Genomic DNA, 56,225 nt, shown 5'->3' with positions numbered 1-56,225 from the left:
CAAGCGCATCGCCCAGCTCCTGATTCATCGCGTTCATCTTGTCAGGGCGGTTCATGACCAGCGTGACGAATGCGTCCTGCGGGTCCTTGTTCCAGATAACGATATCTTCCGACATGAGCTTCTCCCCTCAGGCGATTTCGATGACGTAGCGGCCGCGCGTCCTGCCGTCCAGAATGGTGTTGGCCAGTTCGGGAACGTCGCCGAGCTTCGCCGTTGTCGTCAGCGACTTCAGCGTTTCGCGGTCGAGATGACGGACGAGATAGTCCCATGCGCGGGCGCGCTTGTCCTGCGGAGCCATGACCGAATCGATGCCGAGCAGCGCCACCCCGCGCAGGATATGCGGCATGACCGATGTGGGAAGGTCCGCACCCTGCGCGAGCCCGCAGGCCGCAACCGCCGCACCATAGCGTGTCTGGGCAAGGATGTTCGCCAGCGTATGGCTGCCCACCGCATCGACGGCACCGGACCAGCGCTCAGCCTGCAGCATCTTGCCGGGCGCGGAAAGCTCGTCGCGCGCGATGATGGAGCGCGCACCGAGACCGCGCAGGAAATCGTGCTCGCTTTCCCGGCCGGTCGATGCGGTGACGTTGTAGCCGCGGCGCGCCAGCAACGCGATGGCCACCGTGCCGACGCCGCCGGCCGCGCCCGTGACCAGCACCTCGCCATCGTCCGGGCTGATCACGCCCCAGTCCTCCAGTGCCAGCACGCACAGCGCCGCCGTATAGCCGGCGGTGCCGATCGCCATGGCCTCGGCAGGCGTGAAGCCCTCGGGCAGGCGCGTCAGATGACCGGCCCTGATGCTCTGGAAACGGGAGTAGCCGCCCCATTCCGTCTCGGAAAGGCCCCAGCCATTGACCACCACCCTGTCGCCGGTCTTCCATTCCGGTGCCCTCGACGACACCACCGTGCCGGCAAGGTCGACGCCGCCGACCATCGGCAGACGGCGCGCAATGCGGCCCCTGCCGCTGATGGCAAGGCCGTCCTTGTAGTTCAGGCTGGAATGGCTGATCTCGACGAGCACGTCGTTGTCCGGCAGGTCGGCAAGCGTCAGGTCCTCGAAGCCGGCCCTCGGCTTGCCGTCCGCGTCGCGGATGACGAGCGCCTGAAATTTCTGATCGGTCATGTCTTGCTGCTCCATCAGTCTGAAAGGGCCCGATGCGGCCTGAAAAATCCGTGCCGCCTTGCACGGCCAACCCCGGAAAGGAGCGCGGCCGGAGGCGATCTCTCTATTTTGTTATTAAAATATGTAATTGACTTCCTTTGCAACAGAAATATCCTGAATCACAGACGCGACCGGAAGAACCAGAAAAGCATAGAGAATTGTCGCGACGTGGGAACAGCGAGCATCCGGATGCAGCCAACCAGATTCTGCGGGCGCGGCCCCGCCTGCCAATCATCCCCATTCCCTTCCCGGGACGGCTGCCGCCATGACTGATCCCGTTGCCACGCAGGTCAAGGCGAAGCCGGCGCTGACCGACCGCTACAGCCAGACGCAGGGCCGGGTGCTGGTCTCCGGCACACAGGCGCTGATCCGCCTGATGATCGAGCAGGCAGCCGTGGACAGGGATGCCGGGCTGAATACGGCCGGCTATGTTTCCGGCTATCGCGGGTCGCCGCTGGCCGGCTTCGACACCGAAATCGCGCGGGCAAAGCCCTTCCTCGAAGGAAAGGTCGTGTTCCAGCCCGGCCTCAACGAGGATCTGGCCGCAACTGCGGTCTGGGGAACCCAGCAGATCGACCTGTCACCCGGCGCGCGGCACGACGGCGTATTCGCCATGTGGTATGGCAAGGGGCCGGGCGTCGATCGTTCGATGGATGCGATCCGCCACGCCAATGCCGCCGGCACGCATCCGCATGGCGGCGTGCTCCTTCTGATGGGAGACGACCACGGCGCGGTCTCCTCCACGCTGCCGCATCAGTCGGAACACAACATGATCTCGGCCATGGTGCCGGTGCTGTCGCCGGCCGGCGTGCAGGAATACATCCCATTCGGCCTGGCCGGTTTCGCCATGAGCCGCTTTTCGGGCGCATGGGTGGGTTTCAAGTGCCAGACCGAGATCGTCGAATGCAGTGCGACCGTCGATCTGCCGCCGCGCCAGCCTTTCCGGACGCCGGAGATGGAGTTGCCGCCGGGTGGACTGTCCATCCGCTGGCCGGACAACCAGCTCGATCAGGAAAGAAGGCTCGATACCAAGCTGCGCGCTGCTCAGGCTTTTGCCGCGGCCAACGGGCTGGATGTGATTTCGGGCAACCGGACGTCGGCCAGACGCGGCATCATCTCCACCGGCAAGAGCTGGCTCGACCTGACCGGCGCCCTGGAAAAGCTCGGGATCGATGCGGAAGCGGCGGGTCTGCGCCTCTGCAAGGTCGGGCTGTTGTGGCCGATGGTGCCGGAAACACTCGACCGGTTCGCCGACGGCCTCGACGAGATCCTCGTCGTGGAGGAAAAGCGCGCAATCATCGAAGATCAGCTGCGCGCGCATTTCTACAACCGGCCCGAAGCCGGCCGTCCGCGCCTTTCGGGCAAGACCACCCCGGATGGAAAATCTCTCATCTCCGCCACCGAAGAGCTCGATCCGGCAGGCCTTGCCAGCGTGGTGGCGAGGTTTCTGGGACTGGAGCCGCCCCGCCCGGCGCAGGTGCCACCGCCGCCCGACCTGACGATGCCGGCGCGAGAGCCCTACTTCTGCTCGGGCTGCCCGCATTCGGTTTCGACCGTGCTGCCCGATGGCAGCCGCGCCACGGCGGGCATCGGCTGCTCCATGCTTGCCGTGAACATGAACCGCCATGTGGAAACCTTCACCCAGATGGGTGGAGAAGGCGCGAACTGGATCGGCCACGCGCCCTTCACCGATGAGCGCCATCTCTTCGTCCATATGGGCGACGGCACCTATTTCCATTCCGGCCTGCTGGCGATACGGGCCGCCGTCGCGGCAAAGGTCAACGCCACCTATAAGATCCTCTTCAACGATGCCGTCGCCATGACCGGCGGACAGAAGCATGACGGCGAGCTGAGCGTTCCCGCTGTCGTCGACCAGCTTCTGGCGGAAGGATTGCGCGAGGTGGTCGTCGTTTCGGAAACGCCGGAAGTCTGGCAGGGCGCGTTGCCGCCCACGGTGAAGATTTCCGGCCGCGACAACCTCCTGCCCGAACAGAAGCGACTGCGTGCGATCGAAGGCGTCACCGCCATCATCTACGATCAGGTCTGCGCGGCCGAGAAGCGCCGCCGCCGCAAGCGCGGAAGCTTCCCGCAACCGAAGGCGCGCGTCGTCATCAATCCCGAAGTGTGCGAAGGCTGCGGCGATTGCTCGGTGCAGTCCAATTGCATATCGGTCGAACCGCTGGAGACCCCCCTCGGCCTCAAGCGGCAGATCAACCAGTCGGCCTGCAATGCCGACCAGAGCTGCCTGAAAGGGTTTTGCCCCAGTTTCGTGACGGTGGAAGGGGCAACGCCCCGCAAGACGATGAAGCCCCTGCCGCAAGAGATAGAGGACGAGCTTCCGGTTCCCGCAGCGGCAGAATTTTCCGGCAGCCATTCCATGCTGCTCACCGGCATAGGCGGCACCGGCGTGATCACCATCTCGGCCATCCTCACGCAGGCGGCCCATCTCGACGGGCTTTCGGTGCTCACCCTCGACCAGACGGGCCTTGCCCAGAAGAACGGCGCGGTCATGTCCCACATCCGCATCGGCAGCTCCGCGGCAGCGCTCAACGCCCCCCGCATCGGCACGGGAGAGGCAGACGTCATCCTCGGCTTCGACAATGTGGTGACCGTATCGCCCAAGGCCTTGCGGACGCTCGAGACCCGGCGCTCGCATGTCGTGGTCGACAGCCATTTCACCCCGACCGCAAGCTTCGTGAGAAATACGTCGGCAGCACTGCATGCGGACCTGCCGCTCGCCGAACTGCGCAGGAGGCTGGACGCGGAGCGCCTCGTCACCCTCGATGCCTCGCATCTGGCCGAAACCTATTTCGGCGACGCCATCGCTTCGAACATCCTGCTCACCGGCCACGCCTTCCAGCTTGGCCTGATCCCGATTTCGCTGGAATCGATCCTGACCGCAATCTCCCTCAATGGCGGGCCGGTCGCACAGAACCTGCGCGCCTTCAAGACAGGCCGGCTGGCTGCCCTGCGCCCCGAAACCTTGGCCGGCCCGGAGGCCATGGCGAGCGAAACGCCGGCCGAACTCAAGGCCCGGCTGGCCGACCGCCTGACCGCCTACCAGAGCCCGGAATATGCGCAGAGGTTCCTGAGGCTCATCCAACGCGCCGAAGCCAGGGTAGACGGCCATGAGGGCGCGGAGGCATTCCTCGACGCCCTGATGCGGGGCGCTTACCATGTCATGGCCTACAAGGACGAATACGAGGTGGCGCGGCTGCTCAGCGCTCCCGATTTCCTCGACTCCGTCCGAGCTCGTTTCGAGGGTGATCTGCGTCTCAATTTCCATCTCGCCCCTCCGCTTCTCAGCCGCAGGGACGCTCGCACGGGCCGCCCGGCCAAGCGCGCCTTCGGCGAGAAGATGCTTCCCGTGTTCCGCACGCTGGCGAAACTGAAGCGCCTGCGCGGCACGCCGTTTGATCCGTTCGGCTACACCCATGAGCGGCGGCAAGAACGCCAGTTCCGCGACGCTTATCTGCAAGGCATGTCCGACCTGATCGAGACCCTCGACCCCGCCGATCTTTCCGCGGCCACCCGCAAGGCCGCAGAAGTCATGGAGGTAAGAGGTTATGGCGACGTCAAGCTCAACCGCCTTGCGGCATTCAGGACGCGTAACGGGGAAATAGCCTCTGGCCCGACAGGAACCTAAATCGCGCGCCGATGCGGCAGGTTGCACGTCTCCATCTTTTCGTCCGTCACCACTACACCCGACAAAGTGACGGTGACTGCGGCGATGGCACTGTCCGGAACCACGGCCGGAGCTTACGTTCGGCAAAGATCGGTCAGGCGAAGGGCAAGTTCCACGTCGAAGCGTTTCGTCGCGGACTCGAGGTCCAGCCCGAACAGTTCCGCCATTCTCGCAAGGCGATAACGCAAGGTCGTGACATGGATTTCAAGCGCGTCGGCGCATTGCTGATTGCGGCAGCCGGACTCGAAGTAAGCCTTCAGCGTGGCAAGGAACCGGGTGTCATGAGCCACATCGTGTTCGATGATCGCCCCCAGCGAGCGATGCACGAAATCCCGGACATAATCTGCATTGGCGGTTGAAAGCAGTATGGGCAGGGGGCCGAAATCCTCCGCCGCAAGAATGCCCCGCTTGCCGAAAGACTCCGCGATTTCCAGAATGCTCCCGCAGCTCTTCCAGTGCCCGGGATAATCCTGCAGCGTGTTGCAGGCATCGCTCAGCACGATGATGGGCTCGACAGACGTGTAATGGCGCACTTCACGCTCCACCTTCGCCATGATCTCGCGGAAATGATCTTCCGAAGGCGTTTTCGCGGCGGGCACCAGAATGATCGTGCGGCCGCCATGTCCGATCACCACCGGCGTGGCGCCGTTTCTGTCGAAGAGCAGCGCAATGCCCTTCTGCACGTTCCGCAGGGTCGCGGCGGCGAGACTGTCGCTTGCGGCGAAGGAGACGACGATCATCCTGTGCGCGCGATTGAGACGGATCCCGAACTTCAGTGCGCGCTGCACAAGGTCGTTCTCATTGTTCCATGTGCCGTCGCAGATTTCTCCGAACAGCTCGTCCAGCGTGCGTCTTTCGAACTGGAAGCGGATCAGGTTTCGCATCAGCTGGACGCTGATGGCGAGCCTGATGCTGCCGATCAGAAGCTGGTCGTATTCGCTCAGCTCGTCGTCGCCGAAAACCATGAGCGCCCCGACGCTCAGGCCGTCGATGCGCAGGGCGTAGACACTGGCTGTCAGTGCAAAGCCGTGGCGTTCCACCGCAACCGGAAATTCGATGGCCGCGGCACCGTCCCCGCGCATCGTATCGAAAGGCAGCCGCCTGATGCGGGGGCGAAGCTGGGCTTCGACGATTTCATGCCACTCGACCTCATCGAAGAGCTGCGGCTTCGGGGATGCTCCGGTCAGAATGGCGTTGGTCGTCAGGTCGACGATCAGAACCGGCCGCTGAAGGATGGGACGAATGACGTCGGAGAGTTTCTGGACGGAATCGTCGGAAATCGCCTGCTGCATCAGCCGCGTATGGGTCGACAGCACCATTTCGCGCTGCAGCGCCGAATCTTTCTGCTCGGCAATTGCCTTCTGCTTCTCGACCGCGATCGATCCGAGCTGGACGATCAGCTTCATCAGGGCGAGGTCTGAGGGGCCGATATCCTTCACCCGCTCCGAATTCGCCGTCAGCACCATCGGCCTGCCAAGCAGGTCCGTGCAGCGCATGGGCATCACCAGGACGCTGCAATAGCCGCGCTCGCGCGATTCCTTGCGGAAGCCGGGAAACTCGTCCGATGCCTGCGCATCGGGGATGAACACGGGCTGATTGCTGCGCAGCGCCACGAGCGAGGGGCTGGTCGCCAGCACCCACTGGTCTTCGAGTCGGTCGAACTGCACCGTCGGATCATGCCGCACGGTGACGTAGCCATAGCCGCTGGCAAGGTCGATGCTCATGATCGAACCACGCAGCCAGTTGCCATGCCGGCACGCCGCGACCACCAGTTGCTCCAGGGTGGCATTCGTATCGCTGCCGCTGTTGATGAGATCGGCGACATCGCCGAGCGCCGTGATGAGCAGGTTTGTGTCCATGCCGTTTTACCGCGTCCTCAAAACCAAGAAAAGAACTCAAGCTTCTCCCTATTAAAGAGGGATGCGCGCGACGTCCAAAGACCGGATTCTGCATGTCTGCGAAACCCTGGAGGAAACAGCCCGCCAATGACACTTACAATACGAAAGATCTTCACCGTCACCGAAGAAGTGCTTGTGGAAGGCAGCAGGCCGGCTGATCGCCCGGTGACGGCCGTGGCGGTCGCAGCGGTGCTGACCAATCCCTGGGCCGATGGCGGCTTCACCGACGATCTGCGGCCGGTCATCAACGAATATGCGCCGGTGCTCGGCCAGATGATGACCGAGCGGCTGACCGGCCTGATGAAACCGGAACGCATCGAAGCCTACGGGAAATGCGCGGCCGTCGGTCTCGACGGCGAGATCGAGCATGGATCCGCCCTGATCCACACGCTGAAGTTCGGAAACCTGTTTCGCGAAGCCGCCGGTGGAACCGCATATCTGAGTTTCACCAACACGCGCAACACCGCCGGAAGCCTGCTGTCCCTGCCGATGACGCACAAGACGACGACCGGCACCCGCTCTCATTTCCTCACGCTCAGTTTTCAGATCGCCGATGCTCCCCGCGCCGACGAGATTCTGATCGCCATCGGAGCTTCCGACGGCGGACGTCCGCATGCCCGCATCGGCGACCGCTTCCAGGACATGGCAGAGATGGGCATTCGCCAGCCCTGACAGGGTCCGATGTGAAACGGCCCATGAGAAGTGGAACGGCGGCGCATTCCCTGCGCCGCCGTTCTTGCGTGCGCCGCCTTCAGGAAAGCCTGAGCACCGCGCCCAGTTCATCCGCATGCATCACCCAGCCATAATTGCGTTCAAAGGCTGCAAGCGTCGCCTCATGCTGCTGCGGCGCATTGGAGGAAAGCCCATCGGCAACGAGGACCGTGGGGTAGCCGTGATGCACGGCATGACGCGCGCTGTCTTCCACGCACATTTCGGTGATCGTGCCCACGACCGCCAGTCCGTCGACCTCATGGGCGCGCAGCCTGTCTTCCAGATCGGTGCGATGGAAGGCGCTGTAATAGATCTTGTCGACCACATCCTCGCCCGGGCGCGGCAGAAGTTCATCGATGACATCGATGACATCGCGCTCGGCGTCGAGATCGGCATAATGGCGGCGGAAGCCCGGCACACAGGCATTGACCGGCGGTTGCAAGCGCCCGATCCAGCCGAAGCGCGCCGCCAGAGGCCGGTAGAGGTCGTCGGCGATGTAGCGCGTATAGACGACCGGCAGACCCGCGCGGCGAAACTTCCCGATCAGATCGCCGATGACAGAAATCGTCTCCCGCGCCGACGGCACTTCAAGTGGCGCCTCCCGGCGGACAAAATCATTCTGCATGTCGACGACAAGAAGCGCGGGCCTCTTCAGATGTTCAAGCATCGGTACCGGGCTCCCCCTGGATGTCGTGAAAGCGGGGCCGGCCAGTCATGCGCCGCCGCCCCCGCCCGTCGCCAGACATGTGCCTTACTGCGCGGCCTCGGCAACCCAGCCGTCGAAGGTGGCCTGATTTTCCGCGATCCACGTTTCACCCAGCTTGCGCAGGGCGCGATCCGAGCTCTCCTTGTTGAGCTGTGTCTCCCATTCCGCCCACACCGAAGTCGGCCAGCGCATCACCTCGACGAACTTCTTAACGGCCGGGTTGGCATTGATGAAGTCCTTGTTCACCGCCATCATCCAGTTCCAGGACCCCGTGGTCATGCGGCACGGATCCTGACCGCCGGCGCAGCCGATGACACCGTTCACCAGATGGCCATTTGTGGCCGTGACATTCTCGGGCAGGGCATCGAAGGGAATGGGCAGCCAGACTGCATCCTCGCCCGGCTTCAGCGTGTCCGTGACCCAGGACGGCGACCACGTGTAGATCAGCATCGGTTCGCCGCGCTTGGCCCGTGCAAAGCTCTCGGCAAGCAGCACTTCGTATTTGGCGCGCACGGTCTGCACCGTGTCCTTCAGGCCGAATTTCTCGATCTGGTAGTCGACCACGTCACCACAGCGCCAGCCCGGATCGCAATTGACCATGTCGGCCTTGCCGTCGCCATTGGTGTCGAAGAGCGCCGCGATCTTGGGATCCTTGAGCTGCTCGACATTGGTGAGGTTGTAGGCCTCGGCGGTCTTCTTGTCGACGTAATAGCCATTGATGCCACCGCCGATGATGGAGCCCTCGCCGATCAGATCGAGCTTGTCCTTCAGCTTGACATAGGATGCCTCCTGCTGCGGCATGTTGATGTCGGAGACAAAGTCCATGTCGCCCTGAGACGCGGCCTGCATGGAGGCGGTGGAGCCGAGCGTGCTCATCTTGACGTCGTAACCGAGCTTTTTCAGCCCCTCGATCAGGATCACGTCCTGAACGTAGTTGGCTCCGAGGCTGTCGCTGCGGGCAAATCTGATCGTCTTGCCCTCACCCGGCTTGTCCTGTGCCGACACCGGCTGCCAGGCCATGGCCAGAACCGCCGCAATTGCAAAAATCTTGTGCCTTGCCGTTATTTTCATCGTCTTGCTCCCAGTTGAATGACGTTCCGTTTCTTGCCGCCCCCGGTCAGGCCGACCGGGTGACGGTCCCCTTTGATTTGATCGCCTCCGGATCCCGCGAAGAGATCAGTTTGCCGATGAAGCGGGAGGCGAAGGATGCGTTGCGCCCGGCATCGGGTTTGCGGGTGGCGAGCGCCTGCGTTATGCGATCGAGCACCATGGCCAGCAGCACGATCGCGATGCCGCCGACCGCTGCCCGGCCGACATCGAGCCTGCCGAGCCCCTGCAGCACCACGAGGCCGAGACCTTCCGCGCCGATCATGGCGACCACGACGGACATGACCATCGCGGTCAGCACCGTCTGGTTCAGGCCGCCCAGAATGGTGGGCACGGCCAGCGGAAGCTGGATTTCCCACAGGAGCTGGCGGCGGTCGGCGCCGAAGGCATGGCCCGCCTCGACCAGTTCCTTGTCCACCATGCGGATGCCGAGATTGGTGAAGCGGATCAGCGGCGGCGCCGCGGCAACGATGACGGCGACGCCGCCCGGAACCGTTCCAACCCCGAAAAGCATGACGACCGGCACCAGATAGACGAATGTCGGCGTTGTCTGCATGACATCCAGAATGGGCCGAACGACGCCCCAGACCCGATCGTTGCGCGCCGACCATACACCTATGGGAATGCCGATGACGGTGCAGATGAGGATCGCCGTGGTGATGAGAGACAATGTCGTCATCGCATCGGCCCACACGCCCAGCGCCGCCACCACGATCAGCGCGATGCCGCTGAAGCAGGCGACCGACAAGCTTGCCAGACGCCAGGCAAGCAGGAAAACCAGCACGACGAACAGCGGGAACGGCGTTGCCTGCAGCACTGCTTCATTGAAGCGCAGCAGGCTTTCCACCGGCCATTTTATCGCAATGAATAAGGGCCGGAAATTGTAGGCCAGCCACTCGACGCCGTTCTGAATCCAGGAATCGACCTCGAAGACGTTCAGATCATCGGCATCAAACATGGGGCGCTCCCGTCGAATTTGCACCGGGTTGTGAGGAAAGCGGGGCAATCGCCGCAAGCATCCTTTCGGGCGTGAGGCGCCCGACCAGACGGCGGGATCCATCGACGACGGCCAGCGGCCTGCCGCTTCTGTAAAGGCGGGCGGCGTCGATCAGCTTCATGTCCGAGGGCACGCAAACGACATCGTCGCACACGAGACCTTCCGGGGCGGCGCCTGCGCGTATGCTGTCGACATCGCCGGCCTTCACCGAGCCCAGCACCTGCATCTGCGCGTCGACGGCGATCATCTGCCCCGTCTGCCCGTCCGGCACGAGCCGCAGCGTCCCGAGTTCGACCGGGTGATCGGCCGCCGTCATGGCCATGCTCACATCGAAAAGCCGCGCCCGGTCGACGTCGCGGGTGAAGGATGCGACATAGTCGCTGCCCGGATCGAGCACGATCTCTTCCGGCGCGCCTTCGCGCACCACCTTGCCATCGGCCATGATGGCGATGCGGTTGCCCAGCTTGAGCGCCTCCTGAAAATCGTGGGTGATGAACAGGATCGTTTTCTGCAGGGTGCCCTGCAGGCGCAGAAGTTCGTCCTGCATCTCCGACCGGATGAGAGGGTCGAGCGCGCTGAAGGCCTCGTCCATGATCAGCACGTCGGCATCCGTGGCAAGCGCCCGCGCCAGTCCGACACGCTGGCGCATGCCACCGCTCAGCTCGTGCGGCTGATGATAGGCCCAGCGCGCCAGTCCCACCACGGCCAGCACCTCTTCGGCGCGCCGGCGGCGTTCGGCAGGCGGCACGCCGCGCAGCTTCAGGCCGAATTCCACATTGGCGATCACGTTCTTGTTGGGCAGCAGCGCGAAATGCTGGAACACCATCGAAATGCGCGTGCGGCGCACCTCGCGCAACTCGGCCTCGCCCAGAGGAACCAGGTCACGGCCATCGAGCAGGATGCGCCCGGCGCTCGGTTCGTTGAGCCGGTTGATGCAGCGCGCCAGCGTCGACTTGCCCGATCCCGACAGGCCCATGATCATGTAGATGGCGCCCGAAGGCACGGACAGCGACACGTCGTTGAGGCCAACGACCATGCGCAGCTCGGTCAGCACGCGATCCTTGTCCGCGCCGCTTTCAAGCATTGCCACCGCCTTTTGCGGCGCCTCGCCAAAGATCTTGTAAAGTCCTTCAACTCTAAGCCGTTCGCTCAAGATCGTTCGCCCTCATTTTCTCGTTCGCCTCCCTGCCGCCGGTCCCGCCCCTACTTCAAAGGCGAAAAATCGGCAGGCTTGAGGATCCGGTTTTCCATTGCCTCGATACAGGCCGACAACCGCGGCGTGAAAGCCTGCCAGCGTGGATCGTCGGCAAGTTCCTGCCGTCGCCGCGCGCGATCGGCAAGATCATCGTAGCCCCACATGTGCACCACATGATTGAGAGGTCCGATCTCGCTGACGAAATAGGCAATCAGATTGCCGAGGACCGGCTGCTGGATCGCCAGCCCCTCCTCCCGCACAAGCGCCAGATACTCTGTCATGCGCCCGGGCCGGATGCGATAGATACGCTCCTCGACGATCATGTTCCGGCCCCTTCGCGTGCCATCTCCTCGCGCACCTGCCGCGCGACACGGAAGGCCTCGACCCCCGCCGGCACCCCGCAATAGACGGCGACCTGCACCAGGGCTGCCTGCAATTCGCCATCGCTCAGGCCGTTACGCACGGCGCCGCGGAAATGAATGGCGAATTCGTGCATGCGGCCGAGGGCCGCCAGCATGCCGAGGTTCAGCAGGCTGCGCTGCCTCAGATCCAGCGCCTCGTCCGACCAGCAGGCGCCCCAGCAATATTCGTTGAGCATGGCCTGGAACGGCGCGCCGAACGCATCGGCATTGGCGAGCGCCCGGTCGACATAATCATCCCCGAGCACGCGCCGCCGGATTTTTTCGCCGGCCTGCTGAAGGTTCTTATCCATCCGCGGTCTCCTCATGCATCAGAAAATCATCGATCATCCCGGCCACCAGATCAGGTGCCTCATGCAGGATCGAATGACGAAGGCCCGGCAGGATCTTCAGTTTCGAGCCCGGAATGTTTTCATGCATGAAACGTGCCATGCGCGGATTGGAACCGATATCCTCCTCGCCTGTCGCGATCAGGGTCGGGCAGCGGATCCGGTCGAGAAGGCCCCCAAAATCCGTTTCGGCCAGAACGCGGTAGGCGGATGCATAGCAGGCGGGATCGTTTTCCGCATTCCTGCGCCGCAGATCCGCCATCAGCGCCGGGTTCGCCGCCTGAAACGCCTCGGAAAACCAGCGCGAGAGGGAGGCATCGTAATGAGAGCCGCGCTTCCCGCCGCGCAGGGCCTCCAGCCTCGACAGCACACGCTGGCGCTCCTCATCCGTACGTCCCGCGACAGTGGAGAGCAGGACGAGGCGGCGCAGACGGTCAAGATGCGTGAGCGCGATACGCTGGGCGATCAGCCCGCCGAGCGAAAAGCCCGCCAGATTGAAGGTATCGAAGCCCACCTCATCCACCAGCGCCAGCGTGTCACCGACGAAATCGTCGATCTCGTAGCGGCCGTTGATCTTGCCGGACCTGCCATGTCCGCGAAGATCGAAGGTCAGGACCGTATAACGCCCGGCGAGGCGGCTTATGACCCCTTCCCACGCCTCCAGCGATGCCCCCACGCCATGCACGCACACGAGCGGCTCCGGCCCGTTTCCCGTCAGGCGGTAGTTGAGGGCGACGTCGCCCGCCATGAACAGGCGGTCGCGGCTCATTGCGCAGCTTCGAGCGACAGGGCATCGCGCTCCCGTCTGGCGAAGACCGGGATGATTTCCTCGGCGAACAGTTCCAGCGTGCGCTTCTGCAGCTCGAACGGCAGATTGTAGTTCATCCCGAGGCAAAGCTGGTCGACTCCCGCCGCCTCATACGCCTCCAGCTTTTCGATCACTTCGTCCGGCGTTCCGAACAGCATGTTCGCGCGGATGTTCTGCGGATCGTAGTTTTCACGGCCGGCCACGGCTTCATAGGGAACGGCATCGGGGAATCCGTTCGTCACGGTGCCGATATTCTGGAACAGATTCTCGAAGTAGCGGCCATAGTCCATGCTGTATCGGACGAGCTTTTCCCAGTCTTCGGCCTTGTCGAACACACCGGCGCGGCGCTGCATCATGAACAGCGGGCGCGGAACCTCCGGGTGATCGGCAACCGCTTTCCTGAACTTCGAGGCCAGATTCTCAACCTCCGACATGGGCTGGGAAAGCGGCGTGGACATGATGCTTGCCCCCAATCCGACGGCCCAGTCGAAACTGGCGGGATCGCGCGCCGCGACCCAGATGCGCGGATGCGGCTGTTGCAGCGGCTTGGGAACGGAGGTTGCCGTCGGAAACTTCCAGATCTCGCCGTCATGGGCATAGTCGCCTTCCCACAGCTTCTTCACCGCAGGCACGATCTCCTTGAGGAAAGCGGCACCCTGCTGCTGCGGGATGCCGCCCGCCATGCGGTCGAACTCGTACTGATAGGCGCCCCGGGCAATGCCGAATTCCAGCCGGCCGCCGGTGAGGTGGTCGCAGAGCGCGGCCTCGCCCGCCAGCCGGATCGGGCTCCAGTAGGGCGCGACCACCGTCGCGGTACCGAGCCGGATGCGGTCCGTATGCTGCCCGAGCCATGTCAGCACCGAGAAGGGATTGGGCGCGATGGTGAACTCGATGGTGTGATGCTCCGCCGTCCACAGGGTCTCGAACCCGCCACGGTCGGCAATCCGGGCAAGCTCCAGCATGTTCCGGGTAACCTCGGTCATCGGGGTGTCCGGGGATGAGCGTTCCAGATGGAGGGAAACTGAGAACTTCATAGCACTCTCTTCAGCGTTATATCTTTCGGAAAAGGCGGGATTGGGCGGTCATTTCAGGCGGATGACGAAGGGGTCCTGCATGGCGCCGGAGTAGTCGAGCACGACGTTCTTGACGCGCGAGAATTCCCGCATCACGTCGAAGCCGCCCCGCCGTCCGTAGCCGCTCTCCTTGAAGCCCCCCATCGAAGACATGAAGGCGGCCGAGCGATAGGTGTTGATCCACACGGTTCCCGCATCGACCTTAGTGGCGAAGCGCATGGCGCGGTCGATGTCGCGGGTCCAGATGCCGGATGCCAGGCCGTAGCGCGTGTCGTTGGCCAGCGCGATCATCTCGTCTTCGCTGGAAAACGGCATGACGCCGACCACGGGACCGAAAAGCTCGTCGCGCATGAAGCCCATGTCGTTGCGCGCGCCGGTCAGCACCGTCGGCTCGTAATACCAGCCCTTCGCCAGATCGTCGCGCTGCGGCCTGCGGCCTCCGGCAGCGACGCTGGCGCCCTCCCTTATGCCCGATGCCACATAGCTCTCGACCTTCGACACCTGATCGAGAAGGGCAAGCGGACCGATATCGGAGGTTTCCAGCATCGGATGCCCGAGTGTGATCTTTCGGGTTCGCTCGACCAGGGCTTCGACAAAACGGTCATAGATCCCGGCTTCGACAAAACACCGAGATCCGGCAACGCAGGTTTGTCCGGCAGCCGCGAACACGCCCGCCACCACCCCGTTGACCGTGCGCTCGATATCGACGTCACCGAACACGACATGCGGCGACTTGCCGCCCAGTTCCATCTGGCAGGGAATGAGGTTGTCGGCCGCGTTGCGGGCAATCGTGCGCCCGGTCTGGGTGCTGCCGGTGAAGACGATCTTCGCCAGCCCCGGATGTCGTGCCAGCGCATCGCCGGCCGTGCGGCCGCTTCCCGTCACCACATTGACGACGCCGGGCGGAAAACCGGCCGCCGTGATCAGTTCCATCAGCGCCAGCGTCGAGGCCGTCGCGTGCTCGGAGGGCTTGATGACGACGGTGTTGCCGATCGCCAGACATGGCGCCAGCGTGCCCGTCAGCAGCATCAGCGGCGAGTTCCACGGCGTGATCATGCCAACCACACCGATCGGCTCGCGCAGGGTGAAGTTGATCATGTCGAGCTTGTTGACGGGGATGGTATCGCCCTGAAGCTTGTCCGCCATGCCGGCGAAATAGGTGTATGAATCAGGAAGGGCGCGCATCTGCGCGCGCATCTCCTTGATCAGCTTGCCATTGTCGCGGGTCTCGATTTCGGCAAGCTGGTCGGCATGCTCGAGCATGAGTTCGGCGAGCCGCCGGACCAGCTTGCCCCGGTCGGTCTGGGTCATGCGGCGCCAGGCCGGATCGGCGAATGCCTGCCTCGCCGCCCCAACAGCGGCATCGACGTCCTGCGCGCCCGCATCCGCAAACTCATACCAAGCTTCCCCCGTCGCCGGATCGTAGCTCTTCAGGTAGTTGCCGCTCTGCGGCTCGGTCGCCCTGCCCGCGATGAACAGGTTCTGACGGGATCCCTCAAGCGACGTTACGGTCGTTTTCATGCTTTCCTCGCGACTATTTCCGGTCAGGCGCCGTAAAGGCCTTCGCTTTCGATCATGGCGACGCGGCCGCCGTTGCGGCTGTCCATGTAGATCCCGAAGCGCCGCCCCTTGCGCTCGCGCGCATACCGCCGCAGCACCGCCTTCATCTCGCGGCTCGGTATGCGCTCGTAAGGCAGGTCGTCGATGGGAAAGAACTGCAGCCCTTCCGGCAGGTCCCGCGCCGCGTCGGCGGCAATCGAGGCCCGGTAGATAAGGTATCCCGGCGCGCTGTCGGCCACGTCGAACACCGAATAGAGAAAGGTCCTTTCAGGCTCGACGGAAACGGATTGCCCGCTCGCCAGCACCACCTGATTGTCGGCCTTGCGCGTCCTTGCCGTCGGCAGCGACAGATGCCCTTTTTCATCGCACCGCAGAAGGATGCTGTCGGACCCCTCGATCAGATAGCCGACGACCATGCTCTGCGAGGCAGACCAGCCGGTCGGCAGGGGATCGTTGACACTGACATAGCGCCCGCGACAAAAGCCGAGCGGCGTCGCGGGGCTGGTGCCGAACGCCCGCACATGCCCGATGAGGACGATATGATCGCCTGCGTCCACCCGGCTGTGAACGGTGCAGTCGAACCAGGTCAGGCTATCTGTCAGAACGGGCGCGCCGGTGTGGACGCTGTCGACATTGACGGCATCGAACTTGTTCAGGGACTTGGAGGCGAAAATCGCGGAGACGTCCACCTGTCCTTCATGCAGCAGATTGACCGCAAAGGACTGCGTTGTCGCAAACGCCGGAAAGCTCGACGCCGACTTGTTGACGCAAACCAGAAGCAGCGGCGGATCGAGCGACACCGATGTGAACGAGTTGGCCGTCATCCCCCGCAGCTCGCCGTCCTCATCCCGCGTCGTCACAACGGTCACGCCGGTGACAAAGGTGCCAAAGGCCCGCCGAAGCTCGATAGGATCGATGGCTCTGTTGTGACGGTCCATTCCCGCCCTTCCCAATTCATGAACATCTGCCAACGACGATATCCATGAATCCCGCAGCATCTTCCTCAGACAAAAGGATCGGATGACTTATGTTTTATCGATTCAGAGCATGATGCGGATGGATGCGGAACAGAGGCCGGCCAGCCTCCCCGACGTCGAGTGGGCCGGGACTGATAGTTAGGACGGCTCAACGATCGCAAGCGATCGTCACCCGTAGATGGAATGCCGATAAGAACACTGTGAAAGGTCGTGGTTGGTGGATGTATCTATACCGGGCCACAGACAGCTTGGGCGATACACCGGCCGAGAGGTTTTCGCGATGGCCGGCACGCGCTTCGAACCCGTCAAACTGACGGTAAAAGTGGGTGGGCGGCAAGATTGGACTGTTGAGCTTAGACGCTAGAAAGGAGGCGTTGGCGAGGCTGCCTGGAAGTGCTCGCGCAAAGTCTGCGTTTCGTATTCGTGGCGATACAGGCCGCGCTTTCGCAGGATCGGCACGAGTTCGTCGACGATTACCGCAAGCCCGTCGATCAGACGGTCCGGCTGCAGGTTGAAGCCATCGACGGCTCCCGCGTGGAACCAGTCTTCGATATGATTCGCAAGCTGCTCAGGCGTGCCGACAAAGCCGGCGTGTCCGGAGCCGGTGTAACGCGTCTGTTTGAGATATTCGCGAACCCTGGGGTTTGTCTTGCGGATCTGCGCGACGATCGACTCCCGGAAGCCGACGCTGCCGAGAAAAGTCTGCGTATCGTTGATGGGACCCAGCACCTCGTCGGGAAACGGCTCATCGAGTTCAAGCTTCGAGGCATCGTAGCCGATCGCCTGGGAGAGCCAGTTGATCGAATATGACGCCGGGCCTGCGTCGTGAATCTCGTCGCTGCGGCGCCGCGCCTCCTCCTCCGTGCTGCCGAGGCTCAGCAACAGGCCGGGCAGGATCTTGATGTCATCCGGCGAGCGGCCATGGTCGCGGGCAAATCCCTTCACCAGCCGGTAATGCTCGATGGCCTGGTTCTTGGTGAGTTCCGCCGCGAACACGCCTTCGGCTGCCCGTCCCGCCAGCGCGCGCCCCTGTGGCGAACCGCCTGCCTGGAAGATGACCGGCCGTCCCTGCTTCGATGGCGGAACGCGCAGGCGACCTTCGATATCGAAGAACTCCCCATGGTGGCGCACGTCCCTGCCCCAAAGCCGGCTGAAGAAAGCGACTACCGGGAGCCCTGTACGAGAATGTCGTGGCGGAGCGTTATACCTTCTCGATACGGATGCCCGTGCAACATCGACCAATTCGCTCGCAAGTTCGATGTTGCACGGGATGATATTTGAAATTCGTCTGGAATGACAATGATTTATAGAAACACCAGCCGCCCGCCAAATCTTGCCTGCTCTAATCATGTTTAGTTGTTGATTTTTATCCCGAAACCGGTTCCCACTTTCGGGCAGCCTGCTTCGGGAGCGGCCGGAAGAGCACTTGTCACGTCGCTAAGTTTACACCGGCAGACTCGCGCGCGAAAACCGGGCAGACAGATACCGCTGGGGTGAAACGGGTTGCCGCACGGGCGCGCACAGCGACATAGTCGTTTGTCGAAGAGGCTACTTGCGATCGTACTGCATTACCGAAGCGATTCCGCAGCAGGGATCGCGTCTGCTTTACCGATCCGGATCGTTGTCCGGAAAGTCCGGCAGTTGCTGGAAGGCGTTCCTGAGGGCCGAGGACCATCCTTCCGAGACGGTGCGATAGTAGTCGTCGTCCTGACCGATGCGCTTTTTCAGCCCGATTTTGAAGCTGTCCCTCTCATAGAACAGGAGGTCCAGCGGCAGGCCGACGGAGAGGTTCGATTTCAACGTCGAGTCAAACGAGACCAGCATCAGCTTGGCCGCTTCGGCAAAACTCATCTGCCGCTCATAGGCGCGAATGAGGATCGGCTTGCCATATTTCGTCTCGCCGATCTGGAAGAAAGGTGTGTCGTCGGTGGCCTCGATGAAATTGCCTTCCGGGTACACCATGAAAAGGCGCGGCTCCGAGCCCCGTATCTGACCGCCAAGGATGAAGGAGGCGTGGAAGGCATCCGCCTTCTGGCCGGCGGGCGCCGAGCCTGCGATCACTTCCTTGACCGTATCGCCGACCAACCGCGCGGTCTGGTACATGGAAGGGGTTTCCAGCACAGTGGAATGCCGGTCGGCCACGGCCTTGCTGCGCTCCTCGAGAAGGCTGATCACAGCCTGCGTGGTAGCGAGATTGCCAGCCGACATCAGGACGATCACCCGCTCGTCCGGCTGCTCCCATACATGCATCTTGCGGAAGCTTGAGATGGAATCCATTCCGGCGTTGGTGCGCGTGTCCGACATGAACACCAGCCCCTGATCAATCTGCAATCCCACGCAATAGGTCATGAATCTGTTCCGGCCCGAATCCCGATGGAATTACTGCTCCACGGTGATCGCGACCGCAAGTCGTTCTTCCGCCTGCCCAAGCCTTATGCCGGAGATGGGCATGGCATCCTGATAGTCGCGCCCCACGGCGATGCGCACATAGCGCTCGTCCGGGCAGATGCCGTTGGAAGCGTCGAAACCCACCCATCCAAGCTTCGGCACGAAGGCTTCGGCCCATGCATGGCTGGCCGTCTGCTCGACCGTTCCCTCCATCATCAGATAGCCGCTGACATAGCGCGCCGGATATCCCATGGCGCGCGCCGTGGCAGCGAAGATGTGGCTGTGGTCCTGGCAGACCCCTGCCCCAAGCGCCAGCGCATCCTCCGCGCTCGTGTCGGTGGAGGTCGCGCCGCTCACATAGCTGACGCGCTCGCGGATCAGGGCCATCAGCCGGTGAAGCCGGTCCAGATCGGCGCCCTCTCCGGCAAGGCCGGCAAGCTCGGCTATGCCCTCGCTGGGCTTCGTCAGGGCGGTTTCGCGGCAGAAAAGCCAGAGCGGGGCGAAGCCGCAGCGTGTGCCGTAAACGCCTGCGGTGTCCAGCGTGTCGACCTCGCCGCTGACCTGCACGACCATGCGGTGCGGCGCGCCCTCGACGCTGATCAGCCGCGTTTCGTTTTCGAACTGGTCGGTGAAGCACACCTCCTCGCGCCCGCCCTCTATATCCAGACCCCATGAGAGAACCTTCTGCGTCGGCCCGCTGGCGGGGTTGAGGCGCAGGCGCTGCAGGGCGTAGTGCAACGGAGTGTCATAGGCATATTCGGTCCGATGGGTAATTTTCAGCCGCATCAGGCACCTCAATGAAACCGGTAGTCGCTGGCGATCTCGTCGCCCAGCCGTGTGTTGTCCCGGATGAATTCGCTCAGGAATTCGTGCAGGCCGGCATCGAAAATATCCCTGATCGAGCCGGACCTGAGCAAGGATTGCGTCTTTTGCGCCGTCTCGTGGCAGCTATGACGCTGGCCGTAGTCTTGCGCGAGCAACTGAAGATGCTCGTTGATAAAGCGATAGCAGAAGGCCAGCGAGCGCGGCATGCGGCCATTGAGGATGAGATAGTCGGCTATGTTGGCCGGCCGATAGGTGACGTCGTAGCTCCAGCGATAGGAGCGGTGGGCCGACACGGAACGCAGGATGGATTCCCACTGGTAATTGTCCATGGTGGAGCCCACCCATGAGACGGATGGCAACAGCACGTAATATTTCACGTCGAGAATGCGCGCTGTGTTGTCGGCGCGTTCCACATAGGTCCCGAGCTGGGAAAAGTCGAAAATCTCATTGCGCAGCATGGTTCCGTAGAAAGCGCCGCGGATCAGGGCGGTCTCGCGCTTGATGCGGTCGAGCACCGCCGGCAGCTCGCGCTCGTCTATGGGGGCAGCCAGCACCCGCTTCAGCGTCATCCAAGCTTCGTTGATGCTTTCCCATGTCTCGCGTGTCAGCGCCGTGCGCACCATTCTGGCGTTGTTGCGCGCCGTTTCCATCGAGGACATGACCGAGGATGGGTTCGAGGTATCGCGCAGCAGGAAATCGGTGACGGTGGCCGCACTGTATTCCCTGTATTTGCCGGCGAAGGCAACGTCCGTGCCGGCGCTGAGAACGACCGAGGTCCATTCCTCGGACGCATCCTCCGTGCGCGTGAGCGCCATGCGCAGACCGGCATCGACCAGCCGCGCCATGTTCTCGGCCCGCTCGATGTAGCGGTTCATCCAGTAGAGCCCGTTCGCGGTGCGGCCAAGAAGCATGGGCTACCTGCAGCCGCACGGGATAGAACGGCAAAGGGGGCTGCCAGCCGGTTTGGGCCTTCCCTCTCTGATATCTGGCTGCATTGGCAGTGCCATCCTTTCCTCAGTCATCCAGCACCCATGTGTCCTTGGTGCCTCCTCCCTGGGATGAGTTGACCACGAGGGAGCCTTCCTTCAGCGCCACCCGCGTCAGCCCGCCGGGCACGATCCGGATGCGATCGGACACCAGAACGTAAGGCCGCAGGTCGACATGGCGCGGCGCGAACCCCTTCTCCGTCAGGACCGGACAGGTGGACAGCGCCAGCGTGGGCTGGGCGATGTAGTTGGCGGGATTGGCCGCGAGCTTGGCGGCGAAGGCCTCGCGCTCCGCTGCCGTGGCGGCCGGACCGACAAGCATGCCGTAGCCGCCGGAGCCGTGCACCTCCTTGATCACAAGCTCCCCGATATGCTCGAGCACGTATCTGAGGCTGTCCGCCTCCGAACAGCGCCATGTCGGGACATTGCCGAGGATTGCCTTGCGGCCGGTATAGAACTCGACGATCTCCGGCATGTAGGAATAGATCGCCTTGTCGTCGGCTATGCCGGTGCCGGGCGCGTTGGCGATGGTGATGTTGCCGGCCCGGTAGATGTCCATGATGCCGGCCACCCCGAGCACGGAACCGGGCTGGAAGGTCAGCGGGTCAAGGAAATCGTCGTCGACGCGGCGGTAGAGAACGTCGATGCGCTTGTAGCCTTCGGTGGTGCGCATGGCGACGTGCCCGTCCACGACGCGCAGATCCTGTCCCTCGACCAGTTGCACGCCCATCTGGTCGGCAAGGAAGGCATGCTCGAAATAGGCGGAATTGTAGCTGCCGGGCGTCAGCACCGCGATGGTCGGCTCGCCGCCCGCCCCTTGGGGCGCCACCGCAGCCAGCGACTGCCGCAGCAATTGGGGATAGTTCTCGACAGGACAAACCTTGATCTTCTGGAACAGCTCGGGAAAGAGCTGCATCATCGTCTCGCGGTTCTCCAGCATGTAGGACACGCCGGAGGGCGTGCGGGCATTGTCCTCCAGAACGTAGAACTCGTCCTCGGCGGTTCGCACGATGTCGACGCCGATGATGTGCGTGTAGACGCCGGCCGGAGGCCGCACGCCGATCATCTCCGGCAGGAAAGCGGCGTTGCGGGCGATCAGCTCTCGCGGTATGCGGCCGGCACGCAGGATTTCCTGCCGGTGATAGATGTCGTCCAGGAAAGCATTCAGCGCCTGCACGCGCTGTTCTATGCCCTGGGTAAGACGCCGCCATTCGTGCCCGGAGAGTATGCGCGGCACGATGTCGAACGGGATCAGCCGCTCGGATGCGTCCTGTTCCCCATAGACGGCGAAGGTAATGCCGGTCTTGCGGAACACACGCTCGGCATCCTGCATCTTTTCCGTCAGTCTTAAGGGATCCTGTTCCTTGAGCCAGCGCTCATAGGCCGTATATGGGCTCCTAGGTCCGGATGATGCATCCGGAAGCATTTCGTCGAATGCCGCCAACCGCGTTCTCCCCAATATGGTCATATGACATGGCCTTGGGGGAGAAAATCAAGTGCAATCGCAGTTTAGTCGGCAAGAGTAAGAAAAATAGGGAAGTCCTGCCTTTGCAAAAGGCAGCAGCGCGATTTTTCAGGCAGGATTTGCCGCATGATGTGCCAGATCAGAAAGCCGGGCCGAGGAGTGTGGAGAGGATGCGTCCCTGTGACAACTCCGTTTCGGTGTGGCCATGACGAGGCATGCCGACCTGCACCGACCGGCGGCCGCCCCCCCCAGCCAGCGCCTTCAGAAGCTACGGAACATGCCGAAGTCGAAAGTGCGGCTGGCGCCCACGACAACCGAGTACGCGGCCGCGCAGAAAATTCTCCAGGAAGCTGGTAGCTTACGTCGAAGTTTGCAGTGAAATCGGAATTGCGCACGCAGTTCCCCCCGCCTGCCCACCTAAGGTAGCAGTGTCGATCCGGCAATATCTCGGCTGGTACCTCAATCTCGAAGCCATAGGTCTGGCAGGCCTGATTGACGAACAAGAAGGTGACCGGCAAGCCTGCAATGTCGTAGCCCATGCTCACCACTTTGGCATATTTTTATGCGCGGAGTTTTTTACGATTCCCAAGCTGGATTTTCGATGAACCATAGGAAGTCAGTTTTTTGGAAGGCCGGCCATGGACGGGAACTGGTAAGCTGATCTGGAGTGCTGGCTCACGCCATTTTCGGCAACGCTGGGGCACAGAACGAGAGCATGGATGTGTCCGGCCTATATCGCCGATTGATCGCTCCTGATAATCACAAGAGCATTCAGCCGATGGTGGCACGCGACGGCGGCGTGATCTTCATCATTTCACCGGCAGTGGTGTTAGGATACGGCCCCGCTCGAAGCGGTACTGGTGGTGGGGCGGGACAAGTTGGCTGGCGGTGACAGTGCCTGGCTGATCATTGACAACACCGCATTGTCCAGGAAGGGGCGTCATTCGGTTGACATTGCGCCGCGATATGCTTCCGCACTTGGAAAGACCGCCAACTGCCAGTCTCTAGTCTCTATGACGCTGGCATCGTGCGAGGTGGCGGTAATGGTCGGTCTGCAGCTGTTTATGCCCGAGAGTTGGACGAACGATCCTGGGCGCATGACACGGGCCCATGTGCCGTGGGAAGCGAACTTCAGGTTCGCTCTTACCACAGGCGCTTCGGCCAAATTTTACTCCATCTCAAATGCCACACGCGGCGCAAATGGAATATCCCCCGAGTAATTGACGGTATTGGCTGCCCAGCGCATGTAGGATCGCCATGTGTCAGAATCAGACCACACCCGCCGCCAGTCTCCTTTTCGTCGCCGAAGACAGCGCCGATATTGATGTTTGCAATACCACAGTCGGATCCGTCCGCAAAAAGAAAGCGCTCCGGCTCTCGCATATCCAGTGTGAAAATCGAAGAAGCAAGGCGCGCTCCAACCGCAGCGTGATCCTTGATGAACGTCATCAAGGATCGAATATTTCATAACATACAGAATTGGCGCGAAAGTTTCTTGGAAAACCAGTCCAACTTGTGGCCTTCCCGCTGAGAAGAGGTCGGAGTCGAGTGTTGGAGTTTCGGCCATTCTGAGCTTGAAAGAAGCACAGAATGGCACGGAAGAATTATACGGCCGAGCATATCACCGGGACATTGCAGGAAGCGAAAGTCCGGCTTTCACAAGGCGACAAGACCGGTGCGATCTGCCGCAGCTTTGGCATGTCGGAGCAGAACTACTATCGCTGGCGTCGTGAGTATAGGGCCTGAAGGTGCCGCAGGCAGCGTGGCTGAGGGCTCTGGAGAAGGAGAGCCGGTTGAGGAACGCGGTATCCAGCCTGACACTGGATGCGCTAATCCTGAAGGAGGCCATTGTGAGAAAGTACTGAGCCCTTCGCGACGCCGTGATGGCGTTGTCCATGCTTGTGCTGCGCTCGGTGTCTCCGAGCGTCGTGCGTATCTGGTGATTGACCAGCACCGTTTGACCCGGCGCCGACGTTCACGGCCACGATCCGACGACAAGCGCCCGACGGCGGATATTGTCTGCATAGCCTCGGACTATGTCGCGCCATTGCTACCGTCGCATCACAACCCTTCTACTGCAGGAGGGCTGGACGCTGAATGCCCGGCGGATCGGGCGCATCTGGCATTGCGAGGGGCTGAAAGTGCCGCATCGACAGCCGAAACGAGGCCGCCTGTGGCTCAATGATGGATCGTGCATCCGGCTGCGTCAAAAACGGTCGCTGAACACGGTTGCGGCGTTTCACGCCCCGCTTCCGTCTTCGTCGTTTTCCAGCCCCAGATAGATTTGCCTGACACGAGGATCGGCGGCCAGTTCGGAGGAACTACCCTCGAGAGAGATCGCGCCATTCTCCATCACCAGCCCGCGGGTGGCAATGGGCAGCGCCACGTCGACATATTGCTCGACGATCAGAATGCCCGTGCCCTCCGAGGCCCACAGGCTCAACAGTTCGAAGATCGGCGGCAGGACAGCCTGTGCCAGTCCCAGAGACGGCTCATCGCACAGAAGAATGCGAGGTTTGGCGACAAAAGCCTGAGAAAGCGCCAGCATCTGCTGCTGACCGCCGCTGAGGTCGCGTGCCGGCTGGCGATATTTCTGCTTCAGCATGGGAAAGAGATCGAGCACGCGCCCGGACCGGGTCTCGAATTCCCCTTTCGTCGAGAGCATGCCTCCGAGCCGGATATTGTCCGCAACCGTGAGTTCCGGGAAAACGCGGTGCCCTTCAAAGACGAAGCGCAACCCTTTTTGCGCTATCTCCTCGGGCGCGCGACCCAGGATTTCGCGTCCGTCAAGACGAACCGATCCCGCTGAGGGCCGGATGAAGCCGGCAATCGACTTCAGCAGGGTCGTCTTGCCGACACCGTTCGGCCCCAATACTAGAACGATTTCCCCCGGAGCGAGGCTGAGGCTGACGTCACGCAGTATCGGCAGACGTCCATAGCCGGAAAACAAACCCTGCACGTCAAGCATCCCGCTCCCCCCAGAAAAGCTTCTGCACCGCGGGATTTTCCACGACCTTGTCCGGCACGCCGCTTTCTACTACACGCCCGGCATCGAGCACGGTGATCTCGTCCGCGAGACGCCAGACAAGCGCAAGGTCATGCTCGACCAGAACCACGGTCAGATCCAGTTCGTCGCGCAGGAGCCTAAGAAGTTCGGCAAAGCGCTTTCTTTCCTCTCCGGAGAGCCCGGCGGCCGGTTCGTCGAGAAACAACAGGCGCGGACCGGTGGCGATGCAGCGCAGCAACTCCAGCATCCGCCGCTGGGCATGCGGCAGTTCATCTGGCCGGCAATCCGCAAGTGGCTTCGTGATCGCCTCGAACGCGGCAATGAAGGCCTCATCCTTCGTCCCGCGGTTCGCATCGAGCCCCAGTTGCAGGTTTTCCCGGACAGTGAGGTCGTCGAATATGCGCGGCGTCTGGAAAGTGCGGGCAACGCCAAGTCTGGCGATGGCCGATGCATGCATGGCATCTGCCCTGACGCCGAACAGGCTGACCGTGCCGCTGTCCAGCCGACTGAGCCCGGACAACACATTCAGCAGCGTGGTCTTGCCGGAGCCGTTAGGGCCGACCAGCCCATGAATCGTGCCGGGCGCCACATCGAGATCGACTCCGTCCAACGCAATCACCTGACCGTATCGCCGTCTCGCGCCGATCACCTTAACCGCCGCTTCTGCCGCATCGTTCCCGTTTTCCTGCCAGGCAGCGCCCTGCCCTGGCCGCATTTCGAGCAAAGGCCCGGAACTCAGAAGAGCGGGTCTCGTCGAGGCGCTTTGCAGGCGGATCCGCCTGGCTATGGTACCCACCACCCCATCCGGGAACAGAAGCATGATGAGCAACGCGGTGACGCCGTATCCCACCAGCCGGTATTCCACCAGATCGACAAGCAGCACGTTGGGCACGAGATAAAGGATCGCGGTACCCACCAGCGGCCCCAGCAGACGACCGCTGCCGCCGACGATGACTGCAAAGAAGAAAAAGATCGACAGATCGAAATGGAATGCATCCGGGCTGAGGAACCCGAGCAGAGGCCCGTAAAGCACGCCAGCCAGAGAGGTGCCGACGGCGGCGATCAGGAACGCCAGAGAACGCACCACGCCGGGCCTGTGGCCGAGCGTCAGCGCCGTCTCCGGACTGGATGCGGCAACGCGCATAAGCCTTCCGACGGAGGTCCGCCGCAGAAAATCGTGGGCGAACAGGATACCGACGCCCAGCGTCATGATCGCCAGCACCAATGGGCTGAAGCCGAGGACCCAGGGTTGCTGCAGCCAGCGCACCCGCAGGCTGATGCCGTTGATGCCGTTGGTCACGTCGCTGAAAGCGTTGAGCATTTCCGGCATGACAGTGGCGGCCGCTATGGTGACGAAACCGAGATAGAAGCCTTTCACCCTGAGCGCCGGCAGGGCAAAAAGCAGGCCGAGAGCGATGCCCGCCACGAGCCCCGCGAGCAGGCCGAGCTCCAGCGGATACCCATTGAGGCCACTAACTATCCCAACCGTATAGGCAGCCACGCCGAAGACCGCGCCCTGCCCGAACGAAACCTGGCCAGCATCGGCCAGAAGCAGGTTCTGGCAGACCGCGACCACGACATAGAGATTGACCAGCAACAGGATATGCAACCAGTAGCTGCTGCCGGCAAATACCGGAACGACGATGCTTGCAATGATGAGCACGGCGCCCAGCCGCGTCTCGTTCGCCCAGCCGGGCAAGCCGCATGAAACCGTATCCCTCAAGGATTGCGACGCGCCGACCCGTTTAGCCACCATCATGAGCTGCCTCCTAGACCCGCCGCGCCGAGACGCGTCCGAAAAGACCTTGCGGACGCGCCATCAGTATGACCACGAGCAATGCCAGCGAGACCGCATTCTGGTACTCGCCGCCGACATTGTAGGCCGCCCACATGGACAATACGCCGACCATCGGACCTCCCACCAGCGCGCCTGCGTTGCTGCCGATGCCGCCGATCACCGCCGCCACGAAACCGTTGAGCACATAGTTGATCGGCGAACTGGGAGAGATGGCCAGAATTGCACCCACACCGAACCCGGCTGAGCCCACAATCAGACCGCTGATCGCAAACGACAGAATCTGGAGCCGGCGGACGCGGATGCCGGCAGCCCTTGCCGCCGCCAGATCCTGCGAGATCGCGCTCATTGCCAACCCGGTGAGGGTGTGACGGTGAAACCAACGCAAGCCGAGACAGGCCGCGACGGCAAGGATCGGCGCGATGGCGTAAGCGGCCGGCGTCTCGATGCCGAAGGCCCGAAAGGGCGGGAACGGGTCTCTCACCACCAGCGCGAAAGGCCCCTTGGTGATCAATATGAGGGCGCTGATGATCACGGACACGGCAAGCGTGGTGATCAGCCAGGAATGCTGTTCCACGGAGGACTTCAGAGGCAACAGGGTGATGTAGCCCTGCACGGCCATCAGCAACGCTATCGAGAACCCGGCCGCGACCAGAAGAGCCAGCCATGTCAGCATGCCCGCATCGGGCGGGAGAAACATCGACCCGAACACCCCGCCCAGAATAAGCATATGGCCCTGGGCGAAATTCAGTATGCCGCTCGACTGGTAGACCACATTGAAACTGACGGCTACCAGCGAATACACCGCGCCGATGCCGATACCTCTGATCGCTATGATGAAAAGTTCGTCCATGGTTCAGCCTCCGCAGGCGGCCATCGGGAGGCGGATCGCGACCGGCAGGACGCAATCCGCGTGAAACAAGGGTCCGTCAGGGTGCGACGCTCACTCGCAATCGACCCGTTTCTGCACACCGCCCTCGCCCGTCTCGGCAGGATGGACCATCGCGAGGTTGGCGGCACCGATCAGGAAGTGCGTATCCGCGGACGCGCTCAGGCCGGGATTGATGCCATCGAAGCTGCCGGAATTCTGCTCGATCCATTTTGCAAGGGTTGCGCCGTCCGTGCTTCCCTCATTCGCCTCGACGGCCTGCCTGAGTAGAAAAACACCGTCATACCAGAGCGAGACGTAGTTGAAGGGCAGACGCGCGGCCGCTGCCGGCCGGAATTCACGCACGCCCTCTATGAAAGCCGCCATCTTCGGATCGGTAGAGCCGTTGCCGCAACTGGTCCAGGAGCGATAGTTGATGCCGGCGACATTCTCGTAGGCTTCCTTGCCGGCAATGGCGATGCCCGGTCCTGCCAGCGCTACGCCGTAGCTGCCGGAAACCCCGATCTTCCAGCCGATTTCGCGCAGCCCTTTCAACACATGCCCGGTATCGTCTCCGGTGCTGGCAAACAGGATCAGCGCATCGGGGTTGCCACGTCTCAGATCGAGGAGCTGCGGCGTCATGTCGGATGCGCCATACTGGTACTCCTGCGTTCCCGTCACCGTCATTCCCGATGACTCGACCGCGGTCCGGATTTCGACGACAGCCGTTTTTGCCTGAGCGCCGCTGTCGGACAGGATGGCGACCGAAGAGGCCTTCAGCCGCTCCTTTGCATCGCGTGCCATCAGCTCGGCCTGAACCTTGCTGTTGACGAGCATGCTAAAACTGTAAGGCGCTTCCTCGGGTGTTAGAAGATCGGTGCCGCTGACATTGATGGACGCGATGTCGGCATCGATCAGCAGCGGCATCACGGCCAGCGTCACCTGGCTGTAGGTCGGCCCGATGACCAGATCGACCTGTTCGCGGTCGATCAGTCGCCGCGCCTCGCTGACGCCGACCGTGGGATTGGCCTGATAGTCGCCGATGACGAGCCGGATCTCGCGGCCGCCGATGCCCCCGGCTTCATTGATCACCTTGGTCGCGTATTCCACTCCCACTTGGGCGGACTCGCCAATCTGCGCGCCGGGCCCGGACAAGGGAGCCAGCAAACCGATCGTGATGGGTTCTGCGCCCGCCTGCGCCGGCAGGAGCCAGGCTGCCAGCAAGGCTCCTCCGGCGAACAGGGCGCTACGCCTGCGTGGTCCCGGAAGGTCGAGACGGGCAGAAGAGCCGCGGCAATGCTTTTCAGGTCCTGTCATTTTCCATCTCCCATTTGAGGCCGGGGACTAGTGTTGTTGATGGCTCCCCAGCCGATCCTCGATATTGCGCAAGGTTTCGGCGATCGTGTCTTCGGGCCATGGTGCGTCGCCCGCAGAAGTTAGCTGCGAATAGGCCTGCTCCTTGGCGAGGGCCCTCAGCCGCGCAGGCAGCTTCTGCAACCACGGCGAAATGAGTGCGCTCGCCTTTCCATGCGTCGCGTCCCAAGCGCGGAAGCCTTCCCCGCGATCAAACGCCGGTGGTGCAGCCACATTCACCGAAAGATGCCGGCTACGAAGCTCCGCGGTTTTCTCGCTGTCGAGCGAACCGTCGACGATCTCGACACCATAGACGCTGCGGGCCCGCCGGACGCTCACGAGCCCGTCCAGCACGTCATCGAGAACGCGCTGCGGCTCCCGATCCATGGCATTTCCATAACCACCGCCGCCTGCGCCCTCGATGACAAGCACGTCGCCCACCGCTGCGCGGTGGCTGGAGCGCTTGCCGATATCGATCAGGCTCCCGTCCGCCCGACGGACCATCGTGCGGCCAAGTGTTCCTGCCGAGCCGCCGGCAACTCCCCAGGGCTGGAAACGATAACGCTCCTTGCCGCGCATAATGATGGTGCTGTCGGGATGGCGCACTTCCAGCTCGTAGACAACGCCGGCGCCACCCCGCAGGCGACCGGCGCCCTCCGAGTCGGGAATGAGGCTGAACCGCCGCACCAGAACCGGCATTTCGGACTCCAAAACCTCGGCCGGCACATTGCGGAGGAAGGCCACCGGATAGTCGATGCCCGCCACGCCGTCGGCTGTCGGCCCGCCGCCGGTTCCACCCTGTATCGGATTGGCCACCGCGACGTGAACCTTGCCGTCGTCCAGCGAGTTGACAGTGACGAGCGTGACCGCGATCTCACCTGCGCCGGCGGCCGGAACCGCGCAGCCGGTGGCAAGAGCCAGTGCGCCAAGGACCGCATCATGCGCCCGCATCGCCGACAGATAACGCATTCCGCAGGCGGCCGGGAACGAGGCGTTGACGATGGAGCATTCCGGCAGGTCCAGCTCGATGCAACGCAGGATGCCGGCATTGAAATGGAGGCCTTCGCTGTGGGTGGCAATGTAGTTGACGATCGCCAGCGACAGAAAGGGATGGTGTTTCTGCCCGCCGGTGGGAAGGTTCAGCGCGGCCCGAACCTGCGGATCGGAACCGCCGTAGTCCAGCACGACCGTTCCATCCTCGCCGGATCGCAGCGTCACCTCGATGCGGACCGGGACATCGGAGACATAGTCATCCTCCAGATAGTCGACGAAGTTGTAGCTTCCTGGAGGAATTCGCCTCAGAACGGCGCGGGCTCGGCGTTCCGAGCCATCCAAAATCCGATCGATCGACTGGAGCAGCGGTTCACATCCATAGCGATCGATGAGCTGGCTGATACGCTTCTGGCCGGATTCGAGCGCACTAAGCAATGCTTCCAGATCGCCCTCGTTGAGACCGGGAATGCGCGAATTGTCGGCAATGAAATTCCAGACATCCTGATTGCGCTCACCGCCTCTGATCAGCTTCACCGGCCGCAGGCGGAAGCCCTCCTGAAAAAGTTCGTGGGCCAGCATGTCGGTGCTGCCGGGGACCATGCCACCAACATCCGAGCAATGCATGAATGCCCAGGCGAAGCACACCAGCCTTCCTTCGTGGAATACGGGCTTGAGCAAATGCAGGTCCGGCAGATGCATTACCATGCCCCGCGTGGCGTAGGGATCGTTGGTGATCATCACGTCTCCCGGCTGCCAGTCATCAAAAGAGGCGATGCCGGTCTGCACGGGTATGCCCATCAGGGAGGTGACGCCCGTCTTGTAGGGATAGGCGAATGCCTCGCCTTTCACCGTGATGAGCGCTGTCGCGTAGTCCTGCGTTTCCTTCACGAAAGTGGTGTGGGCGGCGCGCAGCACGAGATGCGACATCTCCTCGACCACCGCGCGAAAATGATTGGCGAGAACCTCGTCCAGAACCGACTGGATCATCATCAGGCCATCCCTCCCATGGCGGTCGTTGCGACACCCGGGCGTTCAAGAACCAGCACCCCCGACCGGGTTTGCCGGGTGACCCAGCCGGGGGGTACCAGCACCGTGGTATCCTGCTGCTCGATAACGGCCGGACCTTCAAAGGTATCGCCCGCTCCCAGATCGCTACGGCGATAGAGACGAGCCTCGTATGTGACGCCGGAGATGCGTACCCGGCGTGTTCCGAAGGATTTCGCGCCGGTGCCGGGAGCAACCTCGGCGCCGACCGGTTTCGGGGTGGTGCCGACGATGTGGGCGCGCACCTCCTTCAGCCAGATCGGATTGGGTTCCTTCGCATAGCCATATGTGCGCCGATGTGCTTCATGAAACGCGTCGGCGACCGCAGCGAGATCTCCCTGCGCCAACCAGCGGGCATCAAGCGCGACGCTCAAGTCGAAACCCTGCCCCTCATATCTCATGTCCGCGGCGTAGATGATCTCGCGCCCAGTGATCGGCAGTTCCTGGCTTTCCTCGCAGAAGCAGGCATCGGCCTCGGTTTCCATGTCTTGCATGATCACCTGCAGGTCACAGCCCTGTATCGCCGACAGGCGCGAATAGACCGGCCGGATCAGATCGATCTCCAGATCCGCGCTGACCGCACCGAGAGCGCTCAGAACGCCGGGTGCCTGTGGCAGGATTATCCGGTCGATATAGACGGCTTCCGCCAGCAATGCACCGATGAGAGGACCGGCCCCGCCATAAGCGACCAGCGTGAATTCCGGGGCATCCACGCCCCGCTGCGCAAGCACGCCGCTGGTTTCGGCGGCCATCACGGCGACGGCCAGCGCAATGGCTGCATCTGCCGCTGCCTCCACGGAAAGCCCAAGCCCTTCCGCAACCGATGCCATGGCCTTGCCGGCCCCTTCCAGATGCAGGGGAATGCGGCCCGCCAGCAATTGCCCGTCCGCAAGCCATCCGGCCAGAAGAAAGGCATCGGTAAGAGCAGGCGTCGTGCCGCGCCCATAGCAGGCCGGCCCCGGATCCGCGCCGACGCTGCGCGGCCCGACCTTCAGCGCTCCCAACTCGTCGAGCCAGATCATCGATCCGCCGCCCGCGCCCACGCTGGAAACGGCGATGCAGGGCGTGAGGACGGGAAAATCCGAAATGTGCTCCTCGGCACTGAGCAGCGGCTGGCCGGCCCGCACAATGCCGACATCGACACTTGTGCCCCCAACGTCGACTGTCACCAGATCAGCCCCTTCCATGCCGGCGGCGCGCGCCACCGCCGCTGCCGCGCTCACGCCCGCCGCCGGCCCCGACAGCAGCGAGGTGACGGGATTGCGCCGGATCGTCGATGCACGCTGCATGCCGCCATTGGAACGGATGACGCGCGGCTCGGCGGCGAGGCCAAGCTCCCTCGTGCCCGATACGAGGCGATCGAGATATCCGACCACGTTCGGCCGCACATAAGCGTTGATCGTCGTCAGGATCGCCCGTTCATATTCGCGCGCCTGCGGCCAGGTTTCGCAGGAAAGGTCGCACGGCAGGTCCGGCACATGTTGCGCAGCCAGTTCCGCCACCCGCCGCTCATGCGCAGGATTGCGATAGCTGTGCATGAGACAGACGACGAACGATTGGGCGCCCGCATCGCGCAACTCGTGCAGGGCGGCCACGACGGAGTTCTCGTCGAGCGGCTCCAGCTCGCGCCCCTGGGCATCCAGCCTTCCGCCCACCTCGCGGACGAGGCGCCTGGGGGTGAGCGGCGTTGCCCTGCGGGAATCGTAGCGCATGGGTTCCGGCAGCGCCAGGCGCCCGAGCTCATAGAGATCGCGATAACCATCGGTGGTGATCAGGGCGGTGGCCGCGCCGCGCCGCTCGATCAGCGTGTTGATGGCGATCGTGCTGCCATGTGTGTGATGCAGTCTTGCCAGATCTGAAGCGGTGAGGCCATGCAATCCGGCGATTTCACGGATGCCCTGAAGCGTGCTCATACCCGGTCGGTCGGGCGTGCTCGGCACCTTGTAGCTGTGCAGCACGCCGTCACCGTCGAAAAAGACGAGGTCGGTGAATGTGCCCCCGACATCGACGCCAAGGTAGAGGTCTTTCAGAGTCATGCACTCCTCCGTGACTTGCGTTCCCCTGAGATCCGGGCAGGCTTGCCATCCCGGTACTTTTTTTATTTTCACAAACGTATGGTCATTCTACCGAATGGTCAATAAGAATTCATCGCCGATGATGATTTCAGGTTTTGCCGCGAAAAGGCGCTGAAAATTCAGACAGCGCACCACCGGGGCCGGAGCCCCGGAGAACCAGCATGCCGCCCGAAGGCGGGTAGAAAAATATTGGGGCTCCGGATATGGACAGCCGGAAAGGAAATGCGATCAGGCCGCCGGCTGGAGCCTGAACAGGTCGACGAACGCCTGCGCAGCGGCGATGTCGCCCTGTGCGCCGATGACGCCCTTCGCGATCAGCAGCGACAGGGGCGCGGTGCCGTAGACGGCGACCGCCATGGCATTTCCATCCGCCTTGAGAACGAAGGGCGCATCGGGCTGCGAGACCGCCCTGACCAGCAGGCGGCCATCAGCGAGGCTGGCCTCGAACGCCTCCCTGCCGAAATCGAAGCCGGCCACCTCCGGGCGGTCGGGCGCCGGCCCGGGCTGAAGGTTCACGCCCATCGAGATCATCAGCGCGGTCGGGCTGATGAAGCGCGACGGATCGTGGCCCGGTATCGTCAGCGCCCATCGGCACAGAGCCTCCAGCACCGGCAGCAGGCCATGTCCGACCGGCGTCAGCGCATAGACGCTGAGGCGCACGTCATGACTGACGACGCCTGCCTCCTGCAACTGCGCCAGCCGTGACGTCAGCACGCCCGCAGTAATGCCGGGCATGCCGGCGCGGATCATCTGGAAGCGCTTGGGGGTGAACATCAGCTCACGCACCACGAGCAGCGCCCAGCGGTCGCCGATCTGGTTGAGGGCATGAACCGCCAGACAGCCCTCATCATAGCGCAGGCGGGCAGCTTCGATTTTTTTAGTCATGTTTTCATACTATCAGTTGCTTTTTCATACTTCAACTGCCATGCTGCACCTATTGGACCTGATGCCTTACCAGAGAGGAGACGTAATATGACCTTCTATACAGGCTGTATCGCAGCCGTCCCGACCATCAACAAACAGAAATATATCGACCATGTCAGCACCGCGTGGACCATGCTTCGCGGCCATGGGGCTGTCCGCATGGTGGAAAGCTGGGGCGTCGATGTCCCGAAGGGCAAGGTCAACGATCTTCATGGCGCGGTGCATGCGAAGGAGGATGAAACCATCGTCTTTTCCTGGATCGAGTGGGCGGACAAGGCCGCCGCCGACAGCGCCTGGCAAAAGATGCAGGAAGATCCGGCCATGCAGGAGATGCCGCAAATGCCGTTTGACGGCAGCCGCATGATCTTCGGCGGGTTCGATTCGGTTTTCGCGGACGGCACGGACGCAGGTGCCGGCTACATTCAGGGTTTCGCGCTCGCGGTTCCGGAAAAAAACAAGGGTGCCTATGTCGATATGGCCAGAACCGCATGGGAAAGCGCCTTCCGGCCCAATGGCTGTCTCGGCATCGTCGAGGCGTGGGGAACTGACGTGCCGCATGGCAAGCTGACCGACTTCCACCGCGCGACGAAGGCCGAAGCCGGTGAGGTCGTGGTGTTCAGCTGGACCGCATGGTCTGACAAGGCCACCTGCGATGCCGCCGCCAAGGCTATGGAAGCCAGCATGGAAGGGCAGGAGTTTCCCGAAATGCCTTTCGACGGCATGCGCATGATGTGGGGTGGCTTCGAGCTCATCTTCGATTCCGCGACGGCTGCATGAGCATCGTTTTCTACACCTATTGCCGACAAAGGCTACGATGGCGACGCCGTACGCCACAATCTGTTTGTTAATGCTCCACCGCCTGAAAGGCGGTGGCTTCCGGTTACGGCTTAAACCCGGATCAGTCCGCCGACGGGCGGACAGGAACGAACTCACGTCACGTTGAAGTTGTCGTCAGGCTCCGGCGGCGTCTGGTTGGCAATGTATTCAACCCACATCTCGCCCGTCACGTTGCCGCTTGTTGCAACCCAGTAATCCCTCGCCCACAGGTGCTGGCCCCAATAGCGTTTGCGCAATATCCCGAACTCGCTCAGCAGTTTGTGCGAACTGCGCCCTTTCAGGTGCTGCACGGCGCGCGATACCGAAAAGTTCGGCGAGATCGACACCTACATATCCACATGGTCCCGGTTAATCGATCCGGCATGCACAACCATCTCATGCGCCTGGGCCGTCTCGCGCAACAACTCCCGGCATCGGTTGCCAACGTCGCCGCCAAGCACCGCGTAACGATACTTCGTCACCCAAATCGGGTGCTATTTGCAATCCCAAACCATATGGCTGCCACGCTTGTATGCTTCCATCCAGCCAATCTACACCGGAACCGCCGCGATCACAGGCCGCCTAAAGGCGTGGGGTTTACACATCCCCTATCGGGGACTCTATCCGGTGATCCCACCCAGAGCCAATCCCAAGAACCCATCGCCTCGGGACTTCAAGGTCTACAATGACCGTCACCGCATCGAACGCATATTCAACCGGCTCAAGCAGTTTCGTCGTGCCGCCATGTCCTTTGACAAGACCGCAAAATCCTTCGCAGCTTTCCTCGCATTAGCACCTGCAAATTATGGATGCCAAACTTTGTCAACAGGACCCAGGTTTCGGCGGGCGAGCTTTCTGTACGCCACAAACACCTTTTCCCCTAGGCTGGGACCGTCGCCAGCTGCGGACGGCAGCACCGCGTCTCGCAGCGCTTTTTCGTCACCGTTCCGCCCTATCGTCCGGACGGCCGTCGCGGCAGATTTCAGGGCTCGGCGGACGCGCCAGCAGCCGGACCAAACGGGGTTGACACGAACAAGATCATCCAATGATTTCAGGGTGACACCGACGGCAAAGGTGGCGTCGGTATACGTCATCTCGCGGCTACGCAGCAAAGCCTACATCGGCAGGAGCGAGCGAATCCATGGATGCGAATCGACATCTGGCGTGCGAATTTTCTACTTTATGAAAAAAAACCGCACAGCTCATCTCTTTTTAAAATGCCTGATAATGTTGCCTTATCGTTCCTTATGCCGCTCAGTACCCAACCGGCGCCTGGGCTGGAAACACTGTTGGGGGACGGTTTTGCCGTTACGTTCAGCCATAGAGCCAGCTGTTTGAACAATCTGTCGAACCCGGATCCCTCTGACAATCTTCGGCAGATGCTGAAACGGGCCAAAGAACTCGCAAGAAGCTGATTAAATGTCCGAATGATCTGGTGTCTTGCACATGCCCCTAGCAGCAATAGCAATGTCCTCGAAACCACACGCATCGAAGCCGGTACGGCCCAGAATGACACCTGCGACGCAGTACCTTTGAGATCGAATGACCGAAAGGAATCTGGATAGAGTTAAGTCCAACGATGGTGTCTCACCGCGTGCTGTAGCTGGCGGCATTGGTCGCCGCGCTCTCCGGCATTGCCGGGCTGATCAGCGTGCCACTGCGGGCAGGCTGATGAGGGGATCATCAGCTCAACCGGCCGACGCTTTCCAGCGTCATGTAGCGGGCGCGGTGGACGGCCCACTCGTCGTTCTTTTCGAGCAGGATTGCGCCGACGAGGCGGACGATGGCGTCGTCGTTGGGGAAGATTCCGACCACATCGGTTCGCCGCTTTGATCTGGCCGTTGAGGCGCTCGATCGGATTCGTGCTGTGAAGCTTTGCCCGATGCTCTTTCGGGAAGGTCATGTAGGCGACCACGTCCGGCTCGGCATCATCGAGGACGGCGGCGAGCTTCGGCACCTTCGGCCGGATCTGGTCGGCGACGGTGCGCCACTGAGTACTTGCGGCCTCTGGCGTCTCCTGCGCGAAGGCGGTGGCGATGAAGGCGGAGACCACGCGCCGGCCGCTCTTGCCGGCATGGGCCAGCACGTTCCTCATGAAGTGGACGCGACAGCGCTGCCGTGTCGTCGACAGAACCCTGGTGGCGGCGCTCCTGAGGCCCTCGTGGGCATCGGAGACGACGAGCTTGACGCCGCGCCGGGTGAGCTTGCGCAGGAACTCGGTCCAGATCGGCTCGGCCTCCGAGATGCCGATCTACATACCCAGAACCTCGCGCCGGCCTTCTGTGTTGACGGCGACCGAGACGACGCGTCCGCCGCAGCGCACCTTGAGATAGGTGGCGTCGATCCACAGATACGGCCAGTCGCCTTCGATGGGGCGATCGAGGAAGGCTTTCACCTTGCCGTCGATCTCCTCGCACAGGCGGCTGATCTGGCTCTTCGAGATGCCCTGTACATAGGCCTCCTGGATAACTGCCGTCAGCGCCTTCTCGGCCATCCGGCGCGGGTCTCCCAGTCCCGTTCGCGATAGCCGCTGCGCTGGGCCGTTCGGAGCGGGCGCTTCTCGCCATAAGCGGCGCCGGTGGCCGCGCCCACCTCCATCTCCATCAGCCGCTCGGCCACGAAGCCGATCATCTCGGGCAAGAGATCAGCGTGAGGTGCTTCTCCACAAGCGCGCGCAGGTTCATCATGTCGTCGGTCATCGGTGGTCCTTCCGGAAAGGAGTTGGTGTCGACAACCAGACCCTATCGGAAAGCGCCGATGACCACCGCGCTAACCAGCTACACCACGTCCCGGGACGTCACCCGACCGAGCCGGGTGAGAACAGCCGGCAGCGTGGCCTTGTTGGTGTCTTTCAACTGAATTTCGCGCATTGGAACTTCCGGAACATGGCGTCCAGCTTGGTTTAGGTGGGAATGATGTAAGGAATCACCCTCCCCTACCCAGCTTGTTTTAACGGCGCGCTGTTGGAGCGCAGGGCAGCCATCAGCATCGGCCCGATGGTGAACTGCCCGCTACGCGCTTTTTCAGTCAGCGCCCGCAAATAGCCTCCGGCTGAAGTGATCTCGCCGGAACGCTCCAGCAGGCAGGCAATCACGGTAGCAGCCCCTTCCTGCCCCAGAATCTGCAGCGCATCAGCATAAGCCGACGGCGAAACACCCAGATAGCCGCGCACCTGAGCAGCCGTAGTGCAGAAATCGCGCCAGCTTTGGATGCCTTCAGGGGCATAAGCTTCCATTTGTGGGCACGCTCGCATGACAAGCCCCAATGGGTAACGTTCCTCATGTTCTCTGGGCTGCAGATTATCCTCGGCGGTCGCCGTGCTTTCTTCTGAAGCAGGTTCAAGTTCAGGTGAGTCTTGTGTTTTTGAAATAGATTGATGCCGCCCGATATGGGATTCATTGCCGCTCATATTTTGATCATTCAGATGCAATTCCAGCAACTTGTCGATATCCTGGCGAATGACCGCGAGCCTGTTGAGCAGCTGTGTGAGCATAGCCACATCAGCCCGGCGCGGAATAGCCTCTACGACAGATCGAAACCTCTGCCACTGCTCTCTCCAGTTGCCTCGTACACCTTCCTCAAACGCAACCTCAATCAACTTGCCAATGTCCCGGCGCAGCAGTGTGATCTTTTCCCGGGTCAGGCGCAGTGCCTGCGCATCCGCCCTTACCTTGGCTGCTGCCTGCGCAAACTCCTCAGCCCGGGCCAGCATCGGAGCAAGAGACAGTCCGAATGCATCTTCCAAGCCCCCTGCCCCATCTTTGCGGGCGTAGCGCTTCCCATTCGGCGAATCCCGGCGGACGATGACACCACTATCGACAAGCGCGGCCAGATGGCGCCGCAACGTCGTGTCGGACATGCCGTGTGCGCGCAAGGCCAGTTGCCGGTTAGAAGGGAAAACGACCAACCCCTCCTCTTCCGACAATTCATTCCCGGGATGGAACGACAACAGCGCCGAAAGGATCGCCAGGGAGCGATCACTCACGCCTATGATCGATTTGCCCTCGCACAGGTCGCGATAGACCTGCCACTTGTCGACAGTCTTACCCGTGGGAATGTCGGCGGCCTCCTTCTGGGCTGCAAACATGGCAAGCGACATCGGCCGCCGCCCAAAGGGCGTCGTTGCAATCTGCATTTCCATTTCCTTTCACCTGCAATCAGGCAAAAGAAATCTGCCCGCCAAAACGACGGCTAAGACTCTTGACAGTGATTCGTGGAAATGCGATTCTCTAGTTGCTACACACGAGAAGGGCTTCCACGACGCAAGTCGCCTTGGGGGCCTTTTTCTTTTGCGGATCAGTTCTCCTGTTTCGCCTTCCTGAATGCCTCGTAGAGGCTGTCCAGATTATCTGAAATCCACGTCCCGAAGGACTTTGCGTCCTTGTCCGACAGATCGATCGAGACGCCCTTGCCGCGTGGCCTGAGCGTGGCACGCACACTTCTGTCGGCAGCTGCCCACGATGGAGCCTGACGCGCAGGTGCCGGTTTCCGGCCCTGTTCCTTTTGCGGCTCAAGACGATCCACCAGAAGTGCCAGCCGCTCATCGCTGTCGGCGGAGACAAATTCATCTGTTCTGGTGATCTTGGCAGCTGCCTCCCTGGAAGATGCCTCTCTCAGGGCCTGCGCCAGCCTGTACCAGCGATCACGCCCACTGTTGCGAGCTGCACCGATTGAAGAAATCACCGCGTCGGGAATGTCTTTCACCACCGACAACATCTTAGAAACGACCGTCTTGTCGACGCTCAGCGCCTGCATGATCACTTCGCGCTCATAGCCACTCCTCTCGAGGTTTCCGGCGAAAGCCGCCTTTTCGATGAAGGAGAGATCGGCGCGGGCAGAGTTTTCCTGCCCCTGGGCAATGACGTGCTCACGGTCATCGAGCTCCTTGACCACGGCGCGAACCATACGGCCCAGCGCTTTTGCGACACGGTGGCGCCTGTGGCCGAAGACGATCATATAACGCGCGGCCTCAGAAGGATGCGGTCGCAACAGGATCGGTGAATCCTGCCCCTGCTCGCGAATGGCTTCGAGCAAAGCGTTGAACGCCTCCTCATCGTCTTCCATGCGGTCAGCGATGAAGGAGACGTCGATGGTTTGCGGATCCACCTCGATGATGGCCGCGCCCTCAAGCAGCCTTGCCTCGATGTCCCGCGCTGCCTGCGCCTTTTCCGCCAGCTCGTCGATGGAACGAGTTATAGCCCCGAAAGCGCCCCGGCTGCGGTTGCGCTCCAGCGCCGGTGAAGGTGTCACCTCATGCGCCGAAGCGGGCGGGTTGACCGCAGTCAACTTTCGCTCTGTCAGGGACATCAGAAGGTTTTTTCTCGACATCAGCGTCGTCTCCACGCCTTGTGAACGAGATCGACAATCTCACCATTGACGCGGTTCAGGGATTCCATCGCCCGATCATAGGTCGCCCGCGTGAACTGCGAACGATCCACCTCATACAGCGTCTGCTTGGTGATGCCCGCGTCGGAGATGGCTGTCGATTTCAGCATCTCGTTGACCAGTACATGCTGTTTGAAAATGGCGCGCATGAAGGCGACCATCTGGCTTTGCGGCCCGTCAGTAGGTTCGTAGCGGGTGACAAGATAGCGAAGCCAGTCAAGTCGCATATTGGCGCCTGCCCGCTTCAGCGTTCCCATCACCTCGCCCATCATGATCAGAAACTGGCACATCGACATCACATCCAGCATCTGGGGGTGAACCGTGATGAGCACTCCGGTGGACGAGGAAAGCGCGGTCAGCGTCAGATAGCCAAGCTGTGGTGGACAATCGATAACCACGACATCGTAATCGTCCGCGACATCGGCCAGAGCCTCGTCGAGACGGCCGAAGAAAATGCGGCCCATGGAGCCGTCGTTGCGGGCCAGCGCCAGCGGTGTGTCATACTCATACTCCTGCAATTCGAGATTTGCAGGAACGACATCGAGGCCAGGGAAGTTCGTCGTCTTCACCAGCGCCGAGAGCGGCTTGCGCTGATCGTCGTAGCGCAGCGCCTCGTAAAGAGATTCATTGTGGTCGATCTCAGGCTGATACCCGTAAAGCGCTGAAAGCGATGCCTGCGGATCAAGATCGATTGCCAGAACCCTGTGGCCTGTCAGCGCCATATGCTGGGCAAGATGAGCGGCCGTGGTCGTTTTCGCCGAACCTCCCTTGAAGTTCACAACCGCCACCACCTGAAGATGCTCACCTTCCTTGCGGTGTGGCACATAGCGGGTACCCCGGCCGTTACGGTCGAGGAAATGGCGCATCTCCAGCATCTGCTCAGCCGTATAGGAGCGGCGGCCGGTGGGCGTCACCATCGGCAAAGGGCCTTTGCCTTCCAGCGAAAGGTTCTTGAGATACCCGCTGGTCACCCCAAGATAGCCGGCAACCTCTGCCAGCTGAAAGGGCCGCAACGTCTTTTGCGCGTCAGGCGGAAACATCTCCAGACGGTGCTCGTGCAGCATGGCCGACAGTTCGTTCGCCTGCTGCGTCACCAGAAGATCGATCTCCTCGATCTCGTCCAGAATATCTGCTTTCATATTCATCGGAATTTTCCGCACATGCGCTTCAAACCCGGATGGAGCGCTAAAACCGCATCTTCGCGCGATTCTCTCGTAGCGGCAAGGAGTTTAAAGTTAATCAATGGTTAACGCGGATTTCCCGCCGTAAAAGTTGACCACAGTCAACTGCCATTCTGAGCACCGGCTCCAACCCCTCCTCGCCGAGCGCCATTCTGACGAGTCGGACCATGAGAACCACCGCGCCATCCTGCAAGGCAGTTTTTCCGTCATCAACAAAAGCCTGAGCGGGCAGATGAGACAAGCCGGGATGCCATCCCCCCGACATCCGGTCTCCGGACGGCCTTGCGGAGCCGACGTTCGCCTTGTCAGCTTCTCCGAAGCAATACTGCAAACAGGCTCACATGAACAGCGGGTTGTGCCCCTTCCCCGTATCTCCTACAAGAATGACGATCGTATCCGTCATTGTAAGGAGAGGTGCATCCTTTCCAGTGCACCCAGCCCGAGAAAATTCCGCGTCACGGCTTTATCGGTTCCATCATTTCGATGGATCAGCGAAGCTCACTCTCGCTCGCGAGACGGTTGCCATATCTCATCAATGTCAAAAGAGGACCTAGCAAAAAGCTTCAAGGCCAGCTGATCCTTCCTCATATGAAGGTCATTTCGAACTGTACGAACGTAGACTGCGTATTCAGGAAATGAAACTGTCAGATGATCGGAAATCAGCCGAATAATTCGGCGTCGCTCTTCCTGTTTAATTTCGTTTGACTCCCGAAATGCAGCCTCATAACCTCATTTTCCATAGGGTTTCATGAAGTCTGGCTCGGGAGAATAAATGAGCGGGGAGGTACTCTTGTCGGCCAGCGGCCTGACCAAGGAGTTCAAGGGCTTTCTTGCGGTTGATGGCGTTAACATTGAGGTCAGGCGTGGCACTGTCCACGCGCTGATCGGTCCCAACGGGGCTGGTAAGACCACCTGTTTCAATCTGCTCACGAAATTTCTGGCCCCGTCGCGCGGAACCATCACCTATAATGGCATCGACATCACTCACCGCAAACCAGCCGACATCGCCCGGATGGGGCTGATCCGCTCGTTCCAGATATCAGCCGTCTTCTCGCATATGACGGTGCTTGAAAACGTGCGCATTGCGCTACAGCGGAAACAGCCCGGTGCCTTCAGTTTCTGGACGTCCCAGAGCAAACTGTCCGTTCTTGATGCCGAAGCCGAACGCTTGGTCGAGGCCGTCGGGCTGTCGGAATTTATCGGCATCCCCGCCGGCGAATTGTCTTACGGTCGCAAACGGGCTCTTGAAATTGCGACCACCCTGGCGCTCGACCCGGAACTGATGCTGCTGGACGAGCCGATGGCCGGCATGGCCGCCAACGATGTGGAACGCATAACCGAGCTGATCCGGCGCGTGGCGCGCGACCGGACCGTGCTTATGGTGGAGCACAATCTTTCGGTCGTCGCGACACTGTGCGACGTCATCACCGTTCTGGCTCGCGGCAAGGTTCTGGCTGAAGGCGACTATGCCACGGTGTCCTCGGACCCAAGGGTTCTCGAAGCCTATATCGGTGCCGCCCATGTCTGACAGAACCGCCGCCACACCGCTTCTGTCCGTCAGCGATCTCCACGCATGGTATGGTGAATCCCATGTTCTTCACGGCATGCGCTTCGACGTTCATGCGGGCGAGGTGGTCACTCTTCTTGGGCGCAACGGCGCCGGCAAGACCACGACGCTCAAATCGATTATGGGCGTCATGGCCCGGCGCACCGGCTCCGTGCGCCTGCGTGGCGAAGAACTGATCGGCCTGTCGTCGCGTCATGTGGCGCGCCGCGGGATTGCCTGGTGCCCGGAGGAGCGCGGCATCTTCGCCAGCCTCGACGTCCGCGAAAACCTGCTTCTGCCACCTGTCGTGGGTGAGGGCGGCCTGACGGTGGAACAGATTTTCGGCCTTTTTCCCAATCTGCGCGAGCGGTTGCACAGTCAGGGCACCAAGCTGTCCGGTGGCGAGCAGCAGATGCTGGCCATCGGCCGCATCCTGCGCACAGGCGCGCGCGTGCTTCTGCTCGACGAGCCGACCGAAGGGCTGGCGCCGGTCATCGTCCAGCAGATCGGAGCGATGATCCATCGTCTCAAAGCGCTTGGTTTCACCATCGTTCTGGTCGAACAGAATTTCCACGCGGCAGCTTCCGTTGCCGATCGTCATTACATCGTCGAGCAGGGGAGGGTGGTCGACCAGATCGACAACAGCCAGCTCGACAACAGCATTGACAAGCTCCACCGCTATCTGGGGGTGTGAGGCCGGTTTGTTTCGAAAGGGAGTGAGGAAATGAAAGGCCTGAAGCTGGTACTCGCCGCAACTGTTGCGGCACTATGGTGTGGCAGCGCGCTCGCTCAGGACAGGATCAGCGTTAAGCTGGGTGTTCTCAACGACCGGTCCGGTACCTATTCGGACCTGTCGGGCGAGGGCTCCGTGGTCGCGGCCCGTATGGCGATCGAGGATTTCAAAGCCGCCGACAAAGGCATAGACGCGCAAGTGATCTCGGCCGACCATCAGAACAAGCCCGACATCGGTGCCAACATCGCCAGACAGTGGTATGATCAGGACGGCGTGGACATCATCCTCGATGTGCCAACATCTTCCGTTGCTCTGGCGGTCAGCGAGATCACCAAGGAGAAGAACAAGGTCTTCATGAACTCCGGCGCCGGCGCGTCCGACCTGACCGGCCCGGCCTGCTCGCCCAACACGGTGCACTGGACTTACGATACATGGGCCCTCGCCAACGGCACCGGCGGCGCCATGGTGCGGGCAGGGGGGGACAGCTGGTTTTTCCTGACTGCCGACTATGCCTTCGGCCATGCTCTCGAACGGGACACAGCAGCCGTGGTCGAGAAGGCGGGCGGCAAGGTTCTTGGCAATGTGCGCCATCCTTTCCCCGGGCAGGATTTCTCATCCTTCCTGCTGCAGGCTCAGGGGTCCGGCGCCAAGGTTATCGGTCTGGCCAATGCCGGTGCGGACACCACCAACGCCATCAAACAGGCCGCAGAATTCGGCATCGTGCAGGGTGGCCAGAAGCTAGCCGGCCTGCTCACCTTCGTCTCGGACGTCAAGGCGCTCGGCCTGCAGACGGCACAGGGGCTTGTGCTGACGGAGGCCTTCTACTGGGACCAGAACGACGGCACCCGGGAATTCTCGAAGCGGTTTGCTGAAAAGCACAGCGGCAACATGCCCACCATGGTTCATGCCGGCGTCTATGCCTCGGTCCTGCACTATCTCAAGGCAATCGAGGCCGCGAAGACGAAGGATGCGGCTGCCGTCATGGCCAAGATGAAGGAAATGCCGACCGATGATCCGCTGTTCGGCAAGGGTGAAGTCCGCGTCGACGGACGCCACATCCACGACATGTATCTGTTCGAGGTTAAGAAGCCGGAAGAGTCGACCGGTGAATGGGATCTGTACAAAACCGTGGCCACCATCCCTGCGGCAGAGGCTTTCCGGCCACTGGCCGATGGCGGTTGCAGCCTCGTGAAGTAAGCAGGGCAGGGGGCGGCCCGGGCTTTGTGCCCGCGCCGCCTCCGGCAGATCATCCTGACAGTTCAGCGCTTCAGCACTGGAAACCATCCTCGATGACTGAAATATTCGGCATTCCCGCCGCCGCCCTTTATGGCCAGCTTCTGCTCGGCTTCATCAACGGTGCATTTTATGCCACGCTCAGCCTTGGGCTTGCCATCATCTTCGGCCTGCTGAACATCATCAATTTCGCCCACGGCGCCCAGTACATGATGGGGGCCTTCGTGGCATGGATGCTGCTTACCTATCTGGGCATCGGCTACTGGCCAGCCCTGATCCTCGCGCCGCTGATCGTCGGCCTCACAGGCATCATCCTTGAGCGCACCATGATATCGCGCCTCTACAAACTCGATCATCTGTATGGTCTGCTGCTGACCTTCGGCCTCGCCCTCATAATAGAGGGCCTGTTCCGAAACGGTTACGGCGTTTCGGGTCTGGCTTACACCATCCCGTCGCAGCTGACGGGCGGCATCAATCTGGGCTTCATGTTCCTGCCACTCTATCGCGGCTGGGTGGTCATCGCCTCTCTGGTGGTTTGCCTCGCCACCTGGTTCATCATCGAGAAAACACGGCTCGGCGCCTATCTGCGCGCCGCCACCGAAAACCCCACGCTTGTTCAGGCGTTCGGCATCAATGTGCCGCTGCTGGTCACGCTCACCTACGGGTTCGGCGTCGCACTGGCTGGTTTTGCCGGCGTACTGGCAGCCCCGATCTACGCGGTCAACCCGATGATGGGGTCCAACCTGATCATCGTCGTCTTTGCCGTGGTCGTCATTGGTGGCATGGGATCCATCCTGGGTGCCATCGTTACCGGCTTCGCGCTTGGCCTCATCGAGGGCCTGACCAAAGTCTTCTATCCGGAAGCGGCCGCGACCATCATTTTCATCATCATGGCCATCGTCCTGCTGGTCAAACCAGCCGGCCTGTTCGGCAGGGAGGCCTGATATGAGCGCGGATGTTCCAGCTTCAGTTCCCGGCCCGCAGAGCGTCGAAAGAACCCGCAGCGACGGCCGCCTCCATGCGGCGATCTTCATCGTGCTGGGCGCATTCCTGCTGATCGCACCGGGTCTTTTCTATCCGTTTTTCCTGATGAAGCTTCTGTGCTTTGCCTTGTTTGCCTGCGCCTTCAACCTGCTTCTCGGCTATGGCGGGCTGCTGTCGTTCGGGCATGCCGCTTTCTTTGGCTCGGCCAGCTACGTCTCGGCCCATGCCGCCAAGATCTGGGGTCTGCCACCGGAACTGGCCATCCTGACGGGCACGCTTTCTGCCGGGGTGCTGGGGCTGGTGTTCGGCTCGCTGGCGATCCGCCGGCAGGGCATCTATTTCGCCATGGTCACGCTGGCTTTCGCCCAGATGATCTATTTCGTTGCCCTTCAGGCTCCGTTCACGGGTGGCGAAGACGGCATTCAGGCCGTGCCGCAGGGCCGCATGTTCGGCTTTATCGACCTGTCGAACATGACGACCCTCTATTACGTCGTCTGCGTCATCTTCATGCTGGGCGTGCTTGCCATCTATCGCATCGTCCATTCGCCCTTCGGTCAGGTGCTGAAGGCCATTCGTGACAATGAACCGCGTGCCATCTCGCTCGGCTATCGCACCGACCGCTACAAGCTGGCCGTCTTTGTACTGTCAGCTACCCTTGCCGGTCTGGCCGGGGCCACCAAGGCGATCGTCGTGCAGCTCGCCTCGCTGACGGATGTCTACTGGGCAATGTCGGGCGAAGTGGTGCTGATGACCCTGCTTGGCGGCATGGGCACAATTTTTGGGCCCATGGCCGGGGCTGCCATCATCATCACCATGCAGAATTATTTTGCCGGCTTCGGCGCATGGGTGACAGTTGCGCAAGGCGTGGTGTTTGTGATTGCGGTTCTGGCCTTTCGCGAGGGCATTGTCGGCATCATCGCCAAGTGGCTGCGCCGCCCGCTCTGAACAATCAGCCCAAGGCGGAACACGCTCGGGGCTATGGCCGCCTGGCTGTATTCCTAGCTTGCCATTTTGCTCGTGTTCTCTTCCGCACCCGATGTGCCGAACGTAATGGCAGTAATCGTGTTCCGGCCACTGGCCTTGCTGCGGTAAAGCTGCCGGTCAGCGTGGGCAATCCACTTGTCAGGCGTCACGCCCGGCTGGCAACGGCCGGTTGCGATACCTATGCTGATCGTTACATTGGGACTGACGGTTGAGCGGGCATGCGGAATGTTCAGCGCGCCCACCTGCACCTGAATCTCTTCCGCCATCGTCAGCGCAGCAGCGGCATCGGCGCCGGGCAGAACGCAGGCAAATTCCTCTCCGCCATAGCGGGCCGAAAGATCCGATGCGCGCGTCAGGGCCCGCTTGAGAGCCGAGGCGATCATGACGATGCAGCGATCACCGTTGAGGTGGCCATAGGTGTCGTTGAACTGCTTGAAGAAATCGATGTCGATGAGCAGGACGGACAGCCAGTCTTCCGATTGCGCAAGGCGCTCGGTTTCAGCATTCAGCTTCTGCTCCATGCGCCGGCGGTTGCTGAGGCCGGTAAGAGCGTCGGTCACCGCCATTTCCGCGAGCTGATCGCGCAGGCGCTTGAGTTCGATGTGATTGCTCACCCGCGCTCGCAGCACCACAGGCTGGATCGGCTTGGTGACGTAGTCGATGGCGCCGAGCGACAAACCGCGCACTTCGTCTTCCGTGTCGCCGAGGCCCGTTGTGAAGATCACCGGCACGTCAGCCAGCAATGCCTCGTTCTTCAGGCGCCGGCAGACTTCGAAGCCGTCCATTTCGGGCATCAGAATGTCGAGCAATATCAGGTCCGGCAGATTGGCGCGGGCGGTTTCCAGTGCCTGCGGTCCTGATGTCGCGAAACATATCTCATAATCGTCTTCCAGAATGGCGTTCATGATCTCGATGTTCGAGATCTCGTCATCCACAATCAGAATGGTCGGTCGGTCGGTCATAATATTGCCCGGACGCGCTCAGCAGTCGCAGCTGAAGGCTCCGTCTCCTTGTCAAGCAGGGCCAGTGCGCCCTCATAGTCCAGGCGATCGAGCGCCTGACGAACAGGGTGATTGTTGCCCGCCTCAGGCGCGAGCCCCATGGCGGCGGCATAGGCATCGAAGCTCGCCCGTGCCTTGAGATTGCGGCGCTGAAGCTGTTCCCGCAGCACCTCCCGTGCGGCGGAAACCTCCTTTTCATTGACCGTTGCGACAGGTCCTGCGGTCTCTGTGGCTGCCGTGCCGGACGTCAGCCGCGCGGCTGCGGCGATCGCCGGCGCAATCTCGTTCGCCAGAGCTTCGAGCCTGCCGGATATGCCCTCAAGCTCACCGCCGGCGATCAGCCGCTCGATGTCGGCAGCCAGTCTCTGAACGCCCGGCAGTTCGAGCGAACCGGCAACACCTTTGAGCGTATGCGCAACACGCCGGGCCTCGGCGATCTCACCATCGGCGATCATGCGGGACAGGTCCTGCGCGACGTCAGCATAGCTTCTGCCGAAATTGACGATCAGCTTCCGCAGCAGCGCAGTCTTTCCGTTGACACGGGCAAGTGCGGCTTCCAGTCCGAAAGGCGGCAGTTCGGCCGGCAGGTCCGTTTGCGGAGCGACAGCACTGGTCGACGGCTCAGGCACAACAACCGCCGTTTGCTCCTGTCGGGGCCTGAGCCAACGGTCCAGCGCGCGTACCAGCGCCGCGGGATCGACCGGCTTGGCAACGTGATCGTTCATGCCGGCAGCGAAACAGCGCTGTCGTTCTTCCTCATAGGCATGCGCAGTCATGGCGATGATGGGAAGATCTTCCGGCGTCCACTGCCTGCGAATGATTTTTGTGGCCTCGATGCCATCCAGTTCGGGCATCTGCACATCCATCAGCACGGCCGCATAGCTCGCCCCACGTTCCGCCACCAGATCGCAGGCGATCCTGCCGTTGCCGGCGGTATCGATCTGCAATCCCGCATCGCTGAGCAATTCGGTGGCGATTTCCAGGTTGATGTCGTTATCCTCGACCAGTAGCACCCGCAAACCACGCAGTGCCAGGGCGACCATCGGAGCCGCAACAGTGCTTTCTGCCGGAGCAGGCTCGGCGGAACCGGCACTGACAAAGAGCCCGGAGATCGTGTCGAGCAGGGCCCGGGGCTCCACCGGCTTGTTGAGGAAAGCGCCGATCTCGACCTCACCGACCTCCGTCGCGAACTTCTCGGTGCCATAGGCTGTCACCATCAGCGTGACCGGGAGCCGGGGCAGCAGCGGATTTGCACGCATCGCCCGTACGGTTTCCATGCCATCCATGCCAGGCATCTTCCAGTCCAGCAACAAAAGGTCATAAGGCTTGCCCTGACGGACCGCAGCTTCCACCGCACTGATTGCTTCCGCACCCGATGCCACCAGATCAACCGGCATTTCCCAATGGCGGAATATCTCCCCGATGATCTGCCGTGCCGCCGCGTTGTCGTCGGCGGCAAGGATGCGCAGGTTGCGCAGCTGCGGGGCAGGCACGGGCATGTTATCCTGATGATCGTCATGCAGCGGCATGCGAATGGTAAAGATGAAAGTGCTGCCGACTCCCGGCTCGCTTTGGGTGTGTATTTCGCCACCCATCAGCTCCACGATCTGCTTGCTGATGGCAAGCCCCAGTCCGGTGCCGCCGAAACGGCGTGTCGTGGAGCTGTCGGCCTGTGTGAAGGAACGGAACAGGGCTGCCTGCTGCTCGCTGGTCATGCCTATGCCGCTGTCCTTCACCGACAATTCCACCGTCGCTTCGCCGTCGGTCAGGGAAATCTGGCGGGCCGCCACCGTTACCTTTCCGGCATTGGTGAATTTCACGGCATTGCTGAGCAGATTGAGCAGAACCTGATTGAAACGCAGTTCGTCCCCCATCAGCATGCAGGGAACGGTGTCGGCAATCTGCATTTCAACAGCAACGCTCTTTGCGGCGGCATCGGCTTCGACAAGCTGGATCTGGCTTCGGATCGAGGCGCGCAGGTCGAATGGGCGCTGCTCAAGCTGAAGCTTGCCGGCCTCGTTCTTGGAAAAATCAAGAATGTCGTTGATCAGCCGCAGCAGCGAAACGCCTGCGCCATTGATCTTGGCGATATAGTCCTTCTGCCTCAGATCGAGATCGGTACGCTGGATGAGATGGCAGAAGCCCAGAATGGCGTTCATAGGGGTGCGTATTTCGTGGCTCACATTGGCCAGGAACATGCTTTTCGCTCGGTTGGCGTCTTCCGCTTCGCGGGTGCGCTCTTCAAGCGCTGCGTTCTTGGCAACGATCTCCGTGCCCATGCGGCTGATCCGCTCAAAGCTTTCCACAACCATGTTGGTCAGCCAGACCAGAACGGCTGTCTGAAAAGCGACGATGGCAGCGTGCAGCAGGACACGCGCCAGATTGCCTTCGCTAGGAAACACTGCATAGGGCAGCAAATAGAGCAGCACCAGATGGTGCAGCGCTATGGCCGTGGCCGCAACCAGCAGGGTGCGCCGGTCAAACCAGGCAATGGTCAACGCCAGCATGGCGAAGAAGTACATATGCATGTCCATCTGCCACGAATTGTCACGCAGCAGATAAAGGAACAGCGCCGGCTCGCCGACGAGCGCGACCGCGGACAGATAGCGGGTGGACGGCGCAGTGCCATACCGCCACCACATCAGGTGATAGGTGCCGGCAACCACGGCGCCGGCAGCCATGGCTCCCGCAACAGAAAACCCGGTCAGCCATGCCACAGCTCCCAGAACCGGCACATGCAGCCATAACAGCGCGACAAGAAACCGGCCGAAGCGGGCGCGCAGATTTTCCAGTTCGGTGCTCACTGTTCAGATGTCCTTGTCGACAAACCGAGGCAGCCGGCCAGCCTCGGTGACGGAAACACGAGCCATGCACCGGCATTGCGTGCATGCGTTTCGAAATCCGGATGTGACGAGGCGGCGATGGCGATGTTGCCGAAGCTGCCGGCCTCGATAAAGCTGCCCTCGGCAGCCATGATCAGTCTCATCGTCTGGCCAAAGCCGGACCACGGAGCTGCGATCACGAGATATTGACCGTTCCGCTCCCCTGCCGAGAGAGAGGCTACGATCAGACCGAGCAACCCGGCCACGAGCAGAACAGCGGCAGGGGCCAGATCGCGCAGGCCCGGATCATCCCGGATCGGCTTGCGAATTGGCTCTCTGTGCTGCCTGCACGGCTCAAAAAAACTTGTCAGCATGACCCCGGCCCTGTCTGTGAGAACCTTATGTGCCAGCGCTTATGTTTTGGTAAATTTTGGACAAGCGGTGATTGAAGCGAGAGACGAAGCAACCCGGACCTCCGGGGTTGCAAAAAGCGGATGGCTGTTTGATTTTTATGGAAAAATCACACAGGACAGCACAAGTCCGATTTCATTCAATCTGATCGTCGGTCCTCATGTGCAGCCACTCTCGCGCGAGGGTTTCATCCTCGCCTGACAGCTCATGCCCGGCACTGATGGTGCGCAGATCGAAGGCCGCTCCCGACCTCTCCAGCCATTGCGCCAGAGGCGCGCCGAAACCGGCGAAAGGGTCCCGCGCGCCGGCGATCATCAGCACTTCGCTTCCCCCCAGATCAGCTTCCGGCGGCTCTTCCAGCACCATCATGGGCCTGAGCAGGATCGCCTTGCGGATGTGTCCCGGCTGCAGGCCCATCACCGATGCCGCAAAATTCGCTCCGTTCGAAAGGCCCATGAAGAGCATGCGCGCGGGATCCAGTCCGTAAGCCGTGATGGCGCCTTCGACGAAGGCCGCAAAAGCCTCTGCCTCGGAACGGATGTCTGCCTGATCGAAGCTGAGCGGTCCGAGCCGGCGAAACCAGCGTGCATTGCCTTCCTCATGGGCACGGCCGCGTACACCGAGCAGGGTGGCGCGTGGCGCGATGCGGTGGGCGAGCGGCATCAGGTCCGCCTCGGTCCCACCGCTGCCATGGAGAAGCACAATTGTACCGCCATCGGGATCTTCGGGGGTGAAAAAGCGATGCACGAAGGGCAACTCGCGACGGGGCATGCGGGGCTCGCCCGGCATGGCGAACTGCGGCAGCATCACCCTGAGATCTGCAGCCCTGTCGCGATCACCGGGCGGCACCATCAGTCTCGTGCCGAGACGATCCGGCGTTTCATCAAGGGTGAATCCCGGTCCGTCGGTAGCCACTTCAAGCAGCGTTCCGGCCGGCTCGCGGACGTAGAGCGATGTGAAGTACTTCCGGTCATGCACAGTGGTCGGCGAAGAGTTCAGCGTCGAAAGCTGCTTTTCCAGAGCCTCGATGGCAGGAACGTCCGGCGCACGCAGGGCAACGTGATCGGCGGTTCCGGTTCCGGCCACGCCTTCCACGAAACCGGAGCCATCGCGGATATCAATGACATCCGTATCCGACACCATGCGGATGGTGCTGCCCTCGACCGGTCCCGGCCGATAGCCGAAGCGGGTCATGAAGGCAGCGGTTTCCTCCGGCGCTTCCGACAGGATCGTCACCGCGCGCAGGCGGGTCGGGCCGCGCAGCACATCGCCCCATGGGTCTACGGCGAGGGTGTCGACCGCAACCAGCTTGACGATGAAGCCATCGGGATCCCTGAGCCGCAGAACGGTTTCGCCGAATTCACGGGACGGCCCCTGAATGGCGATGCCATGCCGGAGACAACGCGTCATCCACTCGCCAAGGCTTGAGGGAGGCACGGCGAGCGCGATCTCGAACACCTGTCCGTGGCCAACCCGCCCCGTCGCGCCATCTTCCCAGACGAGAAAGGTGATGAGAGTACCCGGTGAGCCGACGGCATCGCCGTAAAACAGATGAAGCTGCTCCGCGTCTTCATATCCACCGGTGCGCTTGACCAGCCGAAGGCCGAGAAACCCCACATAGAAGTCGACATTGGCCTGCACATTGCGCGTGAGCAGTGTCACATGATGGATGCCGCTTTGCGGCTTTTCGGCCTGCTGTTGCATGAAGAATTCATTGCCTCGATGACCGGGCCCCGGCCGTTGAAAGAAAATCAGCCTCGTTGCCGTAACCTGCCATGGAAGTGGTGGTTCCGGCAGACATTTTTCCACGCGGCGCAAGATTTTTCGCGTTTATGCGAAGCGGTCGCGCAAAGCATGCCAGCTTTCGCAAACAGGTTCGGCAGCAAGCGAAGCCTGAAATGGCCGATATGCTTCGACACCTGCCGCCACACAGGGAAACATGAAGCTTGTTCTGTCGGGTCAGAGCCAGCTTTTCAGGCTGCCGAGATCGACGTTTCCGCCAGATACAACCAGAACAAGCGGCCCCGCATTCGCGGCACCGGCACGGCCATTCAGAACCGCCGCCAACCCTGCGCAGGCAGCCGGCTCAGGCATGATCTTCAGCCGGCTCATCAGAATTTTCATGGCTTCGACAATATTGGCGTCACTGACCACTGCAACACCTTCAAACCGCTCCTTCACCAGCGCGTAGCACAATTCGCCGGCCGAAGGCGCGGCAAGCCCGTCGGCAATCGTCGAGACAACCGGAAGCCGCACTGCGTGCCCCGCTTCCAGGCTCTGCGTCATGGCGGATGCCCCTTCGGGCTCTACGCCCCACAGGCGTGCCTTATGGCCGGTGGCGATCGCGGCTTTGGCGACGCCGCCTGCCATGCCGCCGCCACCGATGCCCAGAACGATGTCCGCCACGTCCGGCAGGTCCTCGAAGATTTCCTGCCCGAGAGAAGCATGACCGCTCATCAGGTCATCGTCATCATAGCTGGATATATAGGTCAGCCCTTCACGCGCAGCATAATCGAGGCAGAATTGCGCTGCCTCCTGCGGCGTGCCGTGCTGAATCACCTTTGCGCCATAGCCCTTCGTTGCAGCTACCTTGGTCGGATTGGCGCTCGCCGACATGACAACAGTGCTGGACACGTCAAGCATCTGTCCCGCATAGGCCAGCCCCTGAGCGGCATTCCCGGCCGAGAACGTAATGGTGCCGCGTGCCCTTGCTTCGGGAGCAAGCTGCATCATCGCCCACAGCATTCCGCGTGGCTTATATGAGCCGGTCCGCTGAAACAGTTCGGCCTTGATCCAGGTCTCGCGGCCCAGCAACCCGGACAGATAGCGCGAGTGCCACAGAGGCGTGCGGTGCAGATATGGAGAAATGGCTTTGCGGACTGCGTTGAGCTCGTTCAGGGAAGTCATCGGTCTCTTTCATGAATGTCCGGACAGGAGGAGGCGACCCTAGAAGTCGATACGTGAACCCAGATTCCCAGCCTGGGCCGCTTGCAGCAGATAATGGGCGCAAACCAGATCTTCTGACGAAATGCCAAGCGATTTATAGATCGTGACCTCTTCATTGCTCCGGCGTCCCGGATGTGATCCGCCCAGAACCTCACCAACTTCCGCAAGAATGTGACTGTCGTCCACCAGCCCGGCTGCTTTGGCCGCGAGAAATTCACCTGCCTGTAGCAATGCGGAGGGTCTGTAATCAACGAAGAAGCGGGCTCGCCGGACCAGCTCAGCGCCGATTTCGGCGGCCTGAACAACCGAGGAGCCTACGACATTCAGGTGCGCTCCATCGGCAACGTGAACGCTTTCCAGAATTGGCTCGGCGGCGGCGGATACGGTGCAGATCAGATCGGCGTCGCGTACGGCCTGTTCCACGCTTGTGCAGACCTCTATGGGAACGGGAGAGCGGGACGCGTTCGCGAGCGCAAATGCATGCGCACGTTCGACATCGCGCCCCCACACGCGCACTCGGCGCAACTCACGCACGCAGGACATCGCAACAAGATGCTCGCGTGCCTGCTCCCCGCATCCCAGAATGGCCAGATCGCCGGCTTCGGCATTGGCCAGCAGGCGCGTGGCCAGGCCGGAGGCAGCAGCGGTACGAATGGCCGTCACTTCACCGCCATGAACCACAGCCACAGGTGCCCCGATTTCCGCCTCGAAGAGAACGATGGTTCCCTGATGCGACTGAAATCCCCTGGCTCCGTTCTGCGGATATACGGCGGTGAGCTTCGCGCCGAAGATTTCAGGATCGACCATCGCGCCCGGCATAAGCCCGAAGCATTTTCCTTCTCCTGCCGGCAAATCGATGATCCATCGCGGCGGCTGGCATGTGGTGCCTGAAGCGGTCTGCAACATGGCCGTTTCCATAAGGCGAATGCAGGTTTCCATAGGGAGAAGTTTGCGAACCAGATCGCGATCGATAATCTGCAGTGCCATGTTGCCTTGTTTCTCCTCCCGAACTGAATAGGCCGTGGCGTGACAGGACATCACACCACGGTTGCCCCCTTCTACCGAAGCATCCGACGCCCGTCATCCTTGAAGACCAGATGAAAGAGCCCCGCGCACCTGAGAGCAGGGACGAGAGATGCTCCTGTCGTATCGGCGCGATCAACACGCACTCGGGAAATGTGCGCTCACGACCATCCCACGCAGTGCAAGGGATGAGAGACGCATAGCTGCAACCCTCCAGACGATGACATTATCACGGAGCAGAAATTCGCGAAAAGGATCTTGGAGTTTACAAGCTCCGCCCGCCGGGCAGGCCTTCTGAAGCATGTGGCCCGAAGCCGGGAACGGTTTCAGGCCACATGTAAAATCAGGAGCTTAAAGTGCCGGGAGCTATTCTGAGAGGTTGCAGCACGCTTGAAGTCTGAAGTGTTCAGAACGCTTCGCGGTAGAGCCGAAGCGCATCGGCCTCGGTGACTTCGACCGGGTTGTTGACCAGAAGACGGGTCTGCAACATGGCGTCGCGCGCCAGCATCGGCAGGCTGTCCTCCGGCACATCCACGTCGCGCAGGCGGCGCGGCGCGCCCGAGAGGTTCATCAGCTCTTCCATGAATGCGACGAAAGCCGCCGAGCGGGCCTGCACGCCTTCTTCCGAAGGACCGATGACCACGTCCGCGAGTTCCGCATAGAGCGGGGCGGCGGCTCTCATGTTGAAGCGCAGGACTGGTCCGAGCATCAGCGCATTGGTCAGGCCGTGCGGCAGGTGAAAATGGCCCCCCAGCGGATAGGCCAGCGCATGGACCGCTGCGACCGGGCTGTTGGAGAAGGCCTGGCCCG

45 protein-coding genes and 4 pseudogenes (1 of these 49 cut by a window edge) are annotated in these 56,225 nt (G+C 61.6%); 11 read left to right on the top strand and 38 right to left on the bottom strand.

The window, feature by feature from the left end:
- Positions 1-127: 127 nt before the first annotated feature.
- Complete coding sequence (locus MIC97_RS24005; RefSeq protein ID WP_239802416.1) at positions 128-1,123, bottom strand: MDR family oxidoreductase; 996 nt, start codon at positions 1,121-1,123, stop codon at positions 128-130.
- A gap of 304 nt (positions 1,124-1,427) precedes the next feature.
- On the opposite strand from MIC97_RS24005, the gene MIC97_RS24000 reads away from it, so the two are divergent.
- Positions 1,428-4,808, top strand: coding sequence for an indolepyruvate ferredoxin oxidoreductase family protein (locus MIC97_RS24000; protein ID WP_239802415.1), 3,381 nt, complete (start codon positions 1,428-1,430; stop codon positions 4,806-4,808).
- 113 nt (positions 4,809-4,921) lie between these two features.
- Here the strand turns inward: MIC97_RS24000 and MIC97_RS23995 are convergent, their stop codons facing one another.
- On the bottom strand, positions 4,922-6,706 hold the full coding sequence (locus MIC97_RS23995; RefSeq protein ID WP_239802414.1) for a helix-turn-helix domain-containing protein: 1,785 nt from the start codon (positions 6,704-6,706) through the stop codon (positions 4,922-4,924).
- A gap of 126 nt (positions 6,707-6,832) precedes the next feature.
- Between MIC97_RS23995 and MIC97_RS23990 the strand changes: the two genes are divergently transcribed.
- Positions 6,833-7,417 carry an amino acid synthesis family protein gene (locus MIC97_RS23990; RefSeq protein ID WP_239802413.1) on the top strand — a complete coding sequence of 195 codons (585 nt, stop codon included), beginning with the start codon at positions 6,833-6,835 and terminating at the stop codon, positions 7,415-7,417.
- Between the two features lie 79 nt (positions 7,418-7,496).
- On the opposite strand, the gene MIC97_RS23985 is transcribed toward MIC97_RS23990, so the two are convergent.
- The 15 genes from MIC97_RS23985 to MIC97_RS23915 form a co-directional block, all read right to left on the bottom strand.
- Positions 7,497-8,123: an isochorismatase family cysteine hydrolase gene (locus MIC97_RS23985; RefSeq protein ID WP_239802412.1), complete on the bottom strand. Its 627-nt coding sequence runs from the start codon at positions 8,121-8,123 to the stop codon at positions 7,497-7,499.
- Between the two features lie 84 nt (positions 8,124-8,207).
- Positions 8,208-9,233 (bottom strand): glycine betaine/L-proline ABC transporter substrate-binding protein ProX, encoded by a 1,026-nt coding sequence (gene proX / locus MIC97_RS23980; RefSeq protein WP_239802411.1) that lies wholly within the window; start codon positions 9,231-9,233, stop codon positions 8,208-8,210.
- Positions 9,234-9,279: 46 nt separating this feature from the next.
- Positions 9,280-10,227, bottom strand: a complete 948-nt coding sequence (locus MIC97_RS23975) for a proline/glycine betaine ABC transporter permease (protein WP_239802410.1) — start codon at positions 10,225-10,227, stop codon at positions 9,280-9,282.
- Complete coding sequence (locus MIC97_RS23970; RefSeq protein ID WP_239802409.1) at positions 10,220-11,419, bottom strand: glycine betaine/L-proline ABC transporter ATP-binding protein; 1,200 nt, start codon at positions 11,417-11,419, stop codon at positions 10,220-10,222. The genes MIC97_RS23975 and MIC97_RS23970 overlap by 8 nt, the downstream gene beginning before the upstream one ends.
- 50 nt (positions 11,420-11,469) lie before the next feature.
- On the bottom strand, positions 11,470-11,784 hold the full coding sequence (locus tag MIC97_RS23965; protein ID WP_239802408.1) for an NIPSNAP family protein: 315 nt from the start codon (positions 11,782-11,784) through the stop codon (positions 11,470-11,472).
- Complete coding sequence (locus tag MIC97_RS23960; RefSeq protein WP_239802407.1) at positions 11,781-12,173, bottom strand: carboxymuconolactone decarboxylase family protein; 393 nt, start codon at positions 12,171-12,173, stop codon at positions 11,781-11,783. The genes MIC97_RS23965 and MIC97_RS23960 overlap by 4 nt, the downstream gene beginning before the upstream one ends.
- Positions 12,166-12,978: an alpha/beta fold hydrolase gene (locus tag MIC97_RS23955; RefSeq protein ID WP_239802406.1), complete on the bottom strand. Its 813-nt coding sequence runs from the start codon at positions 12,976-12,978 to the stop codon at positions 12,166-12,168. Before MIC97_RS23955 ends, MIC97_RS23960 begins: the two co-directional genes overlap by 8 nt.
- Positions 12,975-14,051 (bottom strand): LLM class flavin-dependent oxidoreductase, encoded by a 1,077-nt coding sequence (locus tag MIC97_RS23950; protein WP_239802405.1) that lies wholly within the window; start codon positions 14,049-14,051, stop codon positions 12,975-12,977. Before MIC97_RS23950 ends, MIC97_RS23955 begins: the two co-directional genes overlap by 4 nt.
- A 48-nt stretch (positions 14,052-14,099) precedes the next feature.
- Complete coding sequence (locus tag MIC97_RS23945; RefSeq protein ID WP_239802404.1) at positions 14,100-15,611, bottom strand: aldehyde dehydrogenase; 1,512 nt, start codon at positions 15,609-15,611, stop codon at positions 14,100-14,102.
- Between the two features lie 23 nt (positions 15,612-15,634).
- Positions 15,635-16,588: a flavin reductase family protein gene (locus MIC97_RS23940; protein ID WP_239802403.1), complete on the bottom strand. Its 954-nt coding sequence runs from the start codon at positions 16,586-16,588 to the stop codon at positions 15,635-15,637.
- Between the two features lie 399 nt (positions 16,589-16,987).
- Positions 16,988-17,977: an LLM class flavin-dependent oxidoreductase gene (locus tag MIC97_RS23935; RefSeq protein WP_275592577.1), complete on the bottom strand. Its 990-nt coding sequence runs from the start codon at positions 17,975-17,977 to the stop codon at positions 16,988-16,990.
- Between the two features lie 255 nt (positions 17,978-18,232).
- Complete coding sequence (locus MIC97_RS23930; protein WP_239802401.1) at positions 18,233-18,976, bottom strand: proteasome-type protease; 744 nt, start codon at positions 18,974-18,976, stop codon at positions 18,233-18,235.
- Positions 18,977-19,006: 30 nt separating this feature from the next.
- Positions 19,007-19,801, bottom strand: coding sequence for a transglutaminase family protein (locus tag MIC97_RS23925; protein WP_239802400.1), 795 nt, complete (start codon positions 19,799-19,801; stop codon positions 19,007-19,009).
- A gap of 8 nt (positions 19,802-19,809) precedes the next feature.
- Positions 19,810-20,751, bottom strand: coding sequence for an alpha-E domain-containing protein (locus MIC97_RS23920; protein WP_239802399.1), 942 nt, complete (start codon positions 20,749-20,751; stop codon positions 19,810-19,812).
- 103 nt (positions 20,752-20,854) lie between these two features.
- Positions 20,855-22,252 carry a circularly permuted type 2 ATP-grasp protein gene (locus MIC97_RS23915; RefSeq protein WP_239802424.1) on the bottom strand — a complete coding sequence of 466 codons (1,398 nt, stop codon included), beginning with the start codon at positions 22,250-22,252 and terminating at the stop codon, positions 20,855-20,857.
- Positions 22,253-23,136: 884 nt separating this feature from the next.
- On the opposite strand from MIC97_RS23915, the pseudogene MIC97_RS23910 reads away from it, so the two are divergent.
- Positions 23,137-23,511: pseudogene (locus MIC97_RS23910) on the top strand (transposase); the annotation flags it as partial.
- Here the strand turns inward: MIC97_RS23910 and MIC97_RS23905 are convergent.
- Positions 23,460-23,807 (bottom strand): annotated as a pseudogene (locus MIC97_RS23905) (aldehyde dehydrogenase family protein); the annotation flags it as partial. The pseudogenes MIC97_RS23910 and MIC97_RS23905 overlap by 52 nt on opposite strands.
- A 74-nt stretch (positions 23,808-23,881) precedes the next feature.
- Here MIC97_RS23905 and MIC97_RS23900 point away from each other — a divergent pair.
- Positions 23,882-24,037 (top strand): transposase, encoded by a 156-nt coding sequence (locus tag MIC97_RS23900; RefSeq protein WP_239802397.1) that lies wholly within the window; start codon positions 23,882-23,884, stop codon positions 24,035-24,037.
- Positions 24,038-24,530: 493 nt separating this feature from the next.
- Here the strand turns inward: MIC97_RS23900 and MIC97_RS23895 are convergent, their stop codons facing one another.
- The 7 genes from MIC97_RS23895 to MIC97_RS23865 form a co-directional block, all read right to left on the bottom strand.
- Positions 24,531-25,259, bottom strand: a complete 729-nt coding sequence (locus tag MIC97_RS23895; protein WP_239802396.1) for an ABC transporter ATP-binding protein — start codon at positions 25,257-25,259, stop codon at positions 24,531-24,533.
- Positions 25,252-27,057: an ATP-binding cassette domain-containing protein gene (locus tag MIC97_RS23890; protein WP_239802395.1), complete on the bottom strand. Its 1,806-nt coding sequence runs from the start codon at positions 27,055-27,057 to the stop codon at positions 25,252-25,254. The genes MIC97_RS23895 and MIC97_RS23890 overlap by 8 nt, the downstream gene beginning before the upstream one ends.
- Before the next feature lie 10 nt (positions 27,058-27,067).
- Positions 27,068-27,946 (bottom strand): branched-chain amino acid ABC transporter permease, encoded by an 879-nt coding sequence (locus MIC97_RS23885; RefSeq protein ID WP_239802394.1) that lies wholly within the window; start codon positions 27,944-27,946, stop codon positions 27,068-27,070.
- A 90-nt stretch (positions 27,947-28,036) separates the two neighbouring features.
- Positions 28,037-29,278: an ABC transporter substrate-binding protein gene (locus MIC97_RS23880; protein WP_239802393.1), complete on the bottom strand. Its 1,242-nt coding sequence runs from the start codon at positions 29,276-29,278 to the stop codon at positions 28,037-28,039.
- 27 nt (positions 29,279-29,305) lie between these two features.
- The gene (locus MIC97_RS23875) at positions 29,306-31,297 is read right to left on the bottom strand and encodes a hydantoinase B/oxoprolinase family protein (RefSeq protein ID WP_239802392.1); all 1,992 of its coding nucleotides are present in this window, start codon (positions 31,295-31,297) and stop codon (positions 29,306-29,308) included.
- Entirely contained in the window at positions 31,297-33,387 is a 2,091-nt protein-coding gene (locus tag MIC97_RS23870; RefSeq protein WP_239802391.1) for a hydantoinase/oxoprolinase family protein, read from the bottom strand. Before MIC97_RS23870 ends, MIC97_RS23875 begins: the two co-directional genes overlap by 1 nt.
- Positions 33,388-33,654: 267 nt before the next feature.
- Positions 33,655-34,311 carry a helix-turn-helix domain-containing protein gene (locus MIC97_RS23865; protein ID WP_239802390.1) on the bottom strand — a complete coding sequence of 219 codons (657 nt, stop codon included), beginning with the start codon at positions 34,309-34,311 and terminating at the stop codon, positions 33,655-33,657.
- 87 nt (positions 34,312-34,398) lie between these two features.
- Here MIC97_RS23865 and MIC97_RS23860 point away from each other — a divergent pair, with 87 nt between their 5' ends.
- Positions 34,399-35,127: a DUF1428 domain-containing protein gene (locus tag MIC97_RS23860; RefSeq protein WP_239802389.1), complete on the top strand. Its 729-nt coding sequence runs from the start codon at positions 34,399-34,401 to the stop codon at positions 35,125-35,127.
- A gap of 152 nt (positions 35,128-35,279) precedes the next feature.
- Here MIC97_RS23860 and tnpA read toward each other — a convergent pair.
- Both tnpA and MIC97_RS23850 read right to left on the bottom strand, forming a co-directional pair.
- Positions 35,280-35,648, bottom strand: a pseudogene (tnpA, locus tag MIC97_RS23855) (IS200/IS605 family transposase).
- 321 nt (positions 35,649-35,969) lie between these two features.
- On the bottom strand, positions 35,970-36,278 hold the full coding sequence (locus MIC97_RS23850) for a DUF1403 family protein (protein ID WP_345773579.1): 309 nt from the start codon (positions 36,276-36,278) through the stop codon (positions 35,970-35,972).
- 33 nt (positions 36,279-36,311) lie between these two features.
- On the opposite strand from MIC97_RS23850, the gene MIC97_RS23845 reads away from it, so the two are divergent.
- Positions 36,312-36,581, top strand: coding sequence for a hypothetical protein (locus MIC97_RS23845; protein ID WP_239802387.1), 270 nt, complete (start codon positions 36,312-36,314; stop codon positions 36,579-36,581).
- A 231-nt stretch (positions 36,582-36,812) separates the two neighbouring features.
- Here the strand turns inward: MIC97_RS23845 and MIC97_RS23840 are convergent.
- From MIC97_RS23840 to repA, 4 genes and pseudogenes are all read right to left on the bottom strand, one after another.
- Positions 36,813-37,865, bottom strand: a pseudogene (locus tag MIC97_RS23840) (IS256 family transposase).
- A gap of 236 nt (positions 37,866-38,101) precedes the next feature.
- A complete protein-coding gene (repC, locus tag MIC97_RS23835; protein WP_239802386.1) occupies positions 38,102-39,307 on the bottom strand; it encodes a plasmid replication protein RepC in 1,206 nt (401 codons plus the stop codon).
- A gap of 155 nt (positions 39,308-39,462) precedes the next feature.
- On the bottom strand, positions 39,463-40,494 hold the full coding sequence (repB, locus tag MIC97_RS23830) for a plasmid partitioning protein RepB (protein WP_239802385.1): 1,032 nt from the start codon (positions 40,492-40,494) through the stop codon (positions 39,463-39,465).
- The gene (gene repA / locus MIC97_RS23825) at positions 40,494-41,696 is read right to left on the bottom strand and encodes a plasmid partitioning protein RepA (protein WP_239802384.1); all 1,203 of its coding nucleotides are present in this window, start codon (positions 41,694-41,696) and stop codon (positions 40,494-40,496) included. The genes repB and repA overlap by 1 nt, the downstream gene beginning before the upstream one ends.
- Positions 41,697-42,504: 808 nt before the next feature.
- Here repA and MIC97_RS23820 point away from each other — a divergent pair.
- The 5 genes from MIC97_RS23820 to MIC97_RS23800 all read left to right on the top strand — a co-directional run bounded on the left by MIC97_RS23820 (position 42,505) and on the right by MIC97_RS23800 (position 47,173).
- Positions 42,505-43,260, top strand: coding sequence for an ABC transporter ATP-binding protein (locus MIC97_RS23820; protein WP_239802383.1), 756 nt, complete (start codon positions 42,505-42,507; stop codon positions 43,258-43,260).
- The gene (locus MIC97_RS23815) at positions 43,253-43,972 is read left to right on the top strand and encodes an ABC transporter ATP-binding protein (RefSeq protein ID WP_239802382.1); all 720 of its coding nucleotides are present in this window, start codon (positions 43,253-43,255) and stop codon (positions 43,970-43,972) included. The genes MIC97_RS23820 and MIC97_RS23815 overlap by 8 nt, the downstream gene beginning before the upstream one ends.
- A gap of 30 nt (positions 43,973-44,002) precedes the next feature.
- A complete protein-coding gene (locus MIC97_RS23810) occupies positions 44,003-45,208 on the top strand; it encodes an ABC transporter substrate-binding protein (protein WP_239802381.1) in 1,206 nt (401 codons plus the stop codon).
- Between the two features lie 92 nt (positions 45,209-45,300).
- Positions 45,301-46,188 (top strand): branched-chain amino acid ABC transporter permease, encoded by an 888-nt coding sequence (locus tag MIC97_RS23805; protein ID WP_239802380.1) that lies wholly within the window; start codon positions 45,301-45,303, stop codon positions 46,186-46,188.
- A 1-nt stretch (position 46,189) separates the two neighbouring features.
- Positions 46,190-47,173, top strand: a complete 984-nt coding sequence (locus tag MIC97_RS23800; protein WP_239802379.1) for a branched-chain amino acid ABC transporter permease — start codon at positions 46,190-46,192, stop codon at positions 47,171-47,173.
- Positions 47,174-47,226: 53 nt separating this feature from the next.
- Here MIC97_RS23800 and MIC97_RS23795 read toward each other — a convergent pair whose 3' ends face one another.
- From MIC97_RS23795 to MIC97_RS23765, 7 genes are all read right to left on the bottom strand, one after another.
- Positions 47,227-48,174, bottom strand: coding sequence for a diguanylate cyclase (locus MIC97_RS23795; protein WP_239802378.1), 948 nt, complete (start codon positions 48,172-48,174; stop codon positions 47,227-47,229).
- Positions 48,171-51,017: a response regulator gene (locus MIC97_RS23790; protein WP_239802377.1), complete on the bottom strand. Its 2,847-nt coding sequence runs from the start codon at positions 51,015-51,017 to the stop codon at positions 48,171-48,173. The genes MIC97_RS23795 and MIC97_RS23790 overlap by 4 nt, the downstream gene beginning before the upstream one ends.
- A complete protein-coding gene (locus tag MIC97_RS23785) occupies positions 51,014-51,409 on the bottom strand; it encodes a hypothetical protein (protein ID WP_239802376.1) in 396 nt (131 codons plus the stop codon). The genes MIC97_RS23790 and MIC97_RS23785 overlap by 4 nt, the downstream gene beginning before the upstream one ends.
- A gap of 172 nt (positions 51,410-51,581) precedes the next feature.
- Positions 51,582-53,150 (bottom strand): VOC family protein, encoded by a 1,569-nt coding sequence (locus MIC97_RS23780; protein WP_239802375.1) that lies wholly within the window; start codon positions 53,148-53,150, stop codon positions 51,582-51,584.
- Between the two features lie 255 nt (positions 53,151-53,405).
- Positions 53,406-54,353, bottom strand: coding sequence for a threonine/serine dehydratase (locus MIC97_RS23775; protein WP_239802374.1), 948 nt, complete (start codon positions 54,351-54,353; stop codon positions 53,406-53,408).
- Positions 54,354-54,392: 39 nt separating this feature from the next.
- Positions 54,393-55,430 carry an ornithine cyclodeaminase family protein gene (locus tag MIC97_RS23770; protein WP_239802373.1) on the bottom strand — a complete coding sequence of 346 codons (1,038 nt, stop codon included), beginning with the start codon at positions 55,428-55,430 and terminating at the stop codon, positions 54,393-54,395.
- 391 nt (positions 55,431-55,821) lie between these two features.
- On the bottom strand, positions 55,822-56,225 hold the final stretch of the coding sequence (locus MIC97_RS23765; protein WP_239802372.1) for an iron-containing alcohol dehydrogenase. The gene runs 763 nt beyond the window's last position; only the last 404 of its 1,167 coding nucleotides appear in the window; the start codon falls outside the window, past its right edge; the stop codon is at positions 55,822-55,824.

This window comes from Aquamicrobium sp. NLF2-7 (genome assembly GCF_022359935.1).
In the GTDB taxonomy this organism is placed as follows: domain Bacteria; phylum Pseudomonadota; class Alphaproteobacteria; order Rhizobiales; family Rhizobiaceae; genus Mesorhizobium; species Mesorhizobium lusatiense.
Note: the sequence above shows the minus strand (reverse complement) of the source record. Positions and strands in the feature narration are given on the sequence as shown.

What these genes read in the sequence shown, in the direction of transcription:
- MIC97_RS24005 (WP_239802416.1), bottom strand. Translation starts at nt 1,123, where the DNA reads ATGACCGATCAGAAATTTCAGGCGCTCGTCATCCGCGACGCGGACGGC.
- MIC97_RS24000 (WP_239802415.1), top strand. Translation starts at nt 1,428, where the DNA reads ATGACTGATCCCGTTGCCACGCAGGTCAAGGCGAAGCCGGCGCTGACC.
- MIC97_RS23995 (WP_239802414.1), bottom strand. Translation starts at nt 6,706, where the DNA reads ATGGACACAAACCTGCTCATCACGGCGCTCGGCGATGTCGCCGATCTC.
- MIC97_RS23990 (WP_239802413.1), top strand. Translation starts at nt 6,833, where the DNA reads ATGACACTTACAATACGAAAGATCTTCACCGTCACCGAAGAAGTGCTT.
- MIC97_RS23985 (WP_239802412.1), bottom strand. Translation starts at nt 8,123, where the DNA reads ATGCTTGAACATCTGAAGAGGCCCGCGCTTCTTGTCGTCGACATGCAG.
- proX (WP_239802411.1), bottom strand. Translation starts at nt 9,233, where the DNA reads ATGAAAATAACGGCAAGGCACAAGATTTTTGCAATTGCGGCGGTTCTG.
- MIC97_RS23975 (WP_239802410.1), bottom strand. Translation starts at nt 10,227, where the DNA reads ATGTTTGATGCCGATGATCTGAACGTCTTCGAGGTCGATTCCTGGATT.
- MIC97_RS23965 (WP_239802408.1), bottom strand. Translation starts at nt 11,784, where the DNA reads ATGATCGTCGAGGAGCGTATCTATCGCATCCGGCCCGGGCGCATGACA.
- MIC97_RS23960 (WP_239802407.1), bottom strand. Translation starts at nt 12,173, where the DNA reads ATGGATAAGAACCTTCAGCAGGCCGGCGAAAAAATCCGGCGGCGCGTG.
- MIC97_RS23955 (WP_239802406.1), bottom strand. Translation starts at nt 12,978, where the DNA reads ATGAGCCGCGACCGCCTGTTCATGGCGGGCGACGTCGCCCTCAACTAC.
- MIC97_RS23950 (WP_239802405.1), bottom strand. Translation starts at nt 14,051, where the DNA reads ATGAAGTTCTCAGTTTCCCTCCATCTGGAACGCTCATCCCCGGACACC.
- MIC97_RS23945 (WP_239802404.1), bottom strand. Translation starts at nt 15,611, where the DNA reads ATGAAAACGACCGTAACGTCGCTTGAGGGATCCCGTCAGAACCTGTTC.
- MIC97_RS23940 (WP_239802403.1), bottom strand. Translation starts at nt 16,588, where the DNA reads ATGGACCGTCACAACAGAGCCATCGATCCTATCGAGCTTCGGCGGGCC.
- MIC97_RS23935 (WP_275592577.1), bottom strand. Translation starts at nt 17,977, where the DNA reads ATGATTAGAGCAGGCAAGATTTGGCGGGCGGCTGGTGTTTCTATAAAT.
- MIC97_RS23930 (WP_239802401.1), bottom strand. Translation starts at nt 18,976, where the DNA reads ATGACCTATTGCGTGGGATTGCAGATTGATCAGGGGCTGGTGTTCATG.
- MIC97_RS23925 (WP_239802400.1), bottom strand. Translation starts at nt 19,801, where the DNA reads ATGCGGCTGAAAATTACCCATCGGACCGAATATGCCTATGACACTCCG.
- MIC97_RS23920 (WP_239802399.1), bottom strand. Translation starts at nt 20,751, where the DNA reads ATGCTTCTTGGCCGCACCGCGAACGGGCTCTACTGGATGAACCGCTAC.
- MIC97_RS23915 (WP_239802424.1), bottom strand. Translation starts at nt 22,252, where the DNA reads ATGCTTCCGGATGCATCATCCGGACCTAGGAGCCCATATACGGCCTAT.
- MIC97_RS23900 (WP_239802397.1), top strand. Translation starts at nt 23,882, where the DNA reads ATGGCACGGAAGAATTATACGGCCGAGCATATCACCGGGACATTGCAG.
- MIC97_RS23895 (WP_239802396.1), bottom strand. Translation starts at nt 25,259, where the DNA reads ATGCTTGACGTGCAGGGTTTGTTTTCCGGCTATGGACGTCTGCCGATA.
- MIC97_RS23890 (WP_239802395.1), bottom strand. Translation starts at nt 27,057, where the DNA reads ATGATGGTGGCTAAACGGGTCGGCGCGTCGCAATCCTTGAGGGATACG.
- MIC97_RS23885 (WP_239802394.1), bottom strand. Translation starts at nt 27,946, where the DNA reads ATGGACGAACTTTTCATCATAGCGATCAGAGGTATCGGCATCGGCGCG.
- MIC97_RS23880 (WP_239802393.1), bottom strand. Translation starts at nt 29,278, where the DNA reads ATGACAGGACCTGAAAAGCATTGCCGCGGCTCTTCTGCCCGTCTCGAC.
- MIC97_RS23875 (WP_239802392.1), bottom strand. Translation starts at nt 31,297, where the DNA reads ATGATGATCCAGTCGGTTCTGGACGAGGTTCTCGCCAATCATTTTCGC.
- MIC97_RS23870 (WP_239802391.1), bottom strand. Translation starts at nt 33,387, where the DNA reads ATGACTCTGAAAGACCTCTACCTTGGCGTCGATGTCGGGGGCACATTC.
- MIC97_RS23865 (WP_239802390.1), bottom strand. Translation starts at nt 34,311, where the DNA reads ATGACTAAAAAAATCGAAGCTGCCCGCCTGCGCTATGATGAGGGCTGT.
- MIC97_RS23860 (WP_239802389.1), top strand. Translation starts at nt 34,399, where the DNA reads ATGACCTTCTATACAGGCTGTATCGCAGCCGTCCCGACCATCAACAAA.
- MIC97_RS23845 (WP_239802387.1), top strand. Translation starts at nt 36,312, where the DNA reads ATGCGAATCGACATCTGGCGTGCGAATTTTCTACTTTATGAAAAAAAA.
- repC (WP_239802386.1), bottom strand. Translation starts at nt 39,307, where the DNA reads ATGGAAATGCAGATTGCAACGACGCCCTTTGGGCGGCGGCCGATGTCG.
- repB (WP_239802385.1), bottom strand. Translation starts at nt 40,494, where the DNA reads ATGTCGAGAAAAAACCTTCTGATGTCCCTGACAGAGCGAAAGTTGACT.
- repA (WP_239802384.1), bottom strand. Translation starts at nt 41,696, where the DNA reads ATGAATATGAAAGCAGATATTCTGGACGAGATCGAGGAGATCGATCTT.
- MIC97_RS23820 (WP_239802383.1), top strand. Translation starts at nt 42,505, where the DNA reads ATGAGCGGGGAGGTACTCTTGTCGGCCAGCGGCCTGACCAAGGAGTTC.
- MIC97_RS23815 (WP_239802382.1), top strand. Translation starts at nt 43,253, where the DNA reads ATGTCTGACAGAACCGCCGCCACACCGCTTCTGTCCGTCAGCGATCTC.
- MIC97_RS23810 (WP_239802381.1), top strand. Translation starts at nt 44,003, where the DNA reads ATGAAAGGCCTGAAGCTGGTACTCGCCGCAACTGTTGCGGCACTATGG.
- MIC97_RS23805 (WP_239802380.1), top strand. Translation starts at nt 45,301, where the DNA reads ATGACTGAAATATTCGGCATTCCCGCCGCCGCCCTTTATGGCCAGCTT.
- MIC97_RS23800 (WP_239802379.1), top strand. Translation starts at nt 46,190, where the DNA reads ATGAGCGCGGATGTTCCAGCTTCAGTTCCCGGCCCGCAGAGCGTCGAA.
- MIC97_RS23795 (WP_239802378.1), bottom strand. Translation starts at nt 48,174, where the DNA reads ATGACCGACCGACCGACCATTCTGATTGTGGATGACGAGATCTCGAAC.
- MIC97_RS23785 (WP_239802376.1), bottom strand. Translation starts at nt 51,409, where the DNA reads ATGCTGACAAGTTTTTTTGAGCCGTGCAGGCAGCACAGAGAGCCAATT.
- MIC97_RS23780 (WP_239802375.1), bottom strand. Translation starts at nt 53,150, where the DNA reads ATGCAACAGCAGGCCGAAAAGCCGCAAAGCGGCATCCATCATGTGACA.
- MIC97_RS23775 (WP_239802374.1), bottom strand. Translation starts at nt 54,353, where the DNA reads ATGACTTCCCTGAACGAGCTCAACGCAGTCCGCAAAGCCATTTCTCCA.
- MIC97_RS23770 (WP_239802373.1), bottom strand. Translation starts at nt 55,430, where the DNA reads ATGTCCTGTCACGCCACGGCCTATTCAGTTCGGGAGGAGAAACAAGGC.